49 protein-coding genes, 1 other RNA gene and 2 pseudogenes (1 of these 52 running past the window's edge) are annotated in these 56843 nt (G+C 69.8%); 22 read left to right on the top strand and 30 right to left on the bottom strand.

Annotation, left to right across the window (positions count from 1 at the left end; all coding sequences use genetic code 11):
* Positions 1 to 288: 288 nt before the first annotated feature.
* Positions 289 to 1911, bottom strand: a complete 1623-nt coding sequence (locus tag AB0I51_RS03770; RefSeq protein WP_362971007.1) for a serine/threonine-protein kinase — start codon at positions 1909 to 1911, stop codon at positions 289 to 291.
* Between the two features lie 282 nt (positions 1912 to 2193).
* Between AB0I51_RS03770 and AB0I51_RS03765 the strand changes: the two are divergent.
* A pseudogene (locus tag AB0I51_RS03765) lies at positions 2194 to 2859 on the top strand (SDR family oxidoreductase); the annotation flags it as partial.
* 83 nt (positions 2860 to 2942) lie between these two features.
* Here the strand turns inward: AB0I51_RS03765 and AB0I51_RS03760 are convergent.
* Genes AB0I51_RS03760 through AB0I51_RS03750 form a run of 3 tightly spaced genes read right to left on the bottom strand, consistent with a single transcriptional unit; the run spans position 2943 to position 5522 of the window.
* Positions 2943 to 4109, bottom strand: coding sequence for a thiolase family protein (locus tag AB0I51_RS03760; RefSeq protein WP_362971005.1), 1167 nt, complete (start codon positions 4107 to 4109; stop codon positions 2943 to 2945).
* 1 nt (position 4110) lies between these two features.
* Complete coding sequence (locus AB0I51_RS03755) at positions 4111 to 4782, bottom strand: 3-oxoacid CoA-transferase subunit B (RefSeq protein ID WP_362971003.1); 672 nt, start codon at positions 4780 to 4782, stop codon at positions 4111 to 4113.
* Positions 4779 to 5522, bottom strand: coding sequence for a 3-oxoacid CoA-transferase subunit A (locus AB0I51_RS03750; RefSeq protein WP_362971001.1), 744 nt, complete (start codon positions 5520 to 5522; stop codon positions 4779 to 4781). Before AB0I51_RS03750 ends, AB0I51_RS03755 begins: the two co-directional genes overlap by 4 nt.
* 307 nt (positions 5523 to 5829) lie before the next feature.
* Here AB0I51_RS03750 and AB0I51_RS03745 point away from each other — a divergent pair, with 307 nt between their 5' ends.
* Positions 5830 to 6423, top strand: coding sequence for a CGNR zinc finger domain-containing protein (locus AB0I51_RS03745; RefSeq protein ID WP_362970999.1), 594 nt, complete (start codon positions 5830 to 5832; stop codon positions 6421 to 6423).
* A gap of 35 nt (positions 6424 to 6458) precedes the next feature.
* Here the strand turns inward: AB0I51_RS03745 and AB0I51_RS03740 are convergent, their stop codons facing one another.
* Entirely contained in the window at positions 6459 to 7307 is an 849-nt protein-coding gene (locus AB0I51_RS03740; protein ID WP_362970997.1) for an MBL fold metallo-hydrolase, read from the bottom strand.
* Between the two features lie 219 nt (positions 7308 to 7526).
* Between AB0I51_RS03740 and AB0I51_RS03735 the strand changes: the two genes are divergently transcribed.
* The 3 genes from AB0I51_RS03735 (at position 7527) to AB0I51_RS03725 (ending at position 10770) form a co-directional block, all read left to right on the top strand.
* Positions 7527 to 8702, top strand: a complete 1176-nt coding sequence (locus AB0I51_RS03735; protein ID WP_362970995.1) for an alpha/beta hydrolase — start codon at positions 7527 to 7529, stop codon at positions 8700 to 8702.
* 2 nt (positions 8703 to 8704) lie between these two features.
* Positions 8705 to 9622: an alpha/beta hydrolase gene (locus AB0I51_RS03730; protein WP_362970993.1), complete on the top strand. Its 918-nt coding sequence runs from the start codon at positions 8705 to 8707 to the stop codon at positions 9620 to 9622.
* A gap of 239 nt (positions 9623 to 9861) precedes the next feature.
* Complete coding sequence (locus tag AB0I51_RS03725; RefSeq protein WP_327312457.1) at positions 9862 to 10770, top strand: AraC family transcriptional regulator; 909 nt, start codon at positions 9862 to 9864, stop codon at positions 10768 to 10770.
* A 338-nt stretch (positions 10771 to 11108) separates the two neighbouring features.
* Here AB0I51_RS03725 and AB0I51_RS03720 read toward each other — a convergent pair whose 3' ends face one another.
* Both AB0I51_RS03720 and AB0I51_RS03715 read right to left on the bottom strand, forming a co-directional pair.
* Positions 11109 to 12029, bottom strand: coding sequence for a nuclear transport factor 2 family protein (locus AB0I51_RS03720; RefSeq protein ID WP_362970991.1), 921 nt, complete (start codon positions 12027 to 12029; stop codon positions 11109 to 11111).
* Positions 12030 to 12106: 77 nt separating this feature from the next.
* Positions 12107 to 12889 carry an MBL fold metallo-hydrolase gene (locus AB0I51_RS03715; RefSeq protein WP_362970989.1) on the bottom strand — a complete coding sequence of 261 codons (783 nt, stop codon included), beginning with the start codon at positions 12887 to 12889 and terminating at the stop codon, positions 12107 to 12109.
* 303 nt (positions 12890 to 13192) lie between these two features.
* Between AB0I51_RS03715 and AB0I51_RS03710 the strand changes: the two genes are divergently transcribed.
* On the top strand, positions 13193 to 14017 hold the full coding sequence (locus AB0I51_RS03710) for an AraC family transcriptional regulator (RefSeq protein WP_327312460.1): 825 nt from the start codon (positions 13193 to 13195) through the stop codon (positions 14015 to 14017).
* Between the two features lie 113 nt (positions 14018 to 14130).
* Here AB0I51_RS03710 and AB0I51_RS03705 read toward each other — a convergent pair whose 3' ends face one another.
* The gene (locus tag AB0I51_RS03705) at positions 14131 to 14982 is read right to left on the bottom strand and encodes an MBL fold metallo-hydrolase (protein WP_362970986.1); all 852 of its coding nucleotides are present in this window, start codon (positions 14980 to 14982) and stop codon (positions 14131 to 14133) included.
* Positions 14983 to 15078: 96 nt separating this feature from the next.
* Here AB0I51_RS03705 and AB0I51_RS03700 point away from each other — a divergent pair, with 96 nt between their 5' ends.
* From AB0I51_RS03700 to AB0I51_RS03685, 4 genes are all read left to right on the top strand, one after another.
* Complete coding sequence (locus tag AB0I51_RS03700; protein WP_327312462.1) at positions 15079 to 16119, top strand: helix-turn-helix domain-containing protein; 1041 nt, start codon at positions 15079 to 15081, stop codon at positions 16117 to 16119.
* Between the two features lie 378 nt (positions 16120 to 16497).
* Positions 16498 to 17496: an AraC family transcriptional regulator gene (locus AB0I51_RS03695; RefSeq protein WP_362970984.1), complete on the top strand. Its 999-nt coding sequence runs from the start codon at positions 16498 to 16500 to the stop codon at positions 17494 to 17496.
* 155 nt (positions 17497 to 17651) lie between these two features.
* The gene (locus AB0I51_RS03690; RefSeq protein ID WP_362970982.1) at positions 17652 to 19268 is read left to right on the top strand and encodes an FAD-binding oxidoreductase; all 1617 of its coding nucleotides are present in this window, start codon (positions 17652 to 17654) and stop codon (positions 19266 to 19268) included.
* A gap of 105 nt (positions 19269 to 19373) precedes the next feature.
* Positions 19374 to 19655 carry a hypothetical protein gene (locus AB0I51_RS03685; protein WP_362970980.1) on the top strand — a complete coding sequence of 94 codons (282 nt, stop codon included), beginning with the start codon at positions 19374 to 19376 and terminating at the stop codon, positions 19653 to 19655.
* 63 nt (positions 19656 to 19718) lie between these two features.
* Here AB0I51_RS03685 and AB0I51_RS03680 read toward each other — a convergent pair whose 3' ends face one another.
* The 3 genes from AB0I51_RS03680 to AB0I51_RS03670 all read right to left on the bottom strand — a co-directional run bounded on the left by AB0I51_RS03680 (position 19719) and on the right by AB0I51_RS03670 (position 23570).
* On the bottom strand, positions 19719 to 20969 hold the full coding sequence (locus tag AB0I51_RS03680; protein WP_327312465.1) for an aldehyde dehydrogenase family protein: 1251 nt from the start codon (positions 20967 to 20969) through the stop codon (positions 19719 to 19721).
* Between the two features lie 213 nt (positions 20970 to 21182).
* Positions 21183 to 22007, bottom strand: a complete 825-nt coding sequence (locus AB0I51_RS03675) for an SDR family oxidoreductase (RefSeq protein WP_327312466.1) — start codon at positions 22005 to 22007, stop codon at positions 21183 to 21185.
* A 141-nt stretch (positions 22008 to 22148) separates the two neighbouring features.
* Positions 22149 to 23570, bottom strand: a complete 1422-nt coding sequence (locus AB0I51_RS03670) for an aldehyde dehydrogenase family protein (protein WP_362970977.1) — start codon at positions 23568 to 23570, stop codon at positions 22149 to 22151.
* A 160-nt stretch (positions 23571 to 23730) separates the two neighbouring features.
* On the opposite strand from AB0I51_RS03670, the gene AB0I51_RS03665 reads away from it, so the two are divergent.
* Positions 23731 to 24366, top strand: a complete 636-nt coding sequence (locus AB0I51_RS03665) for a TetR/AcrR family transcriptional regulator (RefSeq protein WP_327312468.1) — start codon at positions 23731 to 23733, stop codon at positions 24364 to 24366.
* A 232-nt stretch (positions 24367 to 24598) separates the two neighbouring features.
* Here AB0I51_RS03665 and AB0I51_RS03660 read toward each other — a convergent pair whose 3' ends face one another.
* Positions 24599 to 25543 carry an alpha/beta hydrolase gene (locus AB0I51_RS03660; RefSeq protein WP_327312469.1) on the bottom strand — a complete coding sequence of 315 codons (945 nt, stop codon included), beginning with the start codon at positions 25541 to 25543 and terminating at the stop codon, positions 24599 to 24601.
* A 261-nt stretch (positions 25544 to 25804) separates the two neighbouring features.
* A complete protein-coding gene (locus AB0I51_RS03655; protein WP_327312470.1) occupies positions 25805 to 26416 on the bottom strand; it encodes a CGNR zinc finger domain-containing protein in 612 nt (203 codons plus the stop codon).
* A 426-nt stretch (positions 26417 to 26842) separates the two neighbouring features.
* Between AB0I51_RS03655 and AB0I51_RS03650 the strand changes: the two genes are divergently transcribed.
* From AB0I51_RS03650 to AB0I51_RS03640, 3 genes are all read left to right on the top strand, one after another.
* Positions 26843 to 27631 (top strand): enoyl-CoA hydratase/isomerase family protein, encoded by a 789-nt coding sequence (locus AB0I51_RS03650; protein ID WP_327312471.1) that lies wholly within the window; start codon positions 26843 to 26845, stop codon positions 27629 to 27631.
* Positions 27632 to 27667: 36 nt separating this feature from the next.
* On the top strand, positions 27668 to 28384 hold the full coding sequence (locus AB0I51_RS03645; protein ID WP_327312472.1) for a flavin reductase family protein: 717 nt from the start codon (positions 27668 to 27670) through the stop codon (positions 28382 to 28384).
* A gap of 87 nt (positions 28385 to 28471) precedes the next feature.
* Positions 28472 to 30289, top strand: coding sequence for a GMC family oxidoreductase (locus AB0I51_RS03640; protein ID WP_327312473.1), 1818 nt, complete (start codon positions 28472 to 28474; stop codon positions 30287 to 30289).
* A gap of 325 nt (positions 30290 to 30614) precedes the next feature.
* Here the strand turns inward: AB0I51_RS03640 and AB0I51_RS03635 are convergent, their stop codons facing one another.
* From AB0I51_RS03635 to AB0I51_RS03610, 6 genes are all read right to left on the bottom strand, one after another.
* Entirely contained in the window at positions 30615 to 31172 is a 558-nt protein-coding gene (locus AB0I51_RS03635; RefSeq protein ID WP_327312474.1) for a TetR/AcrR family transcriptional regulator, read from the bottom strand.
* A gap of 246 nt (positions 31173 to 31418) precedes the next feature.
* Positions 31419 to 32717 (bottom strand): SNG1 family protein, encoded by a 1299-nt coding sequence (locus AB0I51_RS03630; RefSeq protein ID WP_327312475.1) that lies wholly within the window; start codon positions 32715 to 32717, stop codon positions 31419 to 31421.
* A gap of 183 nt (positions 32718 to 32900) precedes the next feature.
* Positions 32901 to 34190: an XdhC family protein gene (locus AB0I51_RS03625; RefSeq protein ID WP_327312476.1), complete on the bottom strand. Its 1290-nt coding sequence runs from the start codon at positions 34188 to 34190 to the stop codon at positions 32901 to 32903.
* Between the two features lie 46 nt (positions 34191 to 34236).
* On the bottom strand, positions 34237 to 36480 hold the full coding sequence (locus tag AB0I51_RS03620; RefSeq protein ID WP_362970972.1) for a xanthine dehydrogenase family protein molybdopterin-binding subunit: 2244 nt from the start codon (positions 36478 to 36480) through the stop codon (positions 34237 to 34239).
* Entirely contained in the window at positions 36477 to 37472 is a 996-nt protein-coding gene (locus tag AB0I51_RS03615; RefSeq protein WP_362970970.1) for a xanthine dehydrogenase family protein subunit M, read from the bottom strand. The genes AB0I51_RS03620 and AB0I51_RS03615 overlap by 4 nt, the downstream gene beginning before the upstream one ends.
* Positions 37469 to 37954 carry a 2Fe-2S iron-sulfur cluster-binding protein gene (locus AB0I51_RS03610; protein WP_362970968.1) on the bottom strand — a complete coding sequence of 162 codons (486 nt, stop codon included), beginning with the start codon at positions 37952 to 37954 and terminating at the stop codon, positions 37469 to 37471. Before AB0I51_RS03610 ends, AB0I51_RS03615 begins: the two co-directional genes overlap by 4 nt.
* Positions 37955 to 38252: 298 nt before the next feature.
* On the opposite strand from AB0I51_RS03610, the gene AB0I51_RS03605 reads away from it, so the two are divergent.
* Positions 38253 to 38837: a helix-turn-helix domain-containing protein gene (locus AB0I51_RS03605; protein WP_362970966.1), complete on the top strand. Its 585-nt coding sequence runs from the start codon at positions 38253 to 38255 to the stop codon at positions 38835 to 38837.
* A 98-nt stretch (positions 38838 to 38935) separates the two neighbouring features.
* Positions 38936 to 41332 (top strand): SpoIIE family protein phosphatase, encoded by a 2397-nt coding sequence (locus AB0I51_RS03600; RefSeq protein WP_362970964.1) that lies wholly within the window; start codon positions 38936 to 38938, stop codon positions 41330 to 41332.
* 150 nt (positions 41333 to 41482) lie between these two features.
* Here AB0I51_RS03600 and AB0I51_RS03595 read toward each other — a convergent pair whose 3' ends face one another.
* From AB0I51_RS03595 to AB0I51_RS03575, 5 genes and pseudogenes are all read right to left on the bottom strand, one after another.
* On the bottom strand, positions 41483 to 41707 hold the full coding sequence (locus AB0I51_RS03595) for a hypothetical protein (protein WP_362970962.1): 225 nt from the start codon (positions 41705 to 41707) through the stop codon (positions 41483 to 41485).
* A gap of 535 nt (positions 41708 to 42242) precedes the next feature.
* Positions 42243 to 42650, bottom strand: an RNA gene (rnpB, locus tag AB0I51_RS03590) — RNase P RNA component class A.
* A 169-nt stretch (positions 42651 to 42819) separates the two neighbouring features.
* Positions 42820 to 43602, bottom strand: a pseudogene (locus AB0I51_RS03585) (DMT family transporter); the annotation flags it as partial.
* 22 nt (positions 43603 to 43624) lie between these two features.
* Positions 43625 to 44452: an AraC family transcriptional regulator gene (locus AB0I51_RS03580; protein ID WP_362970960.1), complete on the bottom strand. Its 828-nt coding sequence runs from the start codon at positions 44450 to 44452 to the stop codon at positions 43625 to 43627.
* 73 nt (positions 44453 to 44525) lie between these two features.
* Positions 44526 to 45155, bottom strand: coding sequence for a TetR/AcrR family transcriptional regulator (locus tag AB0I51_RS03575; protein ID WP_362970956.1), 630 nt, complete (start codon positions 45153 to 45155; stop codon positions 44526 to 44528).
* A gap of 47 nt (positions 45156 to 45202) precedes the next feature.
* On the opposite strand from AB0I51_RS03575, the gene AB0I51_RS03570 reads away from it, so the two are divergent.
* The gene (locus AB0I51_RS03570) at positions 45203 to 46789 is read left to right on the top strand and encodes an FAD-dependent monooxygenase (RefSeq protein WP_362970954.1); all 1587 of its coding nucleotides are present in this window, start codon (positions 45203 to 45205) and stop codon (positions 46787 to 46789) included.
* Between the two features lie 34 nt (positions 46790 to 46823).
* Entirely contained in the window at positions 46824 to 47369 is a 546-nt protein-coding gene (locus AB0I51_RS03565; RefSeq protein ID WP_362970952.1) for a hypothetical protein, read from the top strand.
* Here AB0I51_RS03565 and AB0I51_RS03560 read toward each other — a convergent pair.
* A complete protein-coding gene (locus tag AB0I51_RS03560) occupies positions 47320 to 48786 on the bottom strand; it encodes an RNB domain-containing ribonuclease (protein WP_362970950.1) in 1467 nt (488 codons plus the stop codon). The genes AB0I51_RS03565 and AB0I51_RS03560 overlap by 50 nt on opposite strands.
* Before the next feature lie 76 nt (positions 48787 to 48862).
* On the opposite strand from AB0I51_RS03560, the gene yaaA reads away from it, so the two are divergent.
* Positions 48863 to 49645, top strand: coding sequence for a peroxide stress protein YaaA (yaaA, locus tag AB0I51_RS03555; RefSeq protein WP_362970948.1), 783 nt, complete (start codon positions 48863 to 48865; stop codon positions 49643 to 49645).
* 73 nt (positions 49646 to 49718) lie between these two features.
* Entirely contained in the window at positions 49719 to 50357 is a 639-nt protein-coding gene (locus tag AB0I51_RS03550) for a bifunctional 4-hydroxy-2-oxoglutarate aldolase/2-dehydro-3-deoxy-phosphogluconate aldolase (RefSeq protein ID WP_362970946.1), read from the top strand.
* On the opposite strand, the gene AB0I51_RS03545 is transcribed toward AB0I51_RS03550, so the two are convergent.
* Genes AB0I51_RS03545 through AB0I51_RS03535 form a run of 3 tightly spaced genes read right to left on the bottom strand, consistent with a single transcriptional unit; the run spans position 50332 to position 53138 of the window.
* The gene (locus AB0I51_RS03545) at positions 50332 to 51513 is read right to left on the bottom strand and encodes a bifunctional RNase H/acid phosphatase (RefSeq protein ID WP_362970944.1); all 1182 of its coding nucleotides are present in this window, start codon (positions 51511 to 51513) and stop codon (positions 50332 to 50334) included. The two genes, AB0I51_RS03550 and AB0I51_RS03545, sit on opposite strands and share 26 nt — an antisense overlap.
* Positions 51514 to 51525: 12 nt before the next feature.
* Positions 51526 to 52269: a C4-type zinc ribbon domain-containing protein gene (locus AB0I51_RS03540; protein ID WP_359613916.1), complete on the bottom strand. Its 744-nt coding sequence runs from the start codon at positions 52267 to 52269 to the stop codon at positions 51526 to 51528.
* Positions 52266 to 53138 (bottom strand): Nif3-like dinuclear metal center hexameric protein, encoded by an 873-nt coding sequence (locus tag AB0I51_RS03535; protein ID WP_362970942.1) that lies wholly within the window; start codon positions 53136 to 53138, stop codon positions 52266 to 52268. Before AB0I51_RS03535 ends, AB0I51_RS03540 begins: the two co-directional genes overlap by 4 nt.
* 197 nt (positions 53139 to 53335) lie before the next feature.
* On the opposite strand from AB0I51_RS03535, the gene AB0I51_RS03530 reads away from it, so the two are divergent.
* Together AB0I51_RS03530 and AB0I51_RS03525 are read left to right on the top strand one after the other, a co-directional pair.
* Complete coding sequence (locus AB0I51_RS03530) at positions 53336 to 54625, top strand: hypothetical protein (RefSeq protein WP_362970940.1); 1290 nt, start codon at positions 53336 to 53338, stop codon at positions 54623 to 54625.
* A gap of 125 nt (positions 54626 to 54750) precedes the next feature.
* Positions 54751 to 54909, top strand: coding sequence for a hypothetical protein (locus AB0I51_RS03525; protein ID WP_362970938.1), 159 nt, complete (start codon positions 54751 to 54753; stop codon positions 54907 to 54909).
* 67 nt (positions 54910 to 54976) lie between these two features.
* On the opposite strand, the gene AB0I51_RS03520 is transcribed toward AB0I51_RS03525, so the two are convergent.
* The gene (locus AB0I51_RS03520; protein ID WP_362970936.1) at positions 54977 to 55927 is read right to left on the bottom strand and encodes a 3-oxoacyl-ACP reductase; all 951 of its coding nucleotides are present in this window, start codon (positions 55925 to 55927) and stop codon (positions 54977 to 54979) included.
* Positions 55928 to 55935: 8 nt separating this feature from the next.
* Positions 55936 to 56843 carry the 3' portion of a Zn-dependent alcohol dehydrogenase gene (locus tag AB0I51_RS03515; RefSeq protein ID WP_362970934.1) on the bottom strand. The gene runs 169 nt beyond the window's last position, so only the last 908 of its 1077 coding nucleotides appear in the window; the start codon falls outside the window, past its right edge — the gene reads right to left on this strand; its stop codon occupies positions 55936 to 55938.

Raw genomic sequence — 56843 nt, 5'->3', positions numbered from 1 at the left:
CCTCTCCCGATCAAGCCAGCCGAGAAAGGTATCGCGCCCACTCGACCACTACAACCCGAAGCCGCCGTCGCTCTTCCAGGACAGTGGCACGTGCCCTGCCGAGTGCGGCTGGCAAGGGCGCGCTACTCAGGAATCGACGATACCTGCAGCTCGGATTCGCCCCCCAAGGGTTTGTTCAGCAGATAAACATGCCATCTAAACTGAGGAAATATGGGGTGGTGGCCGCCAGCGGTCGTAGCGGTGGCCGATCCGACCATCCGCGGCTTCAGCGGCGTGGCCGTCCGGGCGCTACTGGTAGACGGTGGTGATCGGTTCCGAGACGCTGGCTCCGCTGCCGGGAGCGGCGTACGAGATGGTCCACACGGCGGCTGTCTTGTTCGGATAGCCGTACAGGTAGCCGCCGTTGTCGCACCCGTAGTTCAGGCGCTGCCCCGCCAGCGTTGCGGTGCCACCACCGGCGAACGAGCAGCGGGCACCGTTGGTCAAGACGAGGGTGATCGGTTCGATGTCGGGTCCGCCCGGCATGTGGTTGTTGTTGCCGGGAAAACCCTCGGGGACCGACAGTTCGACCATGCGGTCGGAGGCTCCGTCCAGGCACAGTGCGCTGGTGTCCGAGGGATTGGAGTCCGGGGAGAAACAGGGGTCGAGGATCCGGTCGCCGGCGGTGCAGCGCCAGGCGTCCGTGCGCATCGTGGATTCGGCGGTCCCGAAGCAAGAGCCGCTGGCACGGTCGGTGATGGTGATGCCGGTTGCCGGGGTGCCGCCTGGGGACCAGGGGCTGAGGGTGATCACCTGGGTCTGCGTCGGCGCGGACGACGCCGCGGCGGTCGGGGTCTGCGACTCGGTGACGGCGGAACGGGCGGGAGGCGACGTGGTCCCAGCCGGTGTGGCGCCAAGGGTGGAGCGAGCCGCGGCCGGCTGCGGGGAGTGGGTGGCGCGCGCTGAGGCGTGGCCCGGGTCCAGCGCGAACCAGGTCCCTGTGGCGGCCGCGGCGAACACGGTGGCCGCGACGACGATGAGCCAGGCGCGGCTGTAGGGAGGGCGTATCGTGGAAGCCGGCCATGCGGGGTCTTCGACGGTCGGGGGATGCCACTGCTCGGCGATCAGGTTCGGGACCTCGGTCGGCCGGTCATGGACATTCCCGAGGACCTGAGTCGCCTGCTCGCCAAGCAGCTCGGCGGTCTTCTGCGCCACGACGGCGGACGACGGCCGATGGCCCGGGTCTTTGGCGAGGCACGCCGTCACCAGGCTGAGCATGTCGTCGGGGACACCGTCGAGGTCCGGCTCGGCGCTGAGGACGCGGAAGGCGACGGCCTCGGCGTTGCCGGTGCCGAAGGGGTGGCGGCCGGTGGCGGCGAAGGCGAGCAGCGCACCCCAAGCAAAGACATCACCTGGCGGCCCGGCGGTGCCGTCTCGGTAGTATTCGGGGCTCAGCCAGCCCGGGGTCCCGGTGAGCATGCCGGTACGGGTGACAGCGGTGCCGTCGGCGACGTGAGCAATACCGAAGTCCAGCACCCGCGGCCCGTCCGGGGCCAGGATCACATTCGCGGGTTTCAAGTCGCGGTGGACCACCCCGGTGGCGTGCACGGCCGTGAGCGCTCCGGCCGTCCCAGCGGCGAACAGGTGCAGCTGGATCCCGGCCAGCGGCCCGTGCACCGCCGTGTGCTCTGCGAGCGTCAAGCCGGGTACGTAGGCCGTTGCCAGCCACGGGATGTCCGCGTCGGGATCGGCCTCCAGCAGCGGCACCAGACACGGACCCGACACCCGCCGCAGAACCTGCACCTCGCGCCGGAACCGGGCCCGGAATTGATCATCCGCGGCCTGCCCGGTGTGCACGGCCTTCACCGCTAGCCGCTCGCCCCGCTCCCCGACCGCGGCGTACACGGTGCCCATCCCACCCGCGCCCAGCACCCCGACCACCCGGAAGCGCCCGATCCGAGCCGGGTTGGAAGCACGACGAGCAGCAATCCGCGACACCGACAAGACCCCCGCCGAGAGCGATTGTGGACGAGATGTGAACCCTAGCGGGGATCGGGGACGCCACAAGTCTGTTGCCCTCGGATGGGATCCGCCCACGCCTTGCTCCCCCGGTCTGCGCACGACATCCGGCCCGCTCCCCACCATGCTTGCCACACGCCCGCCCAGCGGTGGGACTGTTGCTGCTCCGCACAGAGCCAACCACGCGCTCTCTAAGGCGGCAGCCGGGGCATCGGCAAGGCGCTGGTGGAAGAGCTGTACGTACGCGGTGCGCCCAAGATCTACGCCACGGCCCGCGACCCGCACACCGTCACCCACCCCGACGCGGTCCCGGTGGCCCTGGAGGTCACCGACCCGGCCTCGGTCGCAGCGGCCGCCGCGCAGGCGCAGGATGTGACCGTGCTGATCAACAACGCCGGTGCCTCGGTCGGCGCGTCCTTCCTCGACTCCCCCGTCGACGACGTACGCCGGGAGTTCGAGACCAACTTCTACGGCCCGCTCCTGGTGGCCAGGGCCTTCGTGCCCGTCATCGAGCGGAACGGCGGCGGCCACCTCCTCAACGTGCACTCCGTCCTGTCCTGGATAGCCCTCGGCGGCTCCTACAGCGCCTCCAAGGCCGCCCTGTGGTCGCAGACCAACTCCCTGCGCCTGGAGCTCCAGCCGCGCGGCATCGCCGTGACCGGCCTGCATGTCGGCTACGTCGACACCGATCTGACGACAGGCGTCGACGCCCCCAAGTCCGACCCCCGCGACGTTGCCGCACTCGCCCTCGACGGCATCGAGACCGGCGCCCACGAAGTCCTCGCCGACGACATCTCCCGCCAGGTCAAGGCAGGCCTGGCCGCCGACCCCGCGGCACTGTATCCCCAGCTGGCCAAGTGACCCCCTGCACGCAAGAAGACGGGGCATGCCCACCCAGGACGCGCGTCTAAGCCGCGGGCTTCGGCCCGCGGCTTGAACGCCCTTCACCTCTCGAGCACGACAGCGAGACCTTGGCCGACGCCGATGCAGATGGCCACGACCGCGATGCCGCCGCCTCTGCGGGCGAGTTCGTGGGCCGCGCGACCGATGATGCGTCCTCCGGACGCTCCGAGCGGGTGTCCCATCGCGATGGCGCCACCGTGCGCGTTCACCTTCTGAGGGTCGAGGTCGCTCCACAGTCGCAGACAGGCGAGCGACTGCGCCGCGAAGGCTTCGTTCAGCTCGACCAGATCGACGTCGGCCCAGGTGCGCCCGGCGCGGGCGAGCGCGCGGTTGGCCGCCTCGACGGGTGCGACTCCGAAGACGTCGGGGTCGTTGCCGAACGCCGCGCGGCCGGCGATGCGGGCGAGGGGTTCGCCGTCGAGCACTCCCTCGCGTGCGACGAGCACGGCGGAGGCGCCGTCGTTGATGGGCGAGGAGTTCCCGGCGGTCACCGTGCCCCCCGCGGTGAACGCCGGGCGCAAGCCGGCGAGTACCTCGACGGTGGACTCGTCGCGGATGCTTTCGTCGCGGGCGAGGTGGTGGCCGTCGACCTGGACGATCTCGCGGTCGAAGACGCCGTCCGCCCATGCCCGGGCAGCCAGGCGATGACTGCGCGCCGCGAACACGTCCTGTTCCTCACGTGAGATCCCGTGGATGCCGGCGAGCTTCTCGGCACTCTCACCGTTGGAGATCGTCCATTCCTTCGGCAGGCGCGAGTTGACCATGCGCCACCCGATCGACGTGTTCCACATCGTCTGGTTGCCCGCGGGGAAGGCTTTGGTGCTCTTCTCGACGACGTAGGGCGCGCGGCTCATTGATTCCACGCCGCCCGCGAGCACGACGTCGGCGTCTCCGGCCTCGACGGCTCGTGACGCCTGGATGACGGCCTCGACCGAGGACCCGCACAGGCGGTTGACCGTGACTCCCGTGACCGAGGTGGGGAATCCGGCGAGCAGCGCGCCGAAACGTGCGACATCGCGGTTGTCCTCGCCGGCCTGGTTCGCATCGCCGAAGATCACGTCGTCGATGCGCGCGGGATCAAGGCCCGTGCGCTCGACGGTCGCGCGCATGACGATGGCGGCGAGATCGTCGGGGCGTACATCGGCGAGGCCTTTGCCGTACCGTCCGAAGGGGGTGCGGACGGCGTCGTACACGAAGCTCGCGGGCATGTCAGACACCTTCCAGGAATGCCGCAGCGTCGGTGGCGTCGGCGAGGTTGAGGCCGGTCAGGGCGGCCAGGGAGTCCACCGTGTTGTCGCCGAACGTCTCGCGCACGCGCAGCCCGTCGGGCGTGACGTCGAGCACCGCGTGATCGGTGTAGATGCGGGTTACGCAGCGCACTCCGGTCAGCGGGTAGGTGCAGGCGGCGACGAGTTTCGGCGTGCCCTGCTTGGTGAGCAGGTCGGTCATCACGTAGACCGACTTCGCGCCGATCGCGAGATCCATCGCTCCGCCGACGGCGGGAATCGCGCCGGGCTCGCCGGTCGACCAGTTCGCGAGATCGCCGGTTTCTGACACCTGGAAGGCGCCGAGCACGCATACATCCAGGTGTCCGCCGCGCATCATCGCGAAGGAGTCGGCGTGGTGGAAGTACGCCGAGCCCGGCAGCGCGGTCACTGGCTGTTTGCCGGCGTTGATCAGGTCGGGGTCGACGGTGCCGGGCTCGGGCGCGGGCCCCATGCCGAGCATTCCGTTCTCGGTGTGCAGGACGAACTCCGTGTCGCCCGGCAGGTAGTTGGCCACAAGGGTGGGGGCGCCGATACCGAGGTTCACGACCGATCCCTCGGGGATGTCGGCCGCGATGCGACGAGCGAGGTCGGTGCGGCTGATGCGTGTGCTCATCGGCTCTCCTCCTGTGCCAGCGGGCTCCCCTCGATGTCGACTCCGCCGACGAACGCTCCTTCGTCGAGCCAGCGGCGTTCTCCCACGGCGACGACGTGGTCGATGAAGATGCCGGGCGTCACAACGGTCTCGGGGTCGATAGCGCCGAGCGGCACGATCTGGTCGACCTGGGCGATGGTGGTGGCCGCCGCGGCCGCCATGATCGGGCCGAAGTTGCGGGCGGTCTCGCGGTAGACGAGGTTGCCCCAGCGGTCGGCCCGCAGGGCGCTGATCAGGGCGACGTCAGCTCGGATCGGGTATTCGAGCACATAGTCGCGGCCGTCGATCGTGCGCACCTCCTTGCCCTCCGCGAGTTGCGTGCCCACGCCTGTCGGCGAGAAGAACGCGCCGATGCCGGCGCCGGCGGCGCGGATGCGTTCGGCGAGATTCCCCTGCGGCACGAGCTCCAGCTCGATGTCTCCAGCACGGTAGAGACCGTCGAACACCCACGAGTCGCTCTGCCTCGGGAACGAGCAGATGATCTTGCGTACTCTTCGCGCCGCAAGGAGTGCGGCAAGACCCGTGTCGCCGTTGCCCGCGTTGTTGTTGACGACGGTCAGGTCGCGTGCTCCATGGGCGATGAGTGCGTCGATCAGCTCCACCGGCTGGCCCGCGCGGCCGAATCCACCAATCATCACGGTGGCGCCGTCACGGATTCCCGAGACGGCGGCCGCGGTGTCCTCGACGGTCTTGTCGATCATTGTTCCTCCACGCGTTCGGGCATCGCGCGACCTCTCAAGCGATTTCACATAGCCAGCCCGCGTGGGGAAGGTGCATGAAAATCGACACCTTTCGATGCAGGCATAGCATCTATGCCTATGTCATATCACGCCGTGAGCGCCTTGGGCAGGCTCGATGAGCGTGAGGTGCAACGCCCCCGGCCCTACACTCACCGCGCGATGCCGGGGGCTCGCCGGTGCGTCGAACGCACGGCGCCGCCGTTAGGGTCTCCTCGGGGGCGATCTCGCTCTCCTCGCGAATGAAGACTGGAGCTAATAAGCTATGCCTATGTCTGAACTCGCGAGCGAACGCTATACCGACCGCATCGCCACCGGACCGCTCATCCTCGTCCAGGAGGTCCTGAACACCCGCGCCGCCGGCAAGCCCGCACTCGAGGACCTGCTCTCCACGCCGGATTCCGCGACGTCGTGGCTGTCCGGCGCGCTGGACGAATGGAGCCGACGTACCGGGGCGGAGGCGCCGACGATCGAGGTCGATGAACCGGGGCTGGTGCGGCTTCAGCAGCTACGCGCGTCGCTGCAGATGACGGTGTCGGGCGCGGTGCGCGACGCTCCGGTCCGATCCGCACCGAAGGGGGTGAGCGGCGCGCTGGAGGTGCGGATCGACGCCGATGGCGTCTTCTCGGTGGCGCCGCGCGGCAAGGACGTCGCGTGGGTCGTCGCGGCCGTGCTCAACGAGATCACGAACGCCCAACTGACAGGTACGTGGCGCCGCTTGAAGATGTGCCGCAACCGGGTCTGCTCGGTTGCCTTCTATGACGGCACGAACCCGAACAACGGCGTCTGGCATGACGTGCGCATCTGCGGCAACGCCGTGAACCTTCGGGCCTCGCGGCAGCGTCGGGCGGCCGCGCGCGCGTAGCGCGCCGCAGGCCACCCGACCGACGGGCCGCCTGCTCAGCCCTTCGCCGCCCGGCAGGAGCCCCACAGCGCACCGGGATTGATGCGCGAGGGGTGACGCTCCAGCATGTACTCGTAGAGTTCGAGGGTGCTGCCGGTGCGCCGCACCCCGGTGTTGAAATCGAGGATGTAGCGGCGGGTCTCCTCGATGTGACGGGGATCGTCATCGGCGGTCTGATCCTTGTGTCCCGCGACGATCGCGGTCGGCGCCAGCGCCTCGACCGTGTCGAGAGCCCTCAGCCATTCGTCCCGCCCGTCCGCGTCCGATGCCGCGAGCATGAGGTGCACGTTGTTGTAGATCACGTCGCCGGCGACGATCAGCCCCAGGTCGGGAACGTGCAGGCAGGTGGTGTTGTCGCTGTCGGTGTGCCCGAGGCGGACGGGGCGGACCTCCGCCCCGCCCACGGTCAGGACGTCGTCCTCCAGCGGTTCGGCGAGTACGAGCCGCTCGGGGATCTGCTCGGGGAACCAGGCGCGCCAGACCGCCTTGAGAACCTCCGGCGAGGACTGATAGGCCATGTCCTCGACGACCTCGGGAAGCGCGAAGGCGCGCGCAGCGGGGTACTGCTCCAGTACTGCTCCGAGGCCGAACCAGTGGTCCCCGTGGCCGTGTGTGACGTACACGCTCGTCACCGGAGCCGCCCGCTCACTGAGCCACCGCAGCAGGCCCTCCGACTGCGCGATCGTGAAGAGCGGATCCACCAGCAGCGCCTCTCCCCCGTTCGAGATGAGGATGCTCGACGTCGGCGACCAGGAACGCTCGCTCTGATCGGGCGGCACGTCGGAGTTGGTGGTCGGCATGCCGTCCGCGACATGCACGGCGTAGGTCAAGGCGTTCGACGTCATCGGTGGACTCCTCGGATTCTCTGATGGTCGCTCCCACTCCGGCCGGAACGCAGAGGAAGCCGGAAGGCCCGGTCCTCGTTCGGTCGATCACAGAGCGATGACATTGACGCAAGCATAGACCCTATGCTTACGTCATAGAGCTCGCGTCGGCCAAGGATCTCGAGAGCCACCGGCTCCGGTTCGTCGCCGCAAGAGAGCGATCGTCAAAGGAGACACGAGATGAACAGCCCAGCGACGCAGACGCCGACCGCGGTGCTCGTCCACGGATACCTGGACGACGGCGCCATCTGGAACAGCGTCCGCACCGTCCTCGACGAGCGGTCGATCCCCTCGATCGCGTTCGAGCTCGCCGGCATGGGTGCGCGCGCCTCGGACCACGGGCCGTTCACGCTCGCCCGCTGGGCCGACGACCTCGAGAGCATGCTGCGCGCGACGGAGGGCCCCGTCGTGCTCGTCGGCCACAGCATGGGAGGCCAGATCGCCGAGCTCGTCGCCGCCCGCCTGGCCGATCAGGTGCGTTCGCTCGTCCTGGTCAACCCGATCCCGCTGGCCGGCACTCACCTCCCCCCGGAGCAGATCGCCCCCTTCCAGGCCCCGGACCTCGGACTCGACGCGCAGCGCGCCTTCCGCGGCGCACTCGCCACCGCGTTCCCGGAAAAGGAGAACGACCGGCTCGCCCAAGTGACGCTGCACGTCGACCCGTCGACGATCTCCGACACGGCGACAGCATGGAACAACGGCCACCCGGACGGACAGCAGCCCAGCAAGTTCCCCGGGCGCGTCACCGTCCTGCGCGGCGAGAACGACCCCTTCGTCACGGAAGAGGTCGTCTCCGCGTATGTCGCGCCCCGCTTCCCCGGCGCCGCCTCCCAGACGATCGCAGGCGCGGGTCACTGGGCGCACGCCGAGAACCCGGCCGCGGTCGCCGCCGTCATCACCGAGGTCGTCGAGGACAGCGCGTCGAACTTCGCCGACGGCCGCCCTGCCAAGGCCTGGACGAGCGCGTTCGAGCAGCGCACCCAGGAGTCCTTCGCGGCGGCGCTCTCGCCGAACGTGCGGATGGAGGCGAGCGCGCTCGCCAAGCCGGTCGAGCGCAAGGAGCACGTCGAGGCCCTCATGTCCGCGGTGAGCTCCGTGTACGAGCGGCTCGAGTTCGTCCGGAAGGCACAGGACGGCCCGCGGACGTATCTGGAGTGGGAGGCCGCCGCCTTCGGCGGCTTCGAGATGAAGGGGATCACGATCCTCACGCGTGATGACGAGGGGCTCATCACGGAGATCGCCATCCACCACCGGCCCATCGGCGCCGTGCTCCAGATCAACGCGAAGGTCGGGGGACCCCTCATCGAGGCCGGCCTCATCCCCGCCGAGTACTTCAACTTCACGGAAGGCGAATGACCATGACCGAACGCATCAATGTGGAGTTCACGGCGGACGGGGGCGTGACGCTGCGCGGCTGGCTCTACCTGCCGGACGCCGAGGGCCCGCGCCCCGCGATCACGATGGCGCACGGATTCGGCGGCAACCGGGAGATGGGCCTCGACCCGTACGCGCGCAAATTCGCCGACGCCGGGTTCGTGGTGCTCGTCCACGACCACCGCACGTTCGGCGCCAGCGACGGCGAGCCCCGCAACGACGTCGACCCGTGGCGTCAGATCGCGGACTGGCGCCGCGCGATCAGCTTCCTGGAGGCTCGGCCGGAGGTCGACGCGGACCGCATCGGGGTGTGGGGTACGAGCTTCGCGGGCGGTCATGCGATCGTGCTCGGCGCGACCGACGTGCGGATCAAGTGCGTGGTGTCGCAGGTGCCCACCATCAGCGGATTCGAGCAGTGGCAGCGCAAGGTCCCGCCGGAGCGCATCGCCGCCTTCGAACTCGCCCAGGCCGAGGACGAACGCGCCCTGGCCGCCGGCGGTGAACTGCGGTACCAGACCTCCATCGGCGACGATCCGGCCGACCCGGCCCTGTACCCCAGCCCGGACGCCCTGCGGTTCTACCGTGACCTGGTTCCGCCGGGCCGCGAGAACAACACGGTGACGGCGCGCTCCAGCCGGGCTGCGCGGCTGTACGAGCCGGGCGTATGGATCACCCGGGTCTCGCCCAAGCCGCTCATGATGATCGTCGGGACCGGCGAGACGGTGATCCCGGCCGACATCCAGCTCGCCGCCTTCGAGCGGGCGCTGGCCCCGAAGGAGCTGGTGCTGCTGCCCGGCGGGCACTTCGACGCCTACAAGGTGCACTTCGAGGAATCCAGCGGCACCGCGCTGTCGTGGTTCCAAACTCACCTCGCCCCGGTCCCGGCCTCAACCGGCTCGTGAGACAGAGGCGGTTCCGGCCACTGCTGGAACCGCCTCCCCAGGCGGGTGACCGCCGCCGCCTCTCTCCCCGGCGGAGCGCTTCCGGAACGTGGCTGCCACGGTCACGCGCCACCTGGCACGGTCGGCCACGAGATGGGCCTCGTCGAGTGCCGTACCAACCCGTTCACCGCCGCCGTGTGTGTAGCCAGCGCGGACGTGCAGAAGACCCGTCGCGGGCGGCGGCTGTAGCGCTTGGGGCGGTGCAGGTTGCAGTGCTCGCGCCAGCATCTGAGGCGCGCCCGCGGCGATCGCGGTCCGCGAGCGTCCGCAGGACAGCCGGTTGGCGAGCGGAGAGTGCCTCGGAGGCGGCCTGTTTCTCCAGGCTCCGACCGCATCGCCGACACGGGGTCACGCCACAGCGCCCCGATTTCCACCACCTCATCACCACCGTCAGCGGGACGCTGAAGCAGGAGGTCGACTTCACCACGTACGACGCGATCCCCGATAGCTGGTTGTGGGTCCGTCCGGGGCAAGCCCAGAGGTGGGGGGACCTGAGCGAGGTCGAGGGGCATCTCGTGCTCTTCGAAAGCGACTTCCTCGATCCGGCCACGGTGGTCGCGGCGCGCTTGGAGACGCCGGGCAGCCCGGTGCAGTACGACGCCGTCGACGTCCACGGCGTCGATCTGGCGATCGAGCACCTCTGTCACGAGTTCGGTGCCGTCGGCGACAGTCCGCTCGACGTGCACATCGCCGTCCTGCGACACCTGCTGTCCGTGCTGGTGCTCCGGCTGGCCGACCAGCCGAGTGGGCTTCCCGGCACTACGGAAGACAGCGCCACCTTCCGCCGATTCCGCGAGGCGGTCGAGCGCGACTTCGCCAAGACCCGTGAGGTCGCTGACTACGCCAGAAACCTGAGCTACTCCCCGCGCACGCTCACGAGGGCAACCGCATCCGCGGTCGGTACCAGCGCCAAGGGGTTCATCGACGAACGAGTCATGCTGGAGGCCAAGCGCCGCCTGGCCCACAGCGACGAGCCCGCCGTCCGTATTGCCGCACACCTCGGCTTCAGCAGTGCCACCAACTTCAGCAAATACTTCCAATCCCGAGCCGGACAGAGCCCGATCCAGTTCAGGAACGCGTCCCGACAGGTCTCACGTCCGCAAAGGTGAGCCCTGACGCTACGGACGTGCCTCCTGCGGATTCGGCTCCCTCTTCCGGCAAGGGCGTGGCGAAACGAGTCGACTCCGGGGTCCACCCAGTGGGACGTGCATCACCGACCTGGCGGACTGCTTTCAGTCGTCGGCCCCTGCGGTGAGCTCCGTCCGCGTGTCCGGGCGAGGTCGCCGGGGCACACGGACGGACCGATGGGCGGCTCGCCGAGGGCCGTTCCGACCCGTGTGCCGCAGCGGCCGTGATCCGGCGTGGTGAAAGCGAGATCCCACCCACCAGCCGAGGAACCTACTGGAACGCAAAGGGGCGTTCTGTTCTCGTTGAACGCCCCTCAGATTCAGAACATCGTGTTGTCGTTGGCGGAAGTGGCCGGCACGTCCTGAAGCACGTCCCAGTGCTCGACGATCTTCCGGCCCTGTACCCTGAACAGATCCACGACCGACTGCCCGCGCTCGCCGGGCGCGTTCACGTAGTGACTGTGGACGGCGACCAGATCGCCCTCGGCGACAACGCGCTTGCGGGAGACGGTCAGCTCCGGGAACGCCCGGAAGAACGCCCCGAGCCCCTCCCGTGCACCGGCCACACCATCCGCGATGCCGGGATTGTGCTGGTGGTACCCGGCGCTCCAGTACAGGTCGAGCGCGGAGAGATCCTTGTCGACGATGAGCCGGTCGAATGCCTTGGTGACGAGCGCCTTGTTGGCGGCTGTGAGCGAGCGCGGACCAGGTTGCCCGGTCTGCGGCCGACTGACGGTGGAGAACATGTCGTTTCCGTTGACGCTGCCGTCGGGGACGTCCTGCAGGGTGTCCCAATGCTCGGCGATCTTGCCGTCCAGGAACCGGAAAATGTCCATGACGGCCGAGCCTCGACTTCCCGGCGTCAGTACGAGGTTGGAGTGCACCACGACGAGGTCGTTCTCGGAGATGACCCGCTTGACGTCGTACTCGGTGTCGGGGAACTGCTGATGCAACCCGGCAACGAAGTTCTTCAACGCCTCGGCGCCATCGGACGCGAGGGGGTTGTGCTGGATGTAGTCGGCCCGCACAAACCTGTCCACGATCTCGGTGTCACCCCGCTCGAACGCTTCCTTGAGGACGCGTACGGCAACGGTCTTCTGGTAGTCGAGCCGGGCGCCGCCGTCGACGTGCCCGATGGCGTGACCCGCGCTGACGGGCGGCGAGGCGAAGGCGGGTACGGTCGCGGCGCCCAGCAGGGCGGACGTGGCGACCGTGGCGACGAGGACGCGACGGGTGGTCATGCCCCGGCTGGGCATGTGGGAAGTCACGATGTTCCCTCTCTTGGGACTTGGGCGCTTTCCTGGAAGGTCGGACTGACTCAATTCCTGGGGCCGAACATGTAGGCGTTGGCGACGTCGATGAGGGCTGCGCCCTGGTAGGCGGGGTAGCGCTCGGTGATGGCCTTCTTGTAGGCGTCGCCGTCGTCACCGAGCAGCTCCCGGCCGGCGTTGACGTAGTCGGTGAGCTCGGCCCAGACGGCTGGGGTGGTCGGCTCGCCGTGGCCGGGCAGGATGGTGTCGTACTCGGTCTCGGCCGCGAAGCGGTCGATGTTGGCCTGCCAGCCGTCGAAGTCCTTGTCCAGGAACCACAGGTGGGTGTGGTTGTAGACGACGTCCTGAGCGACCAGGACACCCTCCTCGGGCAGCTTGATCACGAGGGTGGTGTGGATCTCGCCGCCGGTGACCTTCTCGAACACGAACGGGATGCCGTCGATGACCTCGGTGCCCGGGGTGATCTCCACGGTCGGAGTCATGTCGGCGAGCGGGATCGCGGTGCCGGTGGGCAGATCCGTCTTGGCGCCCATGGCGACGATCTCCGCGGTGGTCTCCGGCAGGGCGTGCACCGGGACGCCGAAGCGGGCCGCGCCCTGGTAGTGGTCCGGATGCGCGTGGCTGATGACGAGGCGGTCAAGGGGCTTGCCCAGGCTCTTGGCGTAGGCGACGACCTCGTCGGCGTAGGCCAGGACGAACTGCGCGTCGACGGCGATGATCCGCGACGGCGTCTCGATCAGCTGGGTGGTGACGCCCAGGCCGTCCTCGGGCGAGACGTAGCTGTGGATGCGGACCTGGCCCTTGTCGATGACCGTGAGGGTGCCGTGCATGACTGTGCTCCTGTCGGAATGTGGATGAGCGGTGATGAGGGGACGCGGGGAGGGTCGGATCGCTGACGGCCGGCTCGCGACCGGCTATCGGCCGCAACGGACACAGCTGGCTTCCCGCTGGCTTTCCACTCCACGGGCCCGCGCCCCTGGAACAACTCCATACTGGGCCGGAACCGAAGGTCCAGCGAGGTACGCTGCGGTCTCGTGATGGTCCACAGGCGACAAGCGCGGCAGAAGCATGGTCGGCGGGAGACGGGCCTGCCGAAGGTGGTTTTCCAACCTCCGGCCGGAACCCCTGCGGGCATGGAGGTCATGACCCTGGCCGACTTCCGCGACCGCACCCGTGACTGGCCCTGGCACATCGCCACCCCGCACCGGCAGGACTTCCACGCCCTGATGCTGGTCACCGCCGGCACCCTGCGCCACCGCGTCGACTTCACCGGGTACGTACTGCCGCCCGGTTCCTGGCTGTGGATCCGGCCCGGCCAGGTACACCAGTGGCAGAACCCCGACCAGGCCGAGGCCGTCCTGATCTTCTTCCAGGAGGACTTCGTCGCCCCCGAAACCGCGGAACTGGCCGGGCTCGGCACCGGCACCGCCCCGATGCCCTTGTACAGCCCCGATCCTTCGGAGGCCCCCGTACTGGCAACTGCGGCCGAGCAACTGGCCGCGGAGTTCTCCCAGTGGGACCGCCATCCGCTGCCGGTGCACACCGCCCTGCTGCACCGCCTGCTCGACGTCGTACTCCTGCGCCTGGCCCACCTGCAGCAGCACGGCCAGGCTGAGGAATCCGCCCCCGAGCCCTTCCTGCGCTTTCGCGACGCTGTCGAACGAGGTCTCTCCCGCACTCATCGCATCGACGACTACGCCCGCGAACTCGGCTACTCCACCCGCACGCTCACCCGCGCCACCCAGACCGCGGCGGGCCTCAGCGCCAAGGACTACCTCGACCAGCGCCTCACCCTGGAAGCCAAGCGGCTCCTCGCCCACGGCACCGAACCCGCCTCCACCATCGCAGCCCACCTCGGCTTCACCAGCGCCACCCACTTCGGCAAGTTCTTCCAACGCCACACCGGCCAGACCCCCCTGGCCTTCCGCGCCTCCCAACGTGCGTCGCCGCCTGCGTAGCCGCCCACGCCAGCTGACTGCGTGAACGAGTTCGGCGCGGGCTCCTTCGGGCGCCGGCCCGTTGGAGTCACGAGCAACAAATTCCATTCCCGTGGGCCAAAAGCCTGACTGGCTCAGCCTCCGAACACCTCCGGCGGCACGCCCAGTTCCTTGGGTCCGACAAGCCCGAACGAGGGGCCTCGGGTGAGCCAGAGCAGCATGGGCAGGGCACGGTCGGGGTGTCGGCGGCTCATTTCGCGGGCGATGTCGGCGACGGGTACCCGTGGCTTGGCCACCTCCTGGTAGTCCTCCAGCCAGGCGCGGGTGTCGTCGATCACCTCTTCCCCGCCCACCGGGCCATGGCCCGGGACCACGATCCGGTGTTCTCCCAGCGCCTGGACCTGATCCAGGGCGGTGAGCCATGACGCGGGGTTGTTGGTGTCCGCCATGTAGCAGTGCGAGTGGTGGTTGAGCAGGTCCCCGGCGATCACGGCTTGCGCGTCGGGCACGTGGAAAGCGGTCGCGTGGACCGTCTCGGCCACCGGGAGGTCCAAGAAGACCACCGGGTGCCCCTCCAGGGAATAGCTGTCCCCTGTCAGCGGCTCGGGCACCGGCATCTCGTCCGGGATCTGGTCGCCGTAGGCTTCCTGCCAGTGCAGGCGCTTGGCCGGCCACTCCAGGATCCCGTCGATGACGCCCTGCCGGGCCAGGATCGGGGCGCCCGGGAAGGCGGAGGCGATCTCACCCATGCCGCCGTAGTGGTCCGGGTGCGCGTGCGTGATGAAGACCGCCTTGAGCTGCTTACCGCTGTCACGGACGCGCTCGGCGAGTTCGCGTGCCTCGCCGATGACGAACTGCACGTCGATCAGAATCGCGTCGTGCTCGCCGCTGATGAGGACGCAGTTCGGCGACAGAGCCGCTTCGGAACCCGCGAACACATCGAAACGAAGCCCGTTCCGCTGCTCCGAGAAGATAGTGGTGATCATGGGTCACTCCTCTCTGACCGACCCTTTTCGCGCCACTCGATGCGTGGCATCCTCTGAGCCGTGCGGTAACGCTAAGGAAACCTGGGAATCCATGACATGACTGGGAGCGCGCCGTTTTCGGCACCACAGCGCAGCTACGAAGCCGAAAGGCGTTTCACCACGCTCGGCCTGGACCATGACCCGTGGGACTACTGGAGCGAGGTGACCCGCACGGCGTTCGTCGCCATGCGTGCGGCCGCACTGCCCGGCTCGGCTCCCGTCCCAGGTAAGCACGGCTTCGCTGCGTCCGCTGTCGCCCGGGTGACGGGCGGGCTGCTGGTCAGCACCATGCGGGCGGATCCGCATGAGGCCGCTCGTACGCCTGACCTGGTCAGGAGGGCGGCAGGAGAGGACTTCTTCCTGACGCTGCTCACCGAGGGATCGGCCAGGCTCCGGCAAGGCGACCACGCCGCCGAGATGGGTCCCGGCGACTTCGCTCTCGTGGACAGTGCCCACCCCTACGTGTTCCGCTTCGACCGCCCGTTCCGCTCGGTGGTCCTTCAGATACCCCGCGCGATGCTCACCTCCCGCTCCGCCGTCGCCGAGCACGTCACAGCCGTACCGTTCCGGACCACTCGCGGCACGGGCGCCTTCGTCAGCCCCGTCCTGCGCGCCCTGGCCGAACAAGGTCATGACCTCGGCGAGGCGACCACCGCATCCTTCACGAGGAACCTTCTCGATCTCCTGGCCACCGCGTGTGACGCTCTCGGCTCGGACGTCTCCGGGAAAGCGAGTGCGGCCGTTCACCGACGTGATCTTCGCCGGGCCAAAGCCCACCTCGCCGACCGGCTCCACGACCCCGGCCTCACGCTGCTGGCAGCCAGCCACGACCTGGGCTTTTCACTGCGCTATCTGCATGAGCTGTTCCGCGAGGCCGACACCACACCGCGCGCATGGCTCTATGCCCTGAGGCTCGACCGCGCCCGCGCCATGCTGTCGGGGGCCGGATACGACGCTCAGAGCATCAGCAGCATCGCGCTGCGCGTCGGGTTCAAGGATGCTTCCCACTTCTCACGGGCGTTCAAGTCCCGCTTCGGGACCAACCCCGCCACCTACCGCAGAACGCATCACACGTCGAAGGGCAATCGCGTCCGTTGACACGCCTGGCTGGGAGGTCTGAACGGTTGTCGGGAGCAGGCGTCCTCTCCGTCTGGAGGTGGCGCTGTGACGTACGCCTCGCGATGGTGGCCGCAGAGCCGTCGTGGGAAGCCCTGGCTGCCCAGGCGGACCGCGCCTACCATGCCGCTACGAGAAGGGCACCCCCATGAGCGGTTACAGCGAGCGCGAGCAGGAGGTCTTGGAGGGCCTGGACCTGCTCCTCCGCATGGACAAGGAGCGTGAGCAGCCGTCGCTACCGGATGCCGACCCGCGGGCGTGACCTCGGCCTGACGCCGGGCAGGTCGAACGGCCGTGGAACGGAATGACGATCGTCAGGATTCCTGTCTGTTTTTCGCTTGAGTGCTTACCATGCGACATATGAGCACTGGGGCTCTTCATGATCAAAAGCCGTACGCCACGGCGGCGGTCGAGCAGTGTGTCACCGACATCGATGAGGCGCGGTCCCTGGGCACGGATCTGTATCACGCGCATGATCTCGATGTCCTCGGCGACCGGACCCGCTTCGCTCTGCGACTCGCGGCGGTCCGTGTCGGGGCGCTCACCGTGGGGTGGCTGTCGTACGACACCGAGGTCCGGGTCGATGCGGCCGCGCCGGAGTCCGCCTACCAGGTCAACGTGGCCTGCACCGGCAGCGTGCTGACCCGGTCGGGCGAGGACCGGATGGTGACCTCGCCGCTGCGGGCGGCGGTGTACCGCGTGGACCGGGCGCACACGTTGCAGGGATGGGACCGGCCGTGCCGGACCTTCGGGCTCAGGATCGAACGCGATTTCCTGGACCGGCAGTTGGAAGTTCTGCTGGGGCACCGGGTGCGGTCGCCCATCGCCTTCGACCTACCGCTCGACCTCAGTGGGGGCCGGGGCTATCACTGGTGGGCGCTCGTGCAGGCGCTCGCCGGGCAGGTGCACGACCCGGACTGCCCGCCACCGCACCCCACACTGGCGGCGTCACTGGAGCACAGCATCGCCAGAGGTCTGCTGCTCACGGCCGGTCACAACTACCGGGCGGAGCTGGAAGCGCCGGTGACGCCCGCCCGGCCCGTTGCGGTGCGCAAGGCGGTCGACTACATCGAGAGCCGGCCTGAACTGCCGCTGACGGTGAGCGACATCGCCGACGCTGCCGGGGTCGGCGTCCGCGTCCTGCAGGAAGGCTTCCGGGCTTCCCTCGGCACCACGCCCATGAGCTATCTGCGCGATGTCAGGCTGGCCCGCGTGCGGCACGAGTTGCTGGAGGCCGGCGCCGCGGCGGAGGGCGTAGCCGAGGTCGCCTTCCGCTGGGGCTTCACCCACTTGGGGCGGTTCGCGGCACGGTACGCGGAGCTCTACGGGGAGACTCCGTCCCAGACGTTGCGGGGCTGACCGGAAAGGACCTGGGCGAGATCCGGCTCCGGGTTCCCGCCGTGCGCCGCTCCGCGTTTTCCGCCGCGCTTTCCGGATTGCCGGGTTCTGCCCGCCGCGCGCACGATCGGCACCGAGTGGACGAACGGCGCACGGTTCAGTGAGGAGCCCCAGCCATGACCAGCACAGCCACACCCGCACCCGCATCCCGAATTCTTCCGCCCGGCCTGGACGAGAAGCAGTTCGCCGAGGCGATCGTCCGCTTCCGGGAGGTGGTGGGCGGGGAGCATGTGATCAGCGAACCCGCCGGCCTCGCCGCGTTCCATGACCCCTACCCGGTCGGCGCGGAGCCGGCCGGCGGGGCCTCGGCGGTGGTCTGTCCCGCCGACACCGCACAGGTCCAGGCCGTCGTCCGGATCGCCAACGAGTACGGCATCCCGCTCTCCCCGATCTCCACCGGCAAGAACAACGGTTACGGCGGCGCCGCCCCCCGCCTGACCGGCTCCGTCGTGGTCGACACCGGCGCCCGTATGCGGCGCATCCTGGAGGTCAACGAGCGGTTCGGCTACGCCCTGCTGGAGCCCGGCGTCACCTACTTCCAGCTGTACGAGCACCTCCAGACCACCGGCAGCGGGCTGATGCTGGACTGCCCCGACCTCGGCTGGGGCAGCGTCGTCGGCAACACCCTGGACCGGGGGGTCGGCTACACCCCGTACGGTGACCACTTCATGTGGCAGACCGGCCTGGAGGTCGTTCTCCCGGAGGGCGACGTCCTGCGCACCGGGATGGGCGCGGTGCCCGGCAGCAACTCCTGGCAGTTGTTCCCGTACGGGTTCGGGCCCTACCCGGACGGCATGTTCACCCAGTCCAACCTGGGCATCGTCACCAAGATGGGCATCGCGCTGATGCAGCGCCCGCCGGCTTCGATGTCGTACCTGATCACCTTCGAGCACGAGGACGACCTCGCACGGATCGTCGACATCATGCTGCCGCTGCGCATCAACATGGCCCCCCTCCAGAACGTCCCCGTGCTGCGGAACATCGTCCTGGACGCGGGCGTCGTCTCACAGCGCACCGAGTGGTACGACGGCGACGGTCCGCTGCCCGCCGAGGCCATCGAGCGGATGAAGCGCGAGCTGAACCTCGGCTACTGGAACTTCTACGGCACCCTCTACGGCCCACCGCCGGTGATCGACACGTACTACGGGATGATCAAGGACGCCTTCGGGCAGATCCCGGGCGCCAGGTTCCACACTCACGAGGAGCGCTCCGAAGCCGGCGACCGCGGCGCACACGCCCTCCATGACCGCCACAAGATCAACAACGGCATCCCAAGCCTTGACGAGCTCAAACTGCTGGACTGGATCCCCAACGGCGGCCACCTCGCCTTCTCCCCGGTCTCCGCTCCCGACGGCGAGGACGCGCTCAAGCAGTTCAGGATGGTCCGCCGACGCGCCGACGAGTGGGGCACCGACTACGCGGCGCAGTTCATCATCGGCCTGCGGGAGATGCACCACATCGGCCTCTTCCTCTACGACACCCACGACCCGAAATCCCGTCAGGAGACCCTCGACCTGACCAGGCTCCTGATCCGTGAGGCCGCCGCCGAGGGCTACGGCGAGTACCGCACGCACAACGCCCTGATGGACGACGTCATGGCCACCTACAACTGGGGCGACGGCGCCCTGCTGAAGTTCCACGAGCGCGTCAAGGACGCCCTCGACCCGCGCGGCGTCATCGCCCCCGGCAAGTCCGGCATCTGGCCCGAACGCTTCCGCGGGCAGAGCCACTGAACCGGCGCGGCGGACGGGTGCGCGCGGAGTGGCCGCGGGGGGTGGCGCGCGCCCGCCCGAGACGCCGCCTTCTGGTGTCCGGTCGGTGCGGCAGCGGCGGTGGGCGTGATTCTGTACTTCGTCGGAGCTACGACCGCACGCATCCTGGCCGTTTTGGTGCGGCCCGCACCTCGCGTAACCGCCGTCGATGAGGCGGGCATTTGGCTCGGCGCACTGGGGCCTCGGATGCTGGACCTGCTGGACCTGCTGGACCTGCTGGACCTGCTGGACCTGCTGGACCTGCTGGACCTGCTGGACCTGCTGGACCTGCTGGACCATGACACCGGATCGCGTGCGGAGCACGTTTCACCAGGGTCGTGTCTGGGACGGAATCGTCCATGTCGGTGATCCGGGATCAAGGTTCGGCGACCTGGGCGATGAAGGGTGACCGCGTCTCGATGCGGCATCGGCTCACCTGTGCGGGGACGCCGCGGGTCGAACCATGTACTGGCGCAGGTACAAGTCACGGTAGGTGACGGGGCCGCGGGGACCGGGGACGCGGTCGATGTTGATGCCGGTTTCCGGCAGGCGCAGGAGCTTGAAGCCGTCGAGGAGGCGTGTGGTGGAGTTCCAGAAGACGCCTGAGCCACCGTAGGCGTCCATGAACCGGTCTGCGGTGTCCGGGTCGTGGGTGGCGATGGCGGCGGCCAGCCCGGAGGTCTCCTCGTTCGCGATCCGTGCGGCTTGGGCCGGGCCGTCCGCCTCGTCAATCGTCACCGTTGCCGCACGCTCGGAGTCCAGGGACCACTCGTAACCGCGCGCGTGGGGGTGCGGCGGCAGCGACGCTGCGATGCCCAGGTCTTCGAGCGTCTTCAGAATGCCCGGCAGCAGCTTGTCGTGGACAGCCCGGTCGATGAGGAGCAGATTGAGCCGGTTGCAGACGCCCAGCCGGTCCAGGCTGCTGGTGACCAGCTCGTGCACCAGCTTCTCGTCGGCGTCCGGGGCCACGTAGAGCACTCCGCCGCCGTCCGCGTGGGCCAGCGTGCGCACACCGTGGCGGGCGGCCTCTCGGCCGAGTTCCCGGGTGCTGTCGCCGCTGCCGCGCAGGATGACCAGCGGGATGGTCTCGGGCAGCGATACCAGCGCGTACGCAGCGGCCCGATCCTCGCTCGGCACCAGCTGGATGGCGTCCGGGTTCAGTCCCGCGCCGGTGAGAGCGGGCGTGATCACGTGGGTGACCAGGGCCTGGGAGGAGCGCAGGGCCGCCGAACCGGTGCGCAGTACGCCGCCGTTGCGGGACTTGAGGAACTGGGACGCGACATCGAGCGTCACATTCGGACGCGCCTCGAAGTTCGCGCCGATGACCCCTACAGGACGGCGGCGCTCCAGCAGGACCAGGCCGTCGGGACGCTCCTCGAGGACGCTGTCCCGCGGCTCGTGCGGCACGTCCGCCAGCGCACGCAACGCCGCGGCCATGTCCTCAAGCCGCGGGCCGGTCAGCCGGAGGCGATCCTGCAGTGCCGCCGACATCCCGCTCGATGCGGCCGCTCGCAGGTCGGCCTGATTCGCCGCTGTCAGCACGTCGCGCGCCGTGTGCAGCCGCTCCGCCATGGCCCGCAGGGCGGTGTCGATCTCCACGTCCGACGCCCGGGCCAAGGCCGCCGAGCCCTGTGTCGCCCGGACCGCGCAGGCATGAACCGCCTCCTGGACAGAGCTGGGCACGCTCATCTCGTTCCTGCTCACATCGGTCCCTTCATGGTCCAGGCGCACTACGTGTCGGGTGACAGGAGGATCGTTCAACAATTTCCGGGCCGTGTCACTGTAAACCGCCCGGTTTCCGCTGGGCAAGGGGTGACGGGCACGGCGAGCCATGGGCAGGGAGGGTGGTGGGCACCGTGTTCGCACGGGCCGGTGCCGTCGCGAAGCTCGGGCGTGTCAGTGGCCGGATCGGCTCGAGCGCATCTGCCACTGCGTCATCGCACCGAAGGCCAGAACGTTGGCTCGGCGGGTGGTGAAGCGCGAGGTCAGGGTCATCACCCAGTTGAACGTGCCGGAGACGACGCTGGGCGGCGGGTTGCGCCGGTCCAGCGTGCGCAGTGCGGTGGTGACCACCTGGCGCGGCGTCTGCAGCCGGACGCCGCGGGCCATGTCGTCGGAGCCGGCCGCGTCGAAGAACTCGGTGCGGGTGGGGCCCGGGGAGAGGGCGAGCACGCGCAGGCCGGTTCCTCGCGATTCCTGCCACAGCGCCTCGGTGAAGCTCAGCACGAAGGCCTTGGTCGCCCCGTAGACGGCGGCGTTGGGCCACGGCTGGTACCCGAGGGAGCTGGCGACGTTGACCAGGACACCGGTCAGCTGGCCGATGAAGGCCCGGGTGACGTCGACCAGGCTGGCCACGTTCAAGCCGATCTCCTGCTGGACACGCTCCGGGTCCTCCTGGCGGAACGGGGCGTGGGTGCCGAAACCGGCGTTGTTGACGAGGCTGGTGACGGTGATCCCGCGCCGGGCCACCTCCTTGGCCAGCGCTTCGCCCGCGGCCGGCACGGTGAGGTCGAACGGCACCACCGTGGCGGTGATCCGGTACTTCGCGGACAGCTCGTCGGCCAGGGCCTCCAGCCGGTCCGCGCGGCGGGCGACCAGCACGAGGTCCGAGCCTCGCTCGGCGAACTGGCGGGCGAACTCCGCGCCGAGTCCGGCACTCGCCCCGGTGATCAATGTGGTCTGGGTACGGTAGTCGATCTTCTTCATGGCGGTCGGGGACACGGCGCCCTCGCGGGTACCTCCTCCCCTTCTCCTTTCAATGCTTGCGACGGTCGGCAACCGTCATCTGGTGCCAGGACGGGCCGGGGGCCCGTCTCGGCGATGATCGTGACGTTCGGGGACGTTTGGGGACGTTTGGGGTCGTCACGTGATGCGGCGCAGGATGCGGTCCTTGAAGGGGGTGTAGGGCGGGGTGGCCACGCCCAGCGTGTCGGGCTTGAGTGGCTTGTCGAGGACGGACTTGAGGTGGCTGAAGGTGTCCAGGGAGTACGAGCCGTGGTAGCGGCCCATGCCGCTCTCACCGACGCCGCCGAAGGGCAGGTCGAGCGCGCCGAGCTGGAGGAGCGAGAGGCCGAAGGCCAGGCCACCGGAGGACGTCTCCGCGGTCAGGCGCCGCTTGGAGCGCTTGGACGCGGTGAAGGCGTACAGGGCCAGCGGCTTGTCCCGTTCGGTGATGAAGGCGATCGCCGCGTCCAGGTCGGGAACCCGGACGATGGGCAGGACGGGACCGAAGATCTCGTCGCGCATCACCGGGGAGTCGGGGTCGACGTCGGCCAGCACGGTCGGGGCGATGTAGCGGGTGTCGCGGTCGTGGTCGCCGCCCACGACGGTCCGGCCGTCGTTCAGCAGGCCGGCCAGCCGGTCGAAGTGGCGCTCGTTGACGATACGGCCGTAGTCGTTGCTGCGGGCCGGATCGGTGCCGTACATCTCGCGGACCGCCTGCGTCAGGTGCGCCTCTATCTCGGCGCCCGCCTCACCTATCGCCAGCACGTAGTCGGGTGCGACGCAGGTCTGGCCCGCGTTCATGAACTTGCCCAGGGCGATGCGGCGGGCGGCCGTCGCGAGGTCGGCACCGGGTTCGACGACGGCGGGGCTCTTGCCGCCCAGCTCCAGGGTGACCGGGGTGAGATGACGGGCCGCGGCGGTCATCACGATGCGCCCGACCGCGCCGTTGCCGGTGTAGAAGATGTGGTCGAAGCGCTGTTCCAGCAGGGCGGTCGTCTCCGGCACGCCGCCCTCGACGACAGCCACGGCCTGCGGGTCCAGGACCCGGGGCAGCCAGTGGGCGAGCACGGCCGAGGTCGAGGGGGCGACCTCGCTGGGCTTGAGGACGACGGCGTTGCCGGCGGCCAGGGCACCGATGACCGGCGCGAGCGCCAGATTGAGCGGGTAGTTCCAGGGCGCGATGACCAGCACGACACCCAGCGGCTCACGCACGGTCCAGGCCCGGGACGGCATGAGCGACAGGGGCACGGAGGCTCTCTTCGGACGCAGCCACCGGTCGAGATGACTCAGGGTGTGGTCGATCTCCCTGACCAGGAAGCCAATCTCCGTCATGCGCGACTCGGTCGCGCTCTTGCCGAGGTCGGTCTGCAGCGCCTGGACGAACACGTCCTCATGCTCCGTCAGCAGACGCCTCAACGCCTGCAGCTGCTGCTTCCGCCAGGCGACGGGCTTGGTGCGGCCGGTGTTGAACGTGGCCCGCAGTCGCGCGACGGTCCCCGCCGCAGAGGCCGCCGTAACGGCGATGTCCGGCTGACCGCCGGTGGGTGCGTTGGTGTTCATACCGACGAGCATATACGAAACGAAAGCCTTTCGTTTCGTTTTCTTGTATCATTGGTCGTGTGACCTACCCCACCCTTACTCAACGTTCCGTACGGCAGCCCCACCATCCAGTCCGCTCGGCCGTCCATACATCCCGCCGGATCTCTTCGGGAGCAGCCCGATGACCGGGACGCAGGCACGTCGGGGGCGCCCCCGCGACGCCTCTCGCGACCGTGCGCTGCTGGACGCGACTCTGGCCGTCCTGACCGAGAGCGGTTACGGCGCGCTCACCACCGCCGCCGTCGCGGCCCGCGCCGGAGTGTCCACCGCCACTCTCTACCGGCGCTGGCCGTCCAAGGAGGTGATGGTCGTCGACGCCGCCGCCGCGTACGCCAAGGAACTGACGGCGCAGCCGGACACCGGCACACTCGAAGGGGACCTGCGTGCCCTGCTCCGGGACAAAGCGGCTTCCCTGACCGGCAACGAGGGAGGGGTACTGCGCACTCTGATCGGCGAGGCCGCGTACAGCCCCTCCCTGGCCGAGGCCCTCACGAACGCCTTCATGGTGCCCGTGCGCCAACGCATGGAGGAAATAACGCAACGCGCCGTTGACCGGGGCGAGATCCCGCCGGTGGAGCACCCCGACCTACTCGGCGACATGGTGATCGGCCCCATGATGAGCAAGTTCTTCCTCACCCCCCTGCCGCCGAACCAAGTCGACCCCGCCACTGCGTCAGAGACCGCCGACCGCATGCTGTCCTTCCTCCTGCGCGCCTTGGGACACGAGACGCACGGCACGGTCACGAGCGACACGTGACTGCCTGGACGGCAGCCCTTCGAAGAGGAGCACCACCAAGGGGCCGACAGGCGGACACGTTGGACGAGTGACGCGCGCACCCGCTGGGTCAGCGGCCCACGAAGGCGGCTGATTCCGGCGGGCGCGGACGCCTGTGACATCGGCGGTCTTCATCGCCCAGGTCGCCGACCACGGCCACTCCCCTGTCCGGCGGAGCGCTCACCCACGCCGAACCGAGGACAGGAATGACGGGTCAGTTGTTCAGAAAGCCCAGGACGTGATCGGCGACCGTCCTGGGCTGCTCAAGGTGGAGGAAGTGTCCGGCACCGGGTACGACGACGCGTTCGAGGCCGTTCTTGAACACGGCGTCCATGCCGTCGCTCACCTCCACGGAAAAGCAGTTGTCGTCGGCCCCGTGGAGGTACAGCGAGGGGACGGTGATGGCGCCGCTCGCCCGGGCCTCCAGGGCTCGCGCCGCCTCATCAGCGGGGGGCGTGAACAGCTGCCGGTAGTAGCCCAGGATCTCGGTCACGACTCCTGGAGCGCGGAGGGTTTCCTTGAGCGCGGCCCGCTCTGTCTCGGGCAGCTCGTAGCCGGGCGACCATTCCCGCCAGAGCCGGTCGATGAAGGCGAAGTCGTCGAGCTCGACGGCCGGCTCCGCCAGGGCCGTCTGGAAGAAGAACATGTACCAGCTGCGCCGCTGCTGGTCGCCATTGGTGAGCCAGGCGGTTCGCACTTGCGGCCCGTAGGGAACCGCCATGCCGACAAGCTTGCGGACACGTGTCGCGTCGAGGCTCGCCGCGGCGTACGCCGCCCGAGCACCGAGGTCGTGACCGACGAGATCCGCCCGATCGCGCCCGAGCGCTTCGATCAGGTCCAGGACGTCCTGCCCGGTCGCTGACGCGCGATAGGAGCCGTCGGGCGCCGCGCCATCGGGCCAGTATCCGCGCTGTGCGGGAGCGACCGCCCAGTAGCCGTCCCTTGCGAGGCGGTCGAGCATCCCTGCCCAGGAGCCGGCATGGTCGGGAAATCCGTGAAGGCACAGGACGAGCGGCCCGCTGCCGGCCTCCAGGATCGGAACTTCCAGTCCGCCTGTCCGGATCGTCCGACCACGGATGCCGTTACCGGCCGAGGACCCACCTGTCGTCGAGTCCTTGCCGGACGGATGCGTCGGCGGTCGCTGTGTCTCGGGTGCCATGCGTTCAACCTCCAGGCCGCTTTCGCGGCGTCGCGGGCCGGCAGGCCCGGACCGAGTAGTGAGCCCTGATGTCGTCGAGCGCGGCCACGGCGACGTCACGCAGGTTGACCTCGGGCGCATCGAGATCCCTCAGAGGGCAACAACCGTAAGACTTTCACTTATTTCAACTCAAGCGAAAGCGATGTTCACTGCTGAAAGGAGCAGACTCGCTGTGCTGATGTCGCTGGAGCTCCCCCGCCAGGCGACCGACTCGGACGGCCGCTACAACCCGGTGGTACGGACACGCTGACGGGCCCGGTGGGCACGCAGGTTCTCGGGGTTGCCGCAGGTCTTGGTGGAGTGCCATACACCGCTGTTGTTGCGGGAGCGGTCGAAGAACGCCGTTGTGCAGCGCGTATTGCGGCAGACCTTGAGTCGGCGCCAGGTGTCCGCCTGCTGAGCCTGGAACACCTCGAGCAGCACCAGGGCGGCCACATACCGCCAGCCCTGGCCGCGAGGCTCCAGAACAGCCCGTCCGTTGCGGTCCATCCGCACGGCCGCCGCCGCGACATGCACGGCGGGCGAGGCGGTCTGGTCGCCGGCGTCCGTGACGTCGTCGTGTCGTGAGGCGAGAAGCCGCCGCAACTCGGCACGCAAGCCGCGCAGTTCCTCGAGATCACTCTCGGCGAGAGGAACCTGTGCGGCGACCTGCCCCCTCTCCTGCGCCCAGCAGTCCAGCGCCTGATCGACCCAGGCCTGCGCGTCAGAGAGGCCGTCCAGGAGATCGGCCGCCCGGGGTCGGCCGGCGGAAATGGTGTTGAGCAGGTCATGCACGAGCGCCAGCCCGACCGGTGCCGGTTCGACCTCGTACCGCGTGGACGCGGACCACACCATGGCCCTGCCTCCCTTTCGCTGATCGTCCGGCTCTACCGACATGACCGTGACCGTTTGGCCGCTGACTCAGGGTACGACACCTTCGCCCCCTTGAAGGGAAAGGAGCTAAAGGCTTAAGGTCCTTTCATCTCGATTGGTGACGCAGCCACACGAAGGGGCCCCTCATGAGCTCGTCCGGCCACCAGCGCCCCCGCCCGAGGCGGGCTCGGCGGCGCCGATCGCCGACCACACGCCGTCGCCCAGGTGACGCAGGTACGACCCGGGCATGGGGGCGCCCCGGGTCCTCCCACCACCCCCGCGCTGACGGCCTACGAACGAGCAACAGCACGCCTCCCATCCCCCACAGTCCGCCCCGGACTGGTTCCGCGAGCACCTCACCCGACCGACGGCGAGCCCGCCCGCACCGTCCCGAGCCAAGGAAGTCCCATGTCCGTTCTCACCCACTCCCTCGACGGCGACGTCGCCACGATCGTCCTCGACAATCCCCCGCAGAACCGGTTCGCACCCGAGTTCACCCAGGAGCTCAGCGACATCGTCGACGCCATCACGCGCAGCCCGGCCCGCGCCGTCGTGCTGCGCGCCGAGGGACCCGACTTCAGTTACGGCGGCGACTTCCGGCCATGGCTCGACGCCGACCGCACCAGCCTGCGAGCCGACTTCGACCAGGTCATGAGCGTGGTCAACCGGTTCGAACAGCTCCCGATCCCGGTCGTGGCCGCGGTCCAGGGGCTGTGCTTCGGCGGCGGCTTCGAACTCGCGCTGCGCGCCGACATCATCCTCGCCGGTGAGAGCGCCCGCTTCGGCCATCCCGAGCAGTCGCTCGGCATCGTCACCCTCCTCGGCGGGATCCACCGCGTGGCCGAACGGGCCGGCCGGGCCCGCGCCTACGAATGGGCACTGACCTCCGAGCAGGTACCCGCCACGGTCATGGCTCAGGCCGGCGTCATCAACCGCGTCGTCCCCGACGACGAACTCCGCGCCGAAGCCGAGGCCTTCGCCCAAAAGATCGCCGCGGGCCCCACCCGGGCACACGTCGTACACAAGGCGCTGCTGCGCTCCTGGGCCACAGGCGGCATCCCCGCCGCCGACCAGCACCTGTTCGACCTCGCCGTCCCGCTCTACGAGACCGAGGACGTCAAGGACGGCCTGGCCTCCGCCGCCAAGGCCCTCAAGGAGGGGCGCCCCCGCCCCGTACTGCCCTTCAAGGGCCGCTGAGCCGCAACTCCCCCCACACTCACCAAGGGACATCACATGATCATCGACTCCGCCGACCTGGACGCGAAGTCCGCCTACAAGCTGCTCATCGGCAGCGTCATCCCTCGCCCCATCGCCTGGGTGAGCACCCTGTCCACCGAGGGCGTGGGCAACCTGGCCCCCATCTCCTTCTTCACGGTCGTCGGGCGCAAGCCGCCCCGGATCTCGCTGTCGATCCAGCCGCGCTCGGACGGGGTCACGCTCAAGGACAGCTTCGTCAACATCCGGGACACCCGCGAGTTCGTCGCCAACATGGCCACCCTGCCGCAGATCAACGGGCTCAACCGCAGCGCCTTCGAGTTCGAGCCCGACGTCGACGAGTTCGACGCGGTCGGTCTCGAGAAGGTGCCGTCGGAAGCCGTCCGCCCGCCGCGCATCAAGGGGGCGCCCATCGCGTTCGAGTGCACCGTCGAGCACATCTTCTCGTCACCCGACGGACTCAACAACGTCGTCTGGGGCAACGTGGAGCGCTTCTACATCCGGGACGACCTCTATGTGGGCGGCCGGATCGACTTCGGTGCCATCGCTCCGGTGGGACGACTCGCCGCCGAGTACACCCTGGTGGACAACGCTTTCGAGACCCCGATCGACGCCGAGGTGGTCGAGGAGCGCGCCGGCCGCCGTATGGTGCGCCTGGATCGCAAGGACACGCACTACTCGCCGATCGACACGGACGCCTGGTCGCCGTCGGGCTCCACGACCTCACTCGACTGACCCTCGGGACGTGACGTGGTGACGCCCCCCAGGGGTGCGGGTGTGTCACCTCGCACGGACCTCACCCGTTCTCGACGAGGAGAGCACGTGTCACGGAAGAACTCTTCCACGAAGCCGAACGAGCACAGAGACGACTCCGCGTACGACTACGACGTGATCGTCGTCGGTTCCGGTTTCGGCGGATCCGTCACTGCCCTTCGGCTCACCGAAAAGGGCTACCGCGTAGGCGTGTTGGAAGCGGGTCGGAGGTTCACGCCCGACTCGCTGCCCAAGAACTCCTGGGACGTCAGGAACTATCTCTGGGCACCCAAGCTCGGCCTGTACGGCATCCAGCGCATCCATCCGCTGGGCAACGTGGTGGTGCTGGCGGGGGCCGGGGTCGGGGGTGGTTCCCTCAACTACGCCAACACCCTGTACGAGCCGCCGAAGCAGTTCTTCGACGACCCGCAGTGGAAGGACATCACCGACTGGGAAGCGGAGCTGAAGCCGTACTACGACCAGGCCCGGCGCATGCTCGGGGTGCGGCTCAACCCGACGACGACCCCGGCCGACGTACACCTGCGGGCGGTCGCCGAACAGATGGGTGTGGGCGAGACCTTCCACATGGCCCCCGTAGGGGTCTTCTTCGGCGACGGCCAGGACGCCGACGGGACGACCAAGGCCAAGCCGGGGCAGGAGGTGGCCGACCCGTACTTCGGTGGCGTCGGCCCGGCCCGCAAAGCGTGTGCCGAGTGCGGTGAGTGCATGACGGGCTGTCGCCGCGGCGGGAAGAACAGCCTCAACGAGAACTACCTCTATCTCGCCGAGCAGGCGGGCGCCGTCGTCCACCCCATGACGACCGTTGTCTCGATCACGGACGACCCGCCAGGCGGGTACACGGTCAGGACTCGGCCGACGGACCGGAAACGCAGGGGCGAGGGCCGCACGTTCAGGGCGCGGAAGGTCGTCATCGCGGCCGGTACGTACGGTACGCAGACATTGCTGCACCGGATGAGGACGGGAGGCCAACTTCCTTACATATCCGAGCGCCTGGGTGACCTGACCCGCACCAACTCGGAAGCCCTGGTGAGTGTGCACGCAAACGTCCGGCGGCACCGCAAGGCCACCGGGGGACAGAGCGTCGACTTCACGCGCGGTGTGGCGATCACGTCCTCGATCCATCCCGACGAGAACACCCACATCGAGCCCGTCCGCTACGGCAAGGGATCGAACGCGATGGGCGCCGGGTTCGTCCTGCAAGTCCCGTACGCCGAGGGCTCGTCGAGGTTCCTGGGCTGGCTGGTCAACGTGGCGAGGCATCCGGTGCTCATGGCCCGCTCGCTCTCCAACCGCCGTTGGTCCGAGCGGACGATCATCGGTCTGGTCATGCAATCGCTGGACAACTCCCTCACGACCTATCCGAAACCGAAGGGCGTGGGGAAGGGACTGCTGCTGGCCCGTCAGGGCCATGGGTCGCCCAACCCCAAGCAGATCAAGGCGGCTTCGCAGGCCGCCTCGGTCATCGCTGCCGAGGTCGAGGGCTTCGCGGGCAGCAACGTGGGCGAGCTGATGGGCATGCCGCTCACCGCGCACTTCCTGGGCGGCTGCCCCATCGGCAGCACTCCTGAGACCGGCGTGATCGACCCGTACCACCGCCTGTACGGACACCCTGGCATCTCCGTCGTCGACGGAGCGGCGATCTCCGCCAATCTGGGAGTCAACCCGTCCCTCACGATCACGGCCCAGGCCGAGCGCGCGATGTCGGCCTGGCCCAACAAGGGCGAGGAGGACCCTCGTCCAGCGCAGGGAGCGGCCTACCAGCGCCTGAGACCTGTGGAGCCCCGCCGCCCGGCAGTCCCGTCCGACGCTTTCGGCGCCCTGAGGTTGCCGTTCCTGGGGATGCCGGCCCTGCCGCCGAAGCAGTAACCACGCCAGACAACCAGTCCCCGTCGAAGGCCCCACGGACACCGCCGCCTTCGACGGGGACGTCCGCGCGCTGTTCGAGGTCGAGCCGACCCTCAGAGTGTCGTTGACCGAAACGGGCCGATTCCGCGCGCGGCGATGGGGGCGGCAGTAGCCGTAGTTGGCCCAGTCGGCCAGGTCGGAGCGTTCGACGGTCCTGCGGGAGCGGGCGCACAGCGGGTTCGCAGCCGCTTGTCGTGGGCCGGCCGCTGCGGCAGCTACGAAACCATCCCGTGCAGGTGTGCCCACGGAAGCGCCGTCAAGAGCCCGGTTTCAAGTGCGAGGTACGTCAACGCACGCCTGCACTGTCCAGCAGGACGCCCACGGTGGGCGCGATGAGCACAGCCAGGTTGTCGGCCTCGACGCCCGCGCGGGCTACGGCGCCGTCGAAGACGAGGCCGAGTTGCCTGGCCAGCAGGCCGGGGTCGCTCGCGCCGCCACGCTCGGCCTCGGCACGGAAGAAGGAGGTCAGTTTCGCCTTGATCTGGTGTGCCACATGGCTCGCAGGGTGATTCTGGTCCTTCAGTTCGATCTGCACAGCCAGGTACCGGCAGCCTCGGAAGGCGGGTGCACCCGCCTGCGACTCCAGTTGCTCGAAGACGTGCAGGATCCGCTTGCGGGGGGAGCGGCCATCGGCCGCCGGGGGCAGGAGAGTGGCCACGAAGGGGGCAGTGCGCTCCTTCAGGCTTGCCGCCAGCAGGTCTTCCTTGCTCTCGAACAGCTGGTACATGGAGCGCTTCGACACTCCCGCCGCCTTGCACAGCGCGTCGACGCCGACATTGACGCCGTCCTGGTAGGTGAGCGTGGCCGCCGCCTCCAGCAGGCGCTCTCTGGAAGTTGGCTTCACTTCGGTGGTCCTGTCGTGAGGTTGACTCGAATCGGACACATTGGAAACCGATCGGTCTTCAGGGGGGCGGGAGCCGGCGGCGCCGTCCGGCCGATGAAGTCCGCTCAGAGGCTCGGCGACGGTCCTTCTCCCCCGAGACCGTCGCCGAGCCCTGATGGTGTGCACGCCCCTCGTCCCCACGGGGGCGGCACACACGGGGCCACTCCGCACAACGGCCCCGGCCTGGGAGATGCAGGGAGGGTTCCGCTACACCGGGGTGGCGTTCTTGGCGGGCTCCGTCTCGACCGGGATGCGGTGCAGTCCCTTGCGGTCGTACCACCCCAGGACGCCGAAGCCGAACAGCAGGGCCACCAGGAGGCCGGCGGCCATCATGACCCAGCCGCGGGTCAGGCCCGCGTCGCCCTGCGCGTCGTAGTAGACGATGGCGCGGATGCCGCCTGCGATCTGCCGCAGGGGCTCGAACTCCGCGAGGAAGCGGTAGAAGCCGGGCAGCGCCTGGATCGGCGTGGTCGCGTTGGCCGTCGGCACCGCCATCCCGATGAAGACCAGCGTGGCCACCAGCATGCCGGGTGTGCCGAAGACCGCCAGGAGGGTGAGCGCGCCGATCCCGGAGACCGCGACGGCGCACACCGAGAACAGCCACAGCAGCGGCAGGTGGGAGGCGTCCATGCCCATGATGCCGACCGCGCCGACCATGACCAGCGAGCCCATCACCAGGGACAGGGCCGTCATGAGGGTGGCGCTGATGGCGAGGGTCTGCACCCGGGTCGCACGGATCAGCGGGCGGTGGATGCGCAGCGGGCCCATGTCGTTGTGGGTGTATCCGAGGGAGTGGTCGACCTGGCCGCTGATGACGTTGGCGGCGAGCATGCCGCAGACCACGAGTGCGAGCGCGTAGTAGAACGCCGTCAGACCCAGGCCGCTGTGCGAGTCGAGCGGATGCCCGTCCTTCACCGTGACGGCGGCCGGGTCGGCGAGCAGGACACGGGCCGCGGTGGGCAGCTTCGCCTGTAGGGCGGCGGTCTGTGCGGTCAGTTCCTTGCCGATGTGGAGCGAAGCGCTCTCGGCCGCCTGCGTCGTCGCGGCCCGCGCGAGACTGGAGCCCAGGCTGCCGGCGGACTGGTTCGTCAGCACGGTCAGCGCCGGGCGCACCGGCGTCTCGGCGGCTGCGGGACCGGTCAGGGCGGTGACCGAGGACGTGAAGTCGGCGGGCACGACGAGCGCACCGTACAGCTTGCCCTTGCCGAGTTCCTCCTTCACCTCGCTCTCGTCCATCACCTTCCAGTCGATCTTGTCCCCTCCCGCGGTGGACTTGCTGATCGAGTCGGTGATCTGGGCGCCCAGGTTGACCTGCTTTCCGCCGACGGCGGCTCCCTTGTCGGCGTTGACCAGGCCGACGGGCAGGTTCTTCATGTGGCCGGCCGGATCGATGTTGGCGCCGACGTACAGCACGGCGAACAGCAGCGCGAGAACACCCGTGATCACGCCACTGGCGATCCACAGAGGTCTGGCGCGCAGCACGCGGAAGGGGTGAATTCCATTCATGACTTACTCCGGCCTGTTCAACACAGTTACATCGGGAGATGACCGGACGGCACCATCGCCGGACCGGGAACCCGCAGACTTCAAAACCCTTCAGCACACGAAGGCAACCGTGGATCACGGTCTCGGCCGCTCCCCATGAGGAAACCGACCGGTTTCCCGTCAATACTAAACCGATCGTTTTCGTTATTCAAATCGACCACCGCGTCCCGGGAAGGCCCCGTCTTGATCACGAGCTGTCGGCATCGAGGTGGCCACGCCGACCCGGACCGGGCTCCCGGTGTTCCGCTGCTCCTGACGGTCGGCTCGCGGCCGCGTCACACGGTCACTCGCGCTGATCACCCCCAGCCGGCGGGCTTCGATGTCGTCGTGATGGATCGGCGTGTGTGACTCGCTCAGGGGCAGGCCTGTACCGCCGTGGCGGGCGGCGACGATCTCGGCGGCGATGGACAGGGCGGTCTCCTCGGGCGTACGGGCGCCGAGGTCGAGGCCGATCGGTGAGTGCAGGCGGGTCAGTTCAGCGTCGGTCAGGCCGATTTCGCGGAGCCTGCGGTCGCGGTCCTCGTGGGTGCGGCGGGAGCCCATCGCGCCGATGTAGGCGGCCGGCAGCCGCAGGGCCGCTTCCAGGAGGGGTACGTCGAACTTGGCGTCGTGGGTGAGGACACACACCACCGTGCGCTCGTCGGTCCGGGTGCCGTGCAGGTAGCGGTGCGGCCAGTCGACGACGATGTCGTCGGCCTCGGGAAAACGCGTCCGGGTGGCGAACACGGGGCGGGCGTCGCACACGGTGACGTGATAGCCGAGGAACTTGCCCACACGTACCAGGGCTGCGGCGAAGTCGATGGCGCCGAAGACGAGCATGCGGGGCGGCGGCACGCTCGACTCGACGAGCACGGTCAGGCCGGTCTCGCAGTGCGATCCGTCCTGAGCGATCTCGAAGGTGCCGGTGCGGCCGACGTCAAGCAGGGAGCGGGTTTCGTCGACGGCGGCGCGGTCCAGGTCCGGGCGTCCGCCGAGTCCGCCTTCGTTGGAGCCGTCGTGACGGACCGCCAGCGCCCGTCCGAGGAGCTCTGCCGGGCCACGGATCACGCGGGCCAGTGCCACCGCCTCGCCCCGGGCAGCAGCCGACAGCGCCGTCTGGAGTGTCTTCCTGCCGGGTCCGTCGGCGGGCACCGGGGTGACCAGGATGTCGAGGACACCGCCGCAGGTCAGCCCGACGGCGAAGGCGTCCTCGTCGCTGTAGCCGAACCGCTCGCGCACCGTCTCGCCGTCGGCGAGCGCCTGCATGCACAGCTCGTAGACTGCGCCTTCCACACAGCCGCCCGACACCGAGCCGATGGCCGTGCCGTCGGCGTCGACGGCGAGCGCGGCGCCCGGGCCGCGCGGTGCGCTGCCGCCCACGGCCACCACGGTGGCCACGGCGAAGTCCCGTCCTTCCTCAAGCCACCGGTTCAGCTCGTCCGCGATGTCCAGCATGGGAGTTGCTTTCTCGTCGTGTCGTGTTGCGCGGACCGGGCCGGCGTCAGAGCAGCTTGTCCAGCGTGATCGGCAGATCCCGGATCCGCTTGCCGGTCGCGTGATACACGGCGTTCGCGATCGCGGCCGCCACGCCGGTCGTGCCGACCTCGCCCAGCCCGATGATTCCCAGGGGCATCGTCTTGTCCGGTTCGTCGAGCCAGGCGACGTCGATCGGGGGGATGTCGGCGTGGACGGGCAGGTAGTAGGAGTCGAGGCCGGCGCTCATGGTGCGTCCGTTGCGGGGATCGATGAGGCTCTGCTCCGACAGCGCCATGCCGATGCCCGTGACCACCGCCCCGCGGAGCTGGCTGGCCGCGGTCTTGGGGTTGATGATGTGGCCGACGTCGAACATGCCCAGCCAGCGTGAGATCCGCAGTTCGCCGGTGTCGGCGTTCACCCGCACCTCACAGAACTGCGCGCCGCGGGCGGCCTTGGACCAGCGCTGGTCCTTCAGGAAGTTGGTCAGGAAGCGGCCCTGACTGCCCAGCGCACCCAGCCGGGTGTCCGACCCGACCGAGGCCTCCAGGAACGGGGTGCCCGCTGCCCGCAGGGCGGCTGCCGGTTCCTGACCGCTCGTGCCCGTACGCCGGGCCAGGGCACTCACCTTGCGGGTCAGCTCGGTGCACGCGGCGAGGAGGCTGGTGGCGACCGTCGCCGTCTGGTTGGAGTTGCCGGCCATCGGGCCGGTCGGCAGGGCCGAATCGCCGTACTCGACGTGGACCTTCTCGAACGCGATGCCGAGCGCGTCCGCGGCGATCTGTGCCTGTACGGTCGCGGCCCCCATGCCCATCTCGTGGAAACCGCACTGCACGAGCACACTGCCGTCGTCGCTCAGTCGTACCTTGACGTCGGCGACCAGGCGAAGGGTCGGGTGGTAGGCGGTGGCCGTGCCCATCCCGACGAGCCACTCGCCGTCACGCATGGAGCGGGGTTCGGGATCGCGGTCCGCCCAGCCGAAGCGTTCGGCGCCCCTCTCGAAGACTTCACGCTGCATCCGCTGGGAGAACTTCTTGCCGCCCGTCGGATCCTTTGTTGGCTCGTTTCGCAGCCGCAGGGCGATCGGGTCCATGGACAGTTCGTAGGCGAGTTCGTCCATCGCCGATTCCAGCACAAAGCTGCCGATCGCCTCACCGGGGGCGCGCAGCCAGGTGTTGGGCATCAGATCCATGGCGACGAGGTTCTGCCGGGTCAGCATGTTCTCGGCGCCGTAGAGGTGCCGGGCGGGCGAGCTGGTCGCCTCAAGCAGGCCCCCTGCCGAGCCGGTGCGGGTGATGCTGTCCTGGATCAGCGAGGTGAGCCGGCCGTCGCGGGTCGCACCGAGCGCGATCCTGTTGGTCGAGGCGGTACGCCCACCGGTGGCACGGTTGACGGCCGTGCGGCTCAGCGCCAGGCGCACGGGCCGCCCGACAGCCTTCGCCGCCATCGCCGTGATAACCGTGCCCGGCCAGACGGCGAACTTTCCGCCGAAGCCGCCCCCCAGGAACTCGGCACGGACACGGACGTGGGACGCCGGCACACCGAACCGCCAGGCCAGGTAGTGGCTGGTCTGGTGGATGGACTGGGTGGTGTCGTGCACCGTGAGGTGGTCACCGTCCCAGACGGCGACCGTCGCGTGCGGCTCGATCGCGTTGTGCTGGAGGCCGGGCGTGGTGTAGCGCAGGTCGAGCGACACCTCCGCAGCGGCCAGCGCCGCCTCGGCGTCGCCCTTCTTCTTCATGCCCGCGAAGGTGAGGTCGCCCTTCGCCGGGGTGGCGTTGGTCTGCTCGATGGCGAAGTCCACGCGCGCGGGCAGCAGGTCGTAGGTCGCTTCGACAAGGGGGGCCGCCTCGTTCGCCGCTGCGGAGGTCTCCGCGATCACGACGGCGATCGGCTGGCCGTCCCAGAAGACCTGATCGGTGTTGAGATAGTCGACGTCGGTTCCCGAGACGTCGGGTCCGAGGTTCAGCACGATGTTGAGTTTGCGGGGTGGTTTGATCCTTGGCGCGTTGAGGTGGGTGAGGACCGCCAGGACGCCGGGCACCGCTGCCGCCGCGGCCGTGTCGATGCCGGTGATCGTGCCACGGGCGACGGTGGCATGGACCAGCTTCGCGTACGTGAGGTTCGGGTAGTGGTGCTCGGCGGAGAACCGCACCGCCCCGGTCACCTTCGCGTGGCCGTCCCGGCGGTCCACCGGCTGTCCGACCGCGCCCCCGACAGGTACGGAAGCGTCCGCGCCGGGCTCGGAGCCTGTCCAGGTGCGTGTGGTCACGATGCGCTCCGCTCGGCGTTGAGTGTCCGCAGCACGGCCACGACCGTCCGCTGGGCCAGGTCGATCTTGAAGGCGTTGTCGGACTGGGGCAGGGCGGGGGCGAGTTCGGCGGCGGCGGCCCTGGCGAAGTTCTCTTCGGTGGCTTCGGCGCCGAGCAGCAGCTCTTCCGCGACGCGTGCCCGCCACGGCTTCGTCGCGACGCCGCCGAGTGCGAGGCGGACGTCGGTGACCACGCCGTCCTCGACGGCGAGCGCGGCGGCGACGGAGACGAGGGCGAAGGCGTAGGACGCGCGGTCGCGGACCTTGCGGTAGCGCGAGTGGGCCGCGACCGGAACCGGTGGCAGCTCGATGGCCGTGATCAGCTCGTCGGGGGCCAGCACCGTCTCGATGTGGGGGGTGTCGCCGGGCAGCGTGTGGAAGTCGGCGACCGGGATACGCCGGATGCCGTGCACGCTCTCCACCTCGACGACCGCGTCGAGCAGCACCAGCGCCACCGCCATGTCCGAGGGGTGCGTCGCGATGCAGTACTCGCTCGTTCCCAGGACCGCGCTGCCGCGCGAGAACCCGCCGATCGCGTCACAACCACTGCCGGGCACACGCTTGTTGCACGCGGAGGCCTCGTCGTAGAAGTACATGCAGCGGGTGCGCTGCAGCAGGTTCCCGCCCACCGTCGCCATGTTCCGCAACTGCGCGGAGGCCCCCAGCAGGATCGCCTTTGCCAGCACCGGATAGCGAGTGCGGATCAGTGGGTCCGCCGCGAGCCGGCTGTTGCTCACCAGCGCCCCGACGCGGAGGGTGCCGTCGGGGAGTTCCTCGATCCCGGTCAGCGGCAGGCGGGTGATGTCCACGACCGTTGCCGGCTCTTCGATGCCCTCACGCATGAGGTCGACGAGGTTCGTGCCGCCCGCGAGGAACTTCACGTCCTCGCTGTCCGCGACGGTGCGCAGCGCCGTGCCCACGTCCGGTGCGCTGAGGTAGGAGAACGACTTCACTTCGCGACCTCCTTGATCGCCGAGACGATGCCGTTGTAGGCGCCGCAGCGGCACAGGTTGCCGCTCATCCGTTCCCGGATCTCCGTGTCGTCCAGCTCTCCGCCGTTGTCGGCGAGGTGTTCGGTAGCCGCGCTGGGCGCGCCTTCCTTGTGTTCGGCGAGCATGCCGATCGCCGAGCAGATCTGGCCGGGCGTGCAGTAGCCGCACTGGAATCCGTCCGTGCGGACGAACGCCTCCTGCAGCGGGTGGTCGACCCCTTCGATGGTCGTGATCTCACGGCCCTGGTACTGCACCGCAAGCGCGAGGCACGCGTTGATCCGCCGGCCGTCGGCCAGCACCGTGCAGGCACCGCACGCGCCTTGGTCGCAGCCCTTCTTGGTGCCGGTCAGGCCCAGGTACTCGCGCAGGGCGTCGAGCAGGCTCACCTGTGGCGCGACGTCCAGCCTCTGGGCGGACCCGTTGATCCGCAGTTCGATCTCCACCGTGTCAGTCCTCCGGTTCACCCGCGGGCTCGTTTTCATGGGGGGCCATCAGCCACATAGGGCCAGGACCAGAGGGACTCCGCTCCGCGGACTTCGGAAACCGCCGACCGGGGAGCCGAATCATGAGAGGAGGTCCATGATCTAAAACAGGAACGTAGCAGTTCGACCTCCTACTCGCATCACTATTGTCGCAACTTTACTTTCCCACGCATCAGCACTGATGCAAATCAGTACAAATCCGCAGGTCAGGCGTAGGGTCTTCCGTGCATCACGAATCAACAACGGGAGTGGATACGTCATGGGCCGACCCCTGCGGGCCGATGCCGCGCGCACCGTGCGCGCGATCCTGGGGGCGGCCGAGCAGGTCCTCGCCAAGGACCCCGCGGCCTCCATGGAGCAGATCGCGGAGGAGGCAGGAGTGGCCAGAACGACCGTGCACCGGCGGTTCGCCAACCGCCAGGCCCTCATCGAAGCACTCGCCGCCTCGGCGAAGCGACAGCTCCTGGAGGGCGTAGAAGACGCCCACATGGACACCGCCCCACCCCTCGTGGCACTCCACCGCGTCACGGCGAACGTACTGCGGATCAAGAGCGCCTGGCCGTTCACCCTCGGCCACCCCCTCGCCGACTCCCCCCTCACGGCGGTGATCTGGTCCGAGGTCAACGCCGGTGCCCTCGAGTTCTTCGCCCGGGCCCAGCGCGAAGGGCTCCTCGCCCCGGACACGGATCTCATGTGGGCGCGGCGGGTCTACTACGCCCTCGTCGACGAGGCCCAGCACGGAGGCGGCGCGGATCTCGACCCGGACCAGGTCCGGCAGAACGCGGACGCACTGGCAACACTCGTCGTCGACACGTTTCTGCGCGGGACGGGACCCCACAGCTGAACCGCCCGGCCGGCAGGTCCCGTCCCGCCTTGCCCTCCGCCACCAACCGTACGATCGTGGACAGTGCCCAGGCACAAGGCAGAAGGGCCAGGTGCGCCATGCCTCGCACCGACGGGCAGTCCGGCCGACGCGCACGGCGGCTGGACAGGACCCACCCCGTCGAGTCCGTAACCATCGCGGTGACGGACGGGGACACACGCGTGGCCTACTGGAGTCGCGAGGCCCAGGAGATTCTCGGATACACCTCCGCGGAGATCATCGGCCGGCCCCTGGACGACCTGCTCTCCGCGGACGGTACGACGCTGCGGCATCGCGACGGCAGCCTGCTGGACACACAGGTCCACCTGAGCCCGTTGCTCGGCGCCACGCAGCAGCAGAACTTCCTCGTGACGACCATTGCGTCACCGGGCACGGGGAAGCTGCAGGACCTCATGTGGTGGCTGCTGGAGCAGCAGTCCCCGGCTCTGTCGATCTACGACCGTGAGGGCAGGCTGCTCTGGTCCAACGAGGCCGCACGGCAGGCGGTGGGCCTCGCCCAGGGCGAAGTCCGCGGCCGACGTCCGACCGAAGTCCTCCAGGGGCCCGCGTTCGAGGAGTTGGAGCGCAGGATCCTCAGGGTCGGCGAGACCGGCGAGCCGGAATACACCGAACTCGTCGTGGCACTCCCGCGGGAACCCAGGGCGCATGCCTGGACCGCGGACGTCTTCCCGCTCAAGGACGCGGGCGGCCGGGTGCACGCGGTGGGCCTGGTGGGCAACGACTACTCCGAACAGCACCAGAGCCGTGAGCGCATGGCCCTGCTCAGCGAGGCCAGGACCCGCATCGGCGCGAGCCTGGACGTGGCGGGCACCGCCCAGGAACTCGTCGACGTGACCGTGACGGTCTCCCACTTCGCCGACTTCGTCAGCGTGGATCTGCTGGAGGACGTCTTCCGTGGCGCGCTGCCCGGCCCCGGTCCCCGCACAGGACCCCTCTCGCTGCGACGGGCGGCGCAGGGCGGCGTCCGCCCTCTCCCGCCCGACGCCGCCCCTGCTGTCGGGGCGATCCATGCCCATCCGCAGTCGTCCCCCATCGTCCGCTGCCAGGTCACCGGCCGTACCGTGCTGGCCTATATACAGGACCCCGACATCGAGCGCTGGCTCGCCAAGAACCCCGTCCACGCGGCGTACGCCCACGCCCTCGGAACGCACTCCCTGCTCGCGGTGCCCGTCCGGGCCCGCGGCGTGATCCTCGGCACTGCTCTCTTCCTCAGGCACGCCGCCTCGCCCGACCCTTTCACCTCCGACGACGTGACCGTCATCGAGGACCTGGTGGCCAAGGCCGCCGTCTGCCTGGACAACGCCCGCCGCTTCACCCACGAACGCGGCATCGCACTGGCGCTCCAGCGGTCCCTCCTGCCGGGGAGGCCGACCCTCCACCCTGCGGTGGAGACGGCGTCCCGCTATGTGCCTGCGGGCGGCAGTGCCGGGGTGGGCGGCGACTGGTTCGACGTGATCCCGCTCCCGGGGGCGCGCGTCGGCCTCGTCGTAGGCGACGTCGTCGGGCACGGCATCAGTGCCTCGGCCACCATGGGCCGCCTGCGCACAGCGGTGCGCACCCTCGCCGACATCGACCTGGCACCCGACGAGCTCCTCACCCACCTCGACGACATCGTGACCCACTCCGGGCTCCCCCAGGACGCCGACGACGCCGACGACGTCTCGGCGCAACAGATCCCGGGAGACATCGGCGCCACGTGCCTGTACGCCGTCTACGATCCCGTCTCCCGCATCTGCTCGCTGGCCCGCGCCGGCCACCCGCCTCCAATCCTGGTCGGGCCGGACGCGACGGCCCGCGTCGTGGAGCTGCCAGCCGGCCCTCCCCTCGGCCTGGGCAGCCTGCCCTTCGAGGCGGCGGAGTTCATGATGCCCGAAAACAGCGTGCTGGCACTGTTCACGGACGGTCTCATCGAGAGCCGCCATTACGACCTCGACGAAGGAAACCGCATCCTGTGCCGGGCACTCGCCCGGCCACAACCCTCACTCGAAGCCCTCTGCGACACCGTCCTGGACACCCAACACCTTGCGGTCGACGGCGACGACGTCGCCCTGCTGCTGATCCGCGCCCGGGCCCTCGGCCCGGAAAGCCTGGCCACCTGGGACCTGCCCAGTGATCCCGCGATCGTCGCTAAGGCCCGCAAACGCACCTGCGACCGTCTCACCGAATGGGGGCTCGACGAGGCGTCGTTCGTCACGGAACTCGTCGTCAGCGAGCTGGTCACCAACGCCATCCGCTACGGCACCGGCCCGATCCGACTGCGGCTGATCAAGGACCGGACACTCACCTGCGAGGTGTCCGACGGCAGCAGCACCAGCCCTCACCTGCGCAGGGCCCGGCTGACCGACGAGGGCGGCCGCGGCCTGCTGCTGGTCGCCCAGCTCACCGAAAGGTGGGGCACTCGCCATACGCCTGCGGGCAAGACCATCTGGGCCGAACAGGTCCTCCACACCGCCTGAGCGGACGCCTGCCCCGCGGCGCGACCAAGACCGGGGATCGGGACAGACGCTGCCCCATTCACGGCGGAACCACAGCCTGGGTCGGCTTGTCGTCCGGGGGATGCGGTGGATCCCCTTGACGTCGCACCAGCCCACCCAGCGGACGTTGCTTCAGTCGCGGATCGGCTCCCATTCCCGATCAACCGCGGGACGGCAGGAGCGGGTACTCACACCACCCGCAGTCGAGGAAACGAGCGGCGAGAGTGCTTCCAGCGCTTTCGGATCGACCGTCAGACCCGGCCGTGGCCGGACATGGGCGACGACGGCTTCTCCCCATTTCTCGTCGGGGACGCCGATCACAGCGGTCTCAAGGACCGACAGGTCACCGGCCAGCACATCCTCGATCCCTCGGGGTAGGAAGCCGCCACATACCAGCTGTTGCGAAGCTACGCCGTTGTCGGCGATGACCTCGATCGGCTTTCCGGCAAACGAGGGCGCGCCCGTCGCGTCATCGCCCTTTGGGTCCGACGATCAGAACAGGCCGTTGTCGTGCGGCAGGGTGTCCGGGATGGCGGGGACGATGTCCCAATGCTCGACGATCTTGCCGTCGGCGACACGGAACAGATCGTTCCGCTGCGGTCGAGGGCCATCTCGACACGCCGCACTGCGGGGCGGTCATCTGCGTGTCGCACCCTTACCGAGCGGCGTCAACAAGGGGACAGCTCGTACATGTACTTCAGAGTGCTTCGGAGTCCGAGATGTCTGTCGCTGAGCGGCACTGGACCGCGTTTGACACCCGGAATGCCCGAATATGCAGCGTGGGCGGCAGACAGAAACGACGATACCTGTACCGCAGATTCGACCCGGATTCGACCCCGAGGGTTTGTTCAGCTGGTAAACATAGCCTCTGACCTGCGGAAATGCGGAGCGGCAGACGAGTCGGGCTGTACGCCGGGTTCTGTGTCCGGAAGGACCTCACGATCCCCCCGGCGACGGCCATCCATCTAGGACCGGTGTTGCCACCGGCCTCGTGCGGTCTACCCGCGGACTCGGGCGGGCAGCCCTCGAACGTCCGCGCAGAGCGCGTGTTACCGCACTCCTTTTGACCTTGCTCCGGGTGGGGTTTACCTAGCTGCCCAGGTCACCCTGGGCACTGGTGGTCTCTTACACCACCGTTTCACCCTTACCGAGGACCGAAATCCCCGGCGGTCTGTTTTCTGTGGCACTGTCCCGCGGGTCACCCCGGGTGGCCGTTAGCCATCACCCTGCCCTGTGGAGCCCGGACGTTCCTCGGGGAGTTCCCGCTAGGGGCACTCCACGCGGCCGTCCGCCCGGCTCGTCTGCCGTGTCGACCATGTTACCGGGCCCCCACCGCCCTTCCGACCGACGCCCGGTCCCTCCGACCCCGCCGGATCAACCGGCCCACCCGATCCCCCCGACCCCGCCGTCGCCAGAATCGAGCCCGCCAGGATCAGGGTGAAGGCGACGCCTATCCCCACCGTCAGGCTCTCCCCCAGGAACAGCGCCCCCGCCGCCACCGCGACCGCCGGGTTGACGTACGTGATCACCGTCGAGCGGGTCGGGCCGACCTCCTTGATCAGCTCCAGGAAGGCCACGAACGCCACCGCTGTGCAGATCACTCCCAGGCCAGCCAGGGACGCCAGGACCTGAGGAGAGGGGACCGAAGACGGCCAGGTGACCGCCGCCGCCGGGGCGTACACCACCGCCGCCAACGCGAGGCACGGTGCGGTCAGTTGCAGGGTCGGGACGTCCTTCAGGTAGCGGGCGGCGATCAGCGGGGCCGTCGCGTAGCCCAGTACCGTCAGCAGTACCTCCAGCAGGGAGCGCGCGTCGCCGCCCGTCAGGTGCGGGACCGTGAGGACCGTGACCCCGGCCAGGCCCAGCGTCAGGCCCGCCACCCGCCGCGCCCCCAGCCGCTCCGTCTCGCCGAAGAACCTCGCCATCAGCACGCCGACTATCGGTACGCCCGCGATCAGCAGACCCGCCGTGGAGCTCGACAGGTGCCGTTCCGCGTCCGTCAGTGTGAACCACGGGCCGATGATCTCTATGCACGCGAAGGCCAGCATCGGGCGCCAGTGCGACCGGACCACACGAGTCAGGCCGCCCTGTCGTAGCGCGAAGGGGAGCAGGAGTGCCGCGCCCAGGGCGCAGCGTGTGAAGACGACCATGGACGGGGAGAGCGGAGCGTCCACCGCCACCTTGATCATCAGGTAGGGGATGCCCCACACCACTCCCATCAGGGAGAACAGGAACCAGCCGCGTGCAGTCATACGGTGAGGATGCGCCGCCCCCTCACCGGGCGTCTTGAACGCTGTTGCGGTACGCCGCCGGGGTCACCCCGAGCACTCGCCGGAACCAGCGGGTCAGATGCGCCTGGTCCGCGAAGCCCACCTGCACCGCGACCTCGGCGGGACGTCCGCCCGCCTCCAGCAGCCCGCGTGCCCGGGTGACCCGGTACTGGGCGAGCCAGGCGTACGGCGGTATGCCCATCGTCGTGCGGAAGGCGCGGAGGAGCTGGTAGCGGGAGAGGCCGAAGTCGGCCGCCAGGGACGCGAGCGACGGTGGGGTCAGCAGTTCGTCCGCCAAGCGGTCCCTCACCGCGTGGGCCACCCAGGCCGCGCCCGGGATCTCGTCCGGTGCCGGGCGGGACGTGGAGTGGCGGCGGGTCAGGGCCGTGAGCAGCCACGGGAGGCGGGACTCGGCCTCCAACGGGTCGGGGCAGACGCTCAGTTCGGTGTGCGCGAGGCGGAACGCCCGGGCGAGTTCGGCGTCGTCGAGGAGCGGTTCGCGGAAGTGCGGGACGCCGCCGAGGGTGCCGTCGGTCAGGAGTGCCGGGTCGGCGTAGAGGGCGCGGTAGGCGTAGCCGGCGGTGGTGCTGCCGGGGCCGCCGGTGTGCATCTCGCCGGGGGCGAGTACGACGATGGAGCCGGGGGTCGTACGGATGTGGCCGCCGCGGTAGTCGATGAGTTCGGAGCCGTCGACACAGACGCCGATCGTGAACTCCTCGTGGGCGTGCGGGGCGTAGACGTGCCGGTCGAAGCGGGCGGTCAGGAGGTCGAGCGGCGGGCCGCAGTGGCCCAGTCTCGCCCTCGTCCACAGAGCCTGTTCACGTGCGCTCACCGGACGCACCCCCTTTCCTCCACAGGGTGCAACGCTCCGGGGCTCCGTGTCATGCCGGATTCAGCGCCCGCTGTCATGCCGGAGTGAGCGCCCGCTCCAGGATGTCGAAGGCCGCGTTCATCCGGGTCTGGTGGTCCTCGGCCGTCGCTTCCTCGCGTTCGCCGGCGAGCAGGCGGCGCGCGGTGGTGACGTACACCGATCGGTACGCGGCGACGATCAGGGCCGCGGTCAGGGCGGGGTCGGGGATGTCCGGGGCGGTCTCGGCGAGGGCGTCGGACAGGGCGTTCTCGATCTCCTCCAGGCCTTCGCGGGCCCGGGCACGCAGGGCCGGTGAGTCGATCACGACCTGCCAGAAGTCCGGGAATCTGTCGTTGGGGCCGGCCAACGGGTGGCGCTGGTCGCGGAGTTCGAGCGAGAGGCGGCGCAGCGCGGCGAGCGGGGTCTCGCCCGGGGCACGGTGGCGCACCGACCCGCTGAGCACCTCGACCGCCTCCGGGATGCGGTCGAGGAACAGGTCCTCCTTGCGCGGGAAGTAGTTGAAGACGGTCATCGTCGACACCTCGGCGGCGCGCGCGACCTCCGCCACCGACACTCCCTCGAAGCCGCGCGCCTTGAACAGCTCCGTGGCCACGTTCGAGATCCGCTGCCGGGTCGCCCGCTTCTTGCGCTCTCTCAGGGAGAGCTCGCCCTCACCATCACCCATGAGAACAGTGTAGCGAACATAATTTTTTAGTGACTACACTCTTAGCCGTGGACACTGAGAACACCGAAACGAACTACGACGTCGTCGTCTCCGGAGCCGGCCCCGTGGGGCTGCTCCTGGCCGCCGAGCTGACCCTCGGCGGCGCGCGTGTGCTGGTCGTGGAGCGGCTGGCCGACGTGGACGAGACGATCAAGGCCGGCGGCCTCAACTCCACGACCACCGTGGCCCTTTACCGGCGGGGGCTGCTGCCCGAGCTGACCGGACTGCACGAGGAGGCGATGAGCCGCTTCAAGGACTTCACGCGGGCGCACGGCGGCGGCAATGGCGATGGCGATGGCGACAACAGCCCCGTTCCGCCGCCGAAGTTCGCCGGGCACTTCTCCGGGATCATGCTGCGGGCCGATCTGCTCGACGAGTCGGACCCGGCCTTCGCCGGCCTCGGCCCGGTCGACCGCGTCGGACTCGTCCCGCAGGCCCCGCTGGAGCGGCTGCTCGGCCGGCATGCCGAGGGACTCGGCGTCGAGGTGCGCAGGCAGGTCGAGTTGACCGGCTTCGACGCCGACCAGGAGGGCGTGACGGTCAGCCTCGCCCCGACGGACGGCTCCGCGCCGTACGCCGTCCGGGCCGGCTGGCTGGTCGGCTGCGACGGTGGCCGCAGCCTCGTGCGCAAGCTCGCCGGGATCGAATTCCCGGGCACCGCACCGGAGATCACCGGCTACCAGGCCATCGCCGACATGACCGGCACCGAGCCGTTGCGCGGCGGCTGGAACACCACCGACGTGGGGACGTACGCCTTCGGCCCGCTGCCTGGACGGATACTCACCGTCGAGTTCGACGGACCGCCCGCCGACCGCCAATCCCCCGTCACCGCCGAGGAGTTGCAGGCGAGTGTGCGCCGGGTGACCGGCGTCGACGTCACCGTGCGCAGAGTCCACTCCTCGACCCGGTTCACCGACAACTGCCGTCAGGCGGAGACCTATCGGGCGGGCCGGGTGCTGCTCGCGGGCGACGCGGCGCACGTCCATTCGCCGTTCGGCGGGCAGGGGCTCAACCTCGGTGTCGGGGACGCGATGAACCTCGGTTGGAAGCTCGCCCTGGTGGTGAACGGCCGGGCGCCGGTCGAACTCCTCGACACCTACACGGCCGAGCGGCATCCGATCGGCGCCTGGGTGCTCGACTGGACGCGCGCCCAGATCGCGGTGATGCGCCCCGAGCCGCACTCCCGGGCCCTGCGCCAGGTGGTCACCGACCTCGCGGGGACGGTCGACGGCACGACGTACCTCGTCAAGCGGATCTCCGGTGTCTGGCAGCACTACGACCTCCCCGGCGACCACCCGCTGACCGGTCGCAGCGCCCCCGACCTCGAACTCGCCGACGGCACCCGCCTCGCCGACCACCTCCACAACGGCCGCGCCCTCCTCCTCGACCTCGCCGACGACCCGAAACTCCGGGCCCGCGCGGACGGCTACGAGGGTGTGGTGGACGTCCTCACCGCCTCCTGCCCCGGGCGGCCGGAACTCGCCGGGCTGTTGGTGCGGCCGGACGGGATCACGGCATGGGCGGTGGACACGGGTGGCGCCCAGGATCCGGGGGACGCACTGGAGTTGTGGTTCGGCGCGCCCGTTGGCGCTTGACCCTGCCGTAGCGTCAGCATCTGTACTGATCCCCATGAGGACCGACTGGGCAGGCGGCGGGCGGGTGTTCGGGTATGAGCGGGCGCGACGGGCCCTGGTGGCCGGGGCGGTACTCGCATGTGTGCTGGAGACGCTCACCATGTCGGTGCTGTTGCGGAACTGGCCGGTGCTCCACCAACTGGTGCCGGTCCTGGGCCTCTGCGCGGTCGCGTCCGTCGCCGCCCTGCACGCGTCCTCCGTAGCCCGCCCCCACCTGCTGGACACGGATGCGCTGCGTCTCCGGCGGGCCGCCCGCGCAGACGTGATCGTCCCGCTGGGCCATATCGCCTCTGCCGAGGGCGAGTTGCGTGCCGCCCGCCGCCGCGCCGACGATGAACTCGATCTCCCCGTCGGCTTCCGCACCTCCGTCACCCTCCGACTCGCCGAGCCCGTCACCCACTTGACGCTCCTCGGCCGACGGCGGGAGGTCGACACCGTCCGCTTCCACGCCGACGACGCCGAGAACGCCGTAGAAACTCTTGTGGAGGCGATCACGCAAGCGCGAACCGTACCTTCGACGTCCCCGGGTCGGCCTGCGTGAGCCGGACCCGCAGTCGCTCGCCCAGAGGCAGTGGAGTCGTGCCGCCTTCGAGGCGCGCGACGACGGCCGGAGTGTCCAACTGGACCTTTCCCACGGTGGGTTGGTGTTCCTCGACGTCCACCACGTAGCCGTCGAAGAGGTCGCCGACGCGGTCCTTCAGCAGCGCGGCCTCGACGATGTCGACGCACTCGCGCTCGACCGTGCCCGCGATGCGGGTGCCGTCGGCCATCTGTTTGGGGAGGGCGTCGAGGCCGGCCAGGACCCAGGTGGGCGGGGACGCGGGAGAGAGGCAGATCTCGGCGGCGTAGCGGTCGACCAGGCGTCGTAGCGGGGCCGTGCAGTGGGTGTAGGGGGCGGCCACCGCGGCATGGGTGGTGATGGCTGGGAGGTCGCCGTCGCGGAAGACCGTGTATCCCGCGCCGCGCAGCAGGGTCGTGCACTCCTGGAGGAAGGCCGCGTGGTGCGGGAGGCGCGGGTCGAGGGAGCGGATGAGTGCGGCGTACGACACGTGGTGCGGCCAGTCGATGTGCAGGGCGCGCGCGGTGTGGTGCAGGCGGCCGACGGCGCCGTCCGGGGCGGCGGGCAGGGTGCGCAGGACGCCCGTGCCGTGCGCGAGCATCAGGTCGGCGGCGGCCATGCCGGTGAGCAGGGAGAGCTGGGCGTTCCAGCCGTCGGCGGGGAGCGGGGCGCGGTAGGAGAGTTCGTAGGTGTGGTCGCGCTCGACGATCTCCTGCTCGGGCACGTTGAGGGAGATGCCGCCGCGCTCGACCTCCAGACGTTCACGCGCCTCGCCGATGTCCTTGAGCAGCGCGAGCGGTTCCTCGGCGGTGCCCGTGTCGATCCGTTGCTGCACGGTCGCGTAGTCGAGCTTCGCCCGGCTGCGGACGAGGGCCCGGTGGACGTCGACGGCGATGGTACGGCCGTCCGCGTCCAGGTCGATCGTCCACAGCACCGCCGGCCGGGTCACGTCCGGCAGCAGACTCGCGGCACCCTCGCTGAGCAGGGGCGGGTGCAGCGGGGTCTTCTCGTCGGGGAAGTAGAGGGTGGTCACGCGGCGGTGGGCCTCCGCGTCGAGCGCTCCGCCGGGTACGACGAAGGCGGCGACGTCGGCGATGGCGTACCGGACCCGGAAACCGGTCCCCCGGCGGGACAGGTGCATAGCCTGGTCGAGGTCCATGGACGTGGGCGGGTCGACGGTGAAGAAGGGGATGTCCGTGACGTCCGGGACCTGCGGCAGCGGCGCCGCGGCTGCCCTCCCCCATTCTCGGCTCCGCTCGAACGGGGGGACCCCCATCGCCTCCGCCAGTACCTCCGGCGGGAAGTCCTCGGGTACGCCGAGTTCGGTGCGGAGAGCGGCGAGGGCGGCGCGGAGCGGGGCTTCGGGGGTGCCGGTCACCCGGATGCGGCGGCGGGGCATGACACGAGCGTAGGCACAATCCGCCGGGCCGCACCCTTTACGCTGGCGCAGCACCCACCGTAAGGAGAAACCCACCGTGCTCGTCCTGCTGCCGCCCTCCGAAGGCAAGGCCTCCTCCGGCCGCGGTGCCCCGCTCAAGCCGGAATCGCTGTCGCTGCCGGGACTCGCCGACGCCCGCGCGGCCGTACTCGACGAACTCGTCGAGCTGTGCGCGGCCGACGAGGACAAGGCGCGCGAGGTGCTCGGGCTGAGCGAGGGCCTGCGGGGCGAGATCGCGAAGAACGTCGACCTGCGGAGCGCCGGCGCGCGGCCCGCCGGGGAGATCTACACGGGTGTCCTCTACGACGCCCTCGACCTGGCTTCGCTGGACACGGCCGCGAAGAAGCGGGCCGCGCGCTCGCTGCTCGTCTTCTCCGGGCTGTGGGGCGCGGTGCGGGTGACGGACCGGATTCCGTCGTACCGCTGCTCGATGGGGGTACGGCTGCCCGGGCTCGGGGCGCTGGGCGCGCACTGGCGGGCGCCCATGGCGGCCGTGCTGCCCGAGGCCGCCGGGAACGGGCTCGTGCTCGACCTGCGGTCCTCGGCGTACGCGGCGGCGTGGAAGCCGAAGGGCGGGGTCGCGGGGCGGACGGCGACGGTACGGGTGCTGCACGCGCCGACCCGGAAGGTCGTCAGCCACTTCAACAAGGCGACGAAGGGGCGGATCGTACGGAGTCTGCTGAGCGCGTCGGCCGCGCCCGGGACGCCGGCGGAACTGGTGGACGCGTTGCGGGGGCTGGGCTACGAGGTGGAGGCGGAGGCGCCCGGGCAGTCGGGGCGACCCTGGTCGCTGGATGTGCTGGTGGACGAGATTCACTGAGTACCCCCGAGCCAGCGTTGCAGTATGCGCAATGGGCTTTGCGCATACTGCATCCCCTCGGCAGGATGAGGCCATGGCTTCCTCCTCGCTGCTCGATCTCGCTCCCGTGCTGCCCGTCGTCGTCATCGAGGACGCGGCCGACGCCGTACCGCTCGCGCGGGCGCTGGTCGCCGGGGGGCTGCGGGCGATCGAGGTGACGCTGCGGACACCGGTCGCACTGGAGGCGCTGCGGGCCATCGCGGACGAGGTGTCGGGGGCGGTGGTCGGGGTGGGGACCGTGCTGACTCCTGGGCAGGTGAAGGAGTCGGTGGCGGCGGGAGCGGGATTTCTGGTGAGCCCGGGGTGGACGGATCTGCTGCTGGAGGCGATGCAGGGGTCCGGAGTGCCGTTCCTGCCGGGGGTGTCGACCACGTCCGAGGTCGTGGCGCTGCTGGAGCGCGGGGTGCGGGAGATGAAGTTCTTCCCGGCCGAGGCGGCGGGCGGTACGGCCTATCTCAGGTCGCTGGCGGGGCCGCTGCCGCAGGCGCGGTTCTGTCCCACGGGTGGGATAGGGATCGACTCCGCGCCGGAATACCTGGCGTTGCCCAACGTCGGCTGTGTGGGCGGGAGTTGGATGATCCCGGCGGACGCGGTGGCCGCGCGGGACTGGGCGCGGATCGAGGCGCTGGCCCGCGAGGCGGCGACGCTCAGCGCAGGTGGGACGTGTCGTTGAAAAGCCGGACACTCGCGTTGCCGTCCGCGTAGTACGCCACCGCGGAGAGCGAGGCCGCCGAGAGTTCCATGCGGAACAGGGACTCCGGCGGGGCGCCCAGGGCGAGTTGGACGAACGTCTTGATCGGCGTGACATGGGTGACGAGCAGGACCGTGCGGCCCGCGTAGGCCGCGATCAGCTTGTCGCGGGTGGCGGCGATACGGGTCGCCGTGGCCGCGAAGCTCTCGCCGCCTCCGGTGGGTCGGGCCGTCGGGTCGGCCAGCCACGTCGTCAGGTCGTCCGGATAGCGCTCTTGGACCTCGCCGAAGGTGAGGCCCTCCCAGGCGCCGAAGTCCGTTTCGCGCAGGCCCTCTTCGATCGTCACGTCCAGACCGAGGCGGTCCGCCACGGCCGCGGCGGTCTCGCGGGTGCGGGTGAGGGGGGACGCGATGATGTGCTGGATGGTGCCGCGGGCCGCCAACGCGGTTGCCGCGCGGGCGGCTTGGTCCTGGCCGACGGATGAGAGGGAGGGGTCGGTGCCGCCGCTGCCGGAGAAGCGCTTCTGGGGGGTGAGGGGGGTTTCGCCGTGACGGAGCAGGACGAAGGTGGCGGGGGCGCCCATGTCCGCGGGGGCCCAACCCGGGCTGGGGGCGGCCACGTTGCGGGCGGCGCGGACGTCAGCCTCGGTCGTCGTCACGGTGGCGGCCGGTGGGGACTGGTCGCGCCCGCGCGGCGGAGCCGCACATGTGACAGCCCCGCGCCCCTGGATGGGCTGCGCCCCATCCATGGCCTCGTTCGCCAGCCTGTCCGCGTGCTTGTTCTTCTCCCGGGGAATCCATTCGTACGTCACCTGATCCGCCGGGAACACCGCACCCGCCTCCGCCGCCAGCGGCTTCATATCAGGGTGTTTGATCTTCCAGCGGCCTGACATCTGTTCCACGACCAGCTTGGAGTCCATGCGGACGTGGACTCGGGCGGAGGGGTCCAGGGCGTGGGCGGCGCGCAGGCCGGCGATCAGGCCGCGGTACTCGGCGACGTTGTTCGTGGCGACGCCGATGTACTCGGCCTCCTCCACCAGGGTCTCCCCCGTCGTCGCGTCGATGACCACGCTGCCGTAGCCCGCGGGCCCCGGGTTGCCCCGGGAACCGCCGTCGGCCTCGACGATGAACTCCCGCACGCCGTAAACCCCTTACAGACCGGACTCGGACGTGCGCACCAGGATGCGGCGGCAGTTCTCGCAGCGGACCACCGTGTCGGGGGCCGCCGCGCGGATCTCGTTGATGTCGGTGATGGCGAGCTCCTGGCGACAGCCCTGGCAGGTGCGCTGGTAGAGCTTGGCCGCGCCGATGCCGCCCTGCTGCTGGCGGAGCTTGTCGTAGAGCTTGAGGAGGTCCGCGGGGATGGTGGCCGCGATGACCTCGCGCTCCTTCTCGGCCTTGGCCTCGTCCGCGTCGAGGGTCTCGGCGGCGGCGTCGCGGCGGGCGGTCGCGTCGTCGATCTTGCCCTGCACGGAACCGACCCGCTCGGTCAGTTCGGCGGTGCGCTCCTGCGCGGACTCACGGCGCTCCATGACCTCCAGGACGATGTCCTCCAGGTCTCCCTGGCGCTTGGCGAGGGAGACGATCTCGCGCTGGAGGTTCTCCAGGTCCTTGGGGGACGTGACGGCACCGGAGTCGAGGCGCTGCTGGTCGCGGGTGGCGCGCTGGCGGACCTGGTCGACGTCCTGCTCGGCCTTGGTCTGCTCGCGGGCGCAGTCGCTCTCCTCGGTCTGCACGGCCACGAGCAGGTCGCGCAGCTGGGTGAGGTCCTTGGTCAGCGCGTCGATCTCGGCGTGCTCGGGCAGCGAGTTGCGCTTGTGCGCGAGCTGCTGGAGGCGTACGTCGAGGGCCTGGACGTCGAGAAGTCGGATCTGGTCGGCGGGCGCGGCGTTCAGTTGGGGGCTCCCAGTGGGTCAGGTGTGGTGGCGGACGCCGCGTGGGCGGTCCAGGGGTCGGTGACCGTCTTGGAGACGTGGACCCGCAGGCCCCATCCCTCGCGGTCGGAGATCTCGTCGAGCTGGGCGGCGGCCAGCTCGCACCAGGGCCACTCGGTGGCCCAGTGCGCCGCGTCGAGCAGCGCGAGAGGACTGTGGGCGCGGGCCTCGGAGGCCGGGTGGTGGCGGAGGTCCGCGGTGAGGAAGGCGTCGACGCCCGCCGCGCGTACGTCGTCGAAGAGGCTGTCGCCGGAGCCGCCGCTGACGGCGACCGTGCGGACCAGGGCGTCGGGGTCGCCGGCGACGCGGATGCCCTGCGCGGTGGCGGGGAGGCGCTCGGCGGCGCGGGCGGCGAGTTCTCGGACGGTGAGCGGGTGGTCCAGCTCGCAGACGCGGCCGAGGCCCCGGCGGCCTTCCGGATCGGTGGGGTCCGGCACGAGAGGTCGTACGACACGGAGGTCGAGCGCGCCCGCGAGGGCGTCGGAGACACCCGGGTCGGCGCGGTCGGCGTTGGTGTGGGCGACGTGCAGCGCGATGTCGTGCTTGATCAGGGTGTGCACCACGCGGCCCTTGAAGGTGGAGGCCGCGACCGTGGTCGTACCGCGGAGGTAGAGGGGGTGGTGGGTGACCATCAGGTCGGCGCCCAGCTTCACCGCCTCGTCGACGATCTCCTGGACCGGGTCCACGGCGAACAGCACGCGCGTGACGTCCTGTTCCGGGTCGCCCGTGACGGTGCCGACCGCGTCCCAGGACTCGGCCCGCTCGGCGGGCCACAGGTTCTCCAGCGCGGCGACGACTTCGGACAGGCGGGGTACGGACTGACGGGGCACGGGGAAAGGCTACCTGGCTGGACCGATCGGCTGAACCGCTGAAGCGGTCGTACCCGGCCTACGGCCCCGTTCAGCACACCCGCCCCCGTTTCCTCAGGCGAATCGTTACTTGGCCACCCTTATGTGTGATGAGGCTGCTCATCGGTCCCACGTCTGTACGTACGAAAACTAGTTTCGTGGCTGGAGGTGACCGAACCATGACGGCCTGTGCGATCGAGCCCACGGCGGCGGACGAGGACGGGGACGAGTGCGGGGGCACGCGGACCGATGACACCGCGTGTGTGATCACCGCTGACGGGGCGTACGCGGCCCGCCTCGCGCCGGCCGGCGACTGTCTGTTCCCGGAGCGGTGGACCCTGGACGGCCCCGAGCCGTACGCGGTGCCGCTGCCCGGCAACCAGCCCGAGGAGCCCGGCAGCGAGGTGCAGCCGATGGGCGACGGGCGGGTGCTCATCCGGCGGCTGGTGGACGGGCGGCACACGTTCTCGCTGCTCTACCCGACCGGCCCGGGCACCGGTGAGCTGCCGCTCGGCGCGGTCGAGTGCCCGGACCCGGACACCCGGCTGCGGCTGCTGCCGCCGGCACCGGGGGGCGAGAAGGCGTACGCCCTCGCCGTGGGCCGGCGTTCGACGGCCGTGTGGCTGGTGGCGGGGGGTGCCTTCGGTCCTGAGCATCTCGCGATGGTCCCGGGGCGCTGTTCGGGCGGGGTGTGGCTCGACCGGGCGGGGCGGATGCTGGCGCTGGACCGGGAGGTCGGCGGGCGGACCAAGGCGATCGTGGTGGACCTGGAGCGGGACGGGGAGGTGTCGCCGCTGCTGCAGATCGCCGCGGACAGCGACGACCGGCTGCTCGCGGCCGATCCCGACAGCGGGCTGCTGCTCATCCGCTCGGACGCGCCGTCGCCCGGGCGGGAGGAGCGGCTGGGCTGGGGGGTGATCGGCTCCACGCTGCCGGTGCGGTTCCCGGAATGTCTGCGGGTGCCGGACTGCACGGTGACGCCGTTCGCGATCCAGCCGGGGCAGGTGCTGATGCCGGAGAACTGCGGGGTGGCGCTGCGCATCGACGGGCCGGGCGGCAGCTGGCTCGGCGTATGGCGGCCCTCGGACCGGCAGCTGCTCCAACTCCCGGTGCCCGAGGGGTGGTTGGCGGGCGCCGGGCTGTGGAGCGAGGGCGGGGTGCTGCAACTGCCGTACGCCACACGGGAAGTGCCGTGCGGTGTGGCGCGGTTCGCGGCGCCCAGGGGGGCGGGGGACAACGGGGGCCCCGGAGCCGGGGGGAACCCCGGGGCGACGGGGGTGGCGGGGGAAACGGGGGGTACGGGGGATACGCGCCCGGGGGATCCGGTTCGGGACGGGACGGTGGGTGCGCCTGGGGAGGCCGCGCCGGAGCCGTCGGGGCCGTCCGAACCGGATCCTCCGGTGCCGGTCGCACCGCGTCCGGTGCCGTTGCGGGAGGCACCGCTCAAAGGCCGGGTGGCCGTCGGGTAACAAAGTGGTGCGGCTCGGTAACGAAGTCGTTCCGGACGACAGGCCGTCGCGCGTCGTCCCGGGAACGGCTGGATAAGATCGCCGAGCTGTATGAAGGATCTTGTTACTACGGGGTGAAGTTTCCGATGAACGACACGAGCACGGCACAGACGATGTCCGCAGACGCCCAGGACACCTCGGGCCACGGCAAGCACCGGGGCCCGGTCTCGGCGCAGGACGGCGACGCTGCCGCCCACGGCCGTCACCGCAAGCCGTCCGAGCAGTCCGAGTACGCGAACGCCTGACGGTACGTCAGGCACCTTGCACCACACGGCCCCGCTCGTCCTCGGACGGGCGGGGCCGTCGCGTTCCCTACGCTCCGCCCGGCTCCCGCTTGAGCCCGAGCACCTCGGCCGCCGCGAACGTCTCCTCCGCCGGTCGCCTGGCGTAGTGCGGAGTGAGTACGGCGTCCAGCTCGTCGTAGGTGAAGGTGTCCTGCTTGCTGTCGAACTTGGCCTGCACGTGCGGGCGTTCGACGATCGCGACCATGCCGCCGTGGACGACGAGGAGCTGTCCGTTGATCCGCGCGGCAGCGGGTGAGGCCAAGTAGCCGACGAGCGGGGCGACATGCTCGGGTGCGAGCGGGTCGAGGCCGTCGTCGGGCTCCTGGAAACCGGCGAAGACGTCCTCGGTCATCCGGGTGCGGGCGCGCGGGCAGATGGCGTTCGCGGTGACGCCGTACTTGGCCAGCGCGAGGGCCGTGGAGGTGGTCAGGCCGACGATTCCGCCTTTCGCCGCCGCGTAGTTGGGCTGTCCGGCGGAGCCGGCGAGAAACGCCTCGGACGAGGTGTTCACGATCCGCCCGTACACCGGCGCGCCCGCCTCCTTGGACCGCCGGCGCCAGTGGGCGGACGCGAAGTGGGTCGTGTTGAAGTGGCCCTTGAGGTGGACCCGGATCACCGAGTCCCACTCGCCCTCCGTCATGGAGAAGACCATGCGGTCGCGCAGGATGCCCGCGTTGTTGACGAGGATGTCGAGGCCGCCGAGTTCGGCGATCGCCAACTCGACCAGCTCGCTCGCCTGTTGGGTGTCGGCCACGTCCCCGGTGTGGGCGACGGCCCGGCCGCCCGCCTCGCGGATCTCGGCGGCGACCCGTTCGGCGGGGCCCGCGGAGGCCTCGCCCGAGCCGTCCCGGCCGGGCTGGCCGTAGTCGTTGACGACCACGGCCGCGCCGAGCCGGGCGAGTTCGAGCGCCTCGGCCCGGCCGAGCCCGCGTCCGGCGCCGGTGACGATCGCGACCAGGCCCTCAAGTGGCAGCGTCATACCGGCCCTCAGATCTCGATACAGGTGCGCAGGGCCGTCCCCGAACGCATCTGGTCCAGGGCCTCGTTGATGTCGGCCAGCGGCACCCGGTGGGTGATCAGGCCCTCCAGGTCGACGCGGCCCGCCCGCCACAGGGCGATCGTGCGCTCGTAGGAACGCAGCACGTCTCCCCCGCCGTACATCGAGGGCAGGATGCGCTTCTCGTCGAAGAACAGCTCGAACATGTTGAGTTGGAGGAAGTCGTCGAGCGCGCCCGCACCGACGATGACGAGGGTGCCGCCGCGCCGGGTGTTCTCGTAGGCGGTGCGGGCGGTGGTGGAGCGGCCGACGACCTCGAAGACGTAGTCGAAGCCCTCGCCGGCGGTGACCTCCTGCTTGGCGGCGGGCAGCTCGTCCGGTGAAACCGCCCTGGTGGCACCGAACTTGAGCGCGGCCTCGCGGCGCGCGGCGACCGGGTCGACGGCGACGATCTCGGCGGCGCCCTTGAGCCGGGCGCCCTGGATCGCGGAGATGCCGACGCCTCCGCAGCCGATCACGGCGACCGACGAACCTGCCTCCACGTCGGCCGTGTTGAGGGCGGCGCCGAGTCCGGTGGTGACGCCGCAGCCGATGAGGGCCGCGATGTCGAAGGGCACGTCGTCGGGGATCGGCACGGCGCAGCCGGCGTCGACGACGACCTCCTCGGCGAAGGTGCCGGTGCCCGCGAAGCCGAACACATCGCCGCCGGGGCGCTTGAAGTTGGGGGTGCCCGCGTTCATGAAGCCGGCCAGACACAGCTGGGTCTGGCCGCGCTTGCAGGCGGCACACACACCGCAGGCCGGCAGCCAGCAGACCACGACCCGGTCGCCGGCCTTCAAGTGGCTTACGCCCTCGCCGACTTCGAGGATCTCGCCGGCGCCCTCGTGGCCGGGCACGA

This window comes from Streptomyces sp. NPDC050549, assembly GCF_040655035.1.
Classification (GTDB): Bacteria; Actinomycetota; Actinomycetes; order Streptomycetales; family Streptomycetaceae; genus Streptomyces.
The sequence above is the reverse complement of the archived record's forward strand: the minus strand, read 5'-3'. Positions and strand labels throughout refer to the sequence as shown.

Coding starts and splice junctions, on each gene's coding strand:
- AB0I51_RS03760 (WP_362971005.1), bottom strand. CDS start 4,109: ATGCCCGCGAGCTTCGTGTACGACGCCGTCCGCACCCCCTTCGGACGG.
- AB0I51_RS03755 (WP_362971003.1), bottom strand. CDS start 4,782: ATGAGCACACGCATCAGCCGCACCGACCTCGCTCGTCGCATCGCGGCC.
- AB0I51_RS03750 (WP_362971001.1), bottom strand. CDS start 5,522: ATGATCGACAAGACCGTCGAGGACACCGCGGCCGCCGTCTCGGGAATC.
- AB0I51_RS03745 (WP_362970999.1), top strand. CDS start 5,830: ATGTCTGAACTCGCGAGCGAACGCTATACCGACCGCATCGCCACCGGA.
- AB0I51_RS03740 (WP_362970997.1), bottom strand. CDS start 7,307: ATGACGTCGAACGCCTTGACCTACGCCGTGCATGTCGCGGACGGCATG.
- AB0I51_RS03735 (WP_362970995.1), top strand. CDS start 7,527: ATGAACAGCCCAGCGACGCAGACGCCGACCGCGGTGCTCGTCCACGGA.
- AB0I51_RS03730 (WP_362970993.1), top strand. CDS start 8,705: ATGACCGAACGCATCAATGTGGAGTTCACGGCGGACGGGGGCGTGACG.
- AB0I51_RS03720 (WP_362970991.1), bottom strand. CDS start 12,029: ATGACCACCCGTCGCGTCCTCGTCGCCACGGTCGCCACGTCCGCCCTG.
- AB0I51_RS03715 (WP_362970989.1), bottom strand. CDS start 12,889: ATGCACGGCACCCTCACGGTCATCGACAAGGGCCAGGTCCGCATCCAC.
- AB0I51_RS03710 (WP_327312460.1), top strand. CDS start 13,193: ATGGAGGTCATGACCCTGGCCGACTTCCGCGACCGCACCCGTGACTGG.
- AB0I51_RS03705 (WP_362970986.1), bottom strand. CDS start 14,982: ATGATCACCACTATCTTCTCGGAGCAGCGGAACGGGCTTCGTTTCGAT.
- AB0I51_RS03700 (WP_327312462.1), top strand. CDS start 15,079: ATGACTGGGAGCGCGCCGTTTTCGGCACCACAGCGCAGCTACGAAGCC.
- AB0I51_RS03695 (WP_362970984.1), top strand. CDS start 16,498: ATGAGCACTGGGGCTCTTCATGATCAAAAGCCGTACGCCACGGCGGCG.
- AB0I51_RS03690 (WP_362970982.1), top strand. CDS start 17,652: ATGACCAGCACAGCCACACCCGCACCCGCATCCCGAATTCTTCCGCCC.
- AB0I51_RS03670 (WP_362970977.1), bottom strand. CDS start 23,570: ATGAACACCAACGCACCCACCGGCGGTCAGCCGGACATCGCCGTTACG.
- AB0I51_RS03665 (WP_327312468.1), top strand. CDS start 23,731: ATGACCGGGACGCAGGCACGTCGGGGGCGCCCCCGCGACGCCTCTCGC.
- AB0I51_RS03660 (WP_327312469.1), bottom strand. CDS start 25,543: ATGGCACCCGAGACACAGCGACCGCCGACGCATCCGTCCGGCAAGGAC.
- AB0I51_RS03655 (WP_327312470.1), bottom strand. CDS start 26,416: ATGGTGTGGTCCGCGTCCACGCGGTACGAGGTCGAACCGGCACCGGTC.
- AB0I51_RS03650 (WP_327312471.1), top strand. CDS start 26,843: ATGTCCGTTCTCACCCACTCCCTCGACGGCGACGTCGCCACGATCGTC.
- AB0I51_RS03645 (WP_327312472.1), top strand. CDS start 27,668: ATGATCATCGACTCCGCCGACCTGGACGCGAAGTCCGCCTACAAGCTG.
- AB0I51_RS03630 (WP_327312475.1), bottom strand. CDS start 32,717: ATGAATGGAATTCACCCCTTCCGCGTGCTGCGCGCCAGACCTCTGTGG.
- AB0I51_RS03625 (WP_327312476.1), bottom strand. CDS start 34,190: ATGCTGGACATCGCGGACGAGCTGAACCGGTGGCTTGAGGAAGGACGG.
- AB0I51_RS03605 (WP_362970966.1), top strand. CDS start 38,253: ATGGGCCGACCCCTGCGGGCCGATGCCGCGCGCACCGTGCGCGCGATC.
- AB0I51_RS03600 (WP_362970964.1), top strand. CDS start 38,936: ATGCCTCGCACCGACGGGCAGTCCGGCCGACGCGCACGGCGGCTGGAC.
- AB0I51_RS03575 (WP_362970956.1), bottom strand. CDS start 45,155: ATGGGTGATGGTGAGGGCGAGCTCTCCCTGAGAGAGCGCAAGAAGCGG.
- AB0I51_RS03565 (WP_362970952.1), top strand. CDS start 46,824: ATGAGGACCGACTGGGCAGGCGGCGGGCGGGTGTTCGGGTATGAGCGG.
- AB0I51_RS03560 (WP_362970950.1), bottom strand. CDS start 48,786: ATGCCCCGCCGCCGCATCCGGGTGACCGGCACCCCCGAAGCCCCGCTC.
- AB0I51_RS03550 (WP_362970946.1), top strand. CDS start 49,719: ATGGCTTCCTCCTCGCTGCTCGATCTCGCTCCCGTGCTGCCCGTCGTC.
- AB0I51_RS03530 (WP_362970940.1), top strand. CDS start 53,336: ATGACGGCCTGTGCGATCGAGCCCACGGCGGCGGACGAGGACGGGGAC.
- AB0I51_RS03525 (WP_362970938.1), top strand. CDS start 54,751: ATGAACGACACGAGCACGGCACAGACGATGTCCGCAGACGCCCAGGAC.
- AB0I51_RS03520 (WP_362970936.1), bottom strand. CDS start 55,927: ATGACGCTGCCACTTGAGGGCCTGGTCGCGATCGTCACCGGCGCCGGA.